The sequence below is a fragment of the Alcaligenes sp. EGD-AK7 genome, from assembly GCF_000465875.3.
Lineage (GTDB): Bacteria > Pseudomonadota > Gammaproteobacteria > Burkholderiales > Burkholderiaceae_B > Alcaligenes > Alcaligenes phenolicus.
The window spans coordinates 1-57671 of sequence record NZ_AVOG02000070.1; the positions used below are offsets into that span (position 1 = coordinate 1).

The window sequence follows — 57671 nt, forward strand, 5'->3', positions numbered from 1 at the left end:
CCCCAGGCACCCGCCTGTGCGTGAGCCACAGCGTCTTCCAGCACACGTTGGGCAGCGGCATCTGTCATGCCTTGAGCCTTGTAACCGCCCATGGTGTTGACGTACTGGGGCATCAAACCCACGTGTGCCAGCACGGGCACGCCGCGCTCGACCAGGAAGCGCGTGGTTTCAGCCATGGCCTGACCGCCTTCCAGCTTCACCGATTGGGCACCGCTGATGGCGAGCATACGCGATGCATTGGCAAATGCCTGCTGGGGTGATTCCTGATAGCTGCCAAACGGCATATCCACGACAATACAAGCATGTTGAGTCGCACGCACCACGGCAGCAGCATGGGCCGCCATCATATCGACCGTAATGCTTAAGGTATCGGGCATGGCATAGCCCACCATAGCGGTCGAATCGCCCACCAGAATCATATCCAGGTGCTCGTCCAGCATACGTGCGATAGGCGCGATGTAGGCTGTTAATGAAGCAATTTTTTGTTTGCCCTTGCAGGCGATCAAGGCGGGTACGCTAACGCGGACCTGCGTGGTATGTACGCTCATACTTACTCCAGCTGGAATCCCATAGAGCTAAAGCTTATATGGGATCATGAATGATGCAGATTGCAACATCTTAAGAAAAAATCCAGTCGACGCCTCTATAATCGCCGCAGGACAAAAAACAATAAGCTAATTTCCTGCCTACGTACAAGCTTCGCGTGTCCATCCCATGCGGATTCATGTCCTTTTAAGGACTTTTGCTTTGACACCGCCTGTACTCTAGAGCCCGATCGTTCCCAATGCGCGGTGGTTTCATCAGCCATGTCCTGGCTGTTTTGCCGTGCACTCAACCGAGGAGAGACCTATGTCGACTACCCCCCCAACAATCACCTTCCACGACGATAACCGTGCGCCACAACTGGGCATGGGCGTGTGGCAGGTACCTGCCGAGCAAACGGCCGATGTGGTGTGCAGTGGCATCGAAGCAGGCTACCGCCTGATCGATACCGCCGCCATCTACGGTAACGAGGCCGAGGTGGGCCAAGGGATTCGTCAGTCCAAGGTGCCACGCGAAGAGCTGTTTGTGACCACCAAGCTGTGGAATGACATGCATGGCCACGACAATACCCGTGCAGGCTTTGAAGAAAGCATGGACAAGCTGCAGCTGGACTATGTGGATCTGTACCTGATTCACTGGCCCGTGCCCAAGAACCGCCAGTACATCCAGACTTGGGAGACGCTGATCAATCTGCGCAATGAAGGTCGTGTGAAGTCGATTGGGGTGTGCAACTTCCTGCCCCAGCACCTGCAAACCTTGCTGGACAAGACAGGTGTGTTGCCTGTACTGAACCAGATCGAGCTGCACCCCGGCTTTCAGCAGGCTGAATCGCGCCATTACCACGAAGACCACGCCATCCAGACGCAAGCCTGGAGCCCGCTGGGATTGGGCACGCTGTGGGACAACCCGGTGTTGAACAAGATTGCCAAGGAACATGGCCGTTCCGTGGCGCAAATCATGCTGCGCTGGCAGATTCAGCTGGGCAATATGGTGATTACCAAGTCCAACTCCCCCGAACGCCAGCGCGACAATATGGACATTTTCAGCTTTGAGCTAAGCGAAGCCGATATGGCCGCCATTGCCAGCCTGGATCAGGCCGACGGCCGTCTTGGCCCGGATCCAGAACTGTTCCGCCTGCCCAAAAGCACCGTCCAGGACTAAGCCCTGGGGCGCACCCGACGCGCAGGCCCGGACAAGAAGGCTGCAAGAAGGGGCGCCAGGGCAAACAACCACAGCAGAGCCTGCGCCGACTGGCGTGCGCCCTGCACCCCACCGGGGTCCACAAAGCCCGAGGCTGTCGTAATGATTCCTGCCAAGGCCGCACCCAATGCCATCGTGAACAACTGCAAGGTGGTAATGGCGGCCGAGGCAATATTCTCCTGCCCCTTGGGCGCGGAATGAAATACCCGCGTCAGCAAATGCGGCCAGGCCAGACCAATCCCCACTCCGACTCCCAATAAAGACAGGTACAAGGCCCAGGAATAGTCCGTGCCTTCACTCAAGCCTACCCACGGGATAAAGACACCCAGCGCTACCAGAGACAGGCCCGACAATACAGGCCCGGCAATAATCATGCGATCCCCGGTTTTCAGCCCCCGACTGGAGCTGGCAATAGAACCCAGGGTCCAGCCGCCTGACATCAAGGCCGTCAGGTAGCCTGCTTTCAGCGGGCTCATGTGGTGGATGATCTGCAGGAAATACGGAATGAAAATTTCCGTTGCCACGGCCACGCTGACCAGACCAATACCGGCATACAGACTGCCCAAGGCCGTGCTGATGGAGTAAGTACCCTGCGGAAACAGGCGACTGGCCGACTTGCTGTCGGCACGCGCCATCAAATAAACCAGAATCGCCCCGCCCAGCACACCGCCCAGATTGATCATCCAGGAAGTAGACAGGCTACCTGCGGACATGACCAGCACAGAAGCGGTCAGCAGCAATACCTTGCCCAAAGTGGAACCGGATTTACGAGTTTCAGGCGCACGCGCATCGCGCAATTGCGTCCAGACCAGAATAGCCAGCAAAGCAGCACAAGGAAGGACACTCCAGAAAGCCAGACGCCACTGCCCCATCTGGGCAAATATCCCACCAATCGCCGGGCCCGACAAGGTTGCCACGCCCCACATACTGGACACCAAGGCCATGACGCGCGGCCAAAGTCGCTCTTCAAATACCAGCCGGATAGAAGAATAGCTCAGGCCCAGCAGCAAGCCGCCGCCCAAACCTTGAATCGTGCGGGCAAAGAGCAGGAAAGGCATGGAAGGCGCTGCCGCGCACAGGGTCGTGCCAATGGCAAAGAACAGCAAGGACATCAAGAAGCTGTGACGCAGACCCAGTTTTTCCAGAACTTGTGGCGACAGGGCCGAGCCCAGAATCGAGGCCACCACAAATAGCGTGGTATTCCAGGCGTAGTACTCCAGCCCGCCGATATCCTCCACCACCGAGGGCAGAATCGTGGTCGCCACGTACACGTTGATCGCATGAACGGCCACGCCCCCGGCCAAGGCCAGTGAGCGCAAGCCATTACGGCCAGACAGGAGTTCAGACCAAGACGCTTCTTGGGTATTTGCCATTTTTCTTTATCCAAACAAAGAGCCGGCAACAGTGCCGGCCCTTCAAACACACCAGTGCGCCAGTTGCACAGGGCACAACTGACGCACTGTTGGGCGTGCATGCACACGCCTTGACCTGCTGCCAGGCTTACGCTTTCAACAAGCCCCGCAAAACGTACTGCATGATACCGCCGTGACGGTAGTAATGCGCTTCGCTAGGCGTATCAATTCGGACCAGAGCCTCGAACTCGATATCGCCCGCACGCACTTTGACCTTCTCGGGAATCTTGTCCTGATTCAGGGCGGTAATGCCTTCAATATCAAAGATTTCATCCCCCGCCAGGCCCAAGGTTTCGGCGTTCTGACCAGCCGGGAACTGCAAAGGCATCACGCCCATGCCCAGCAGGTTGCTGCGGTGAATACGTTCGTAGGACTCGGCAATAACTGCACGGACGCCCAAGAGCACCGTACCTTTGGCCGCCCAGTCACGCGAAGAACCCGAGCCGTATTCCTTGCCGGCCAGAATCACCAGCGGGACAGCGGCATTCAAGTAATTGCGCGAGGCATCGTAAATCGTGGCCACTGGTGCGCCATCTTGCGTGAAGTCGCGTGTATAGCCGCCTTCTGTACCCGGAGCCAATTGGTTGCGCAGACGCACGTTGGCGAAAGTGCCGCGAATCATGACTTCATGGTTACCGCGACGCGAACCGTAGGAGTTGAAATCCTGCGGTTTGACATCGTGATCCATCAAGTACGTTGCCGCAGGCGAGGTACGCGCAATCGAACCGGCGGGACTGATGTGATCGGTTGTCACTGAATCGCCCAGCTTGGCCAGCACGCGCGCACCTCGAATGTCCGAGACGGGGCTTGGATCGCGCTTCAGATCAATGAAGTAAGGCGGTTTGCGCACGTAGGTGGAATCATCCTGCCACTCGAAACGATCCCCTTTGGGGGTAGGCAGAGAGCGCCAGCGCTCGTCACCGGCGAACACATCGGCATAACCATCACGATACATATCCGAGGCAATCGCCTTGCTGATCACGTCCTGCACTTCAGCGGCAGACGGCCAGATGTCTTTCAGGAATACATCCTTGCCATCGCTGCCCTGCCCCAAAGGCTCGTGGTACAGGTCAATATCCATGGTGCCCGCCAAGGCGTAGGCGACCACCAGCGGTGGCGACATCAGGTAGTTCATCTTCACTTCGGGGTGAATACGGCCCTCGAAGTTGCGGTTACCGGACAGCGTGGACACCACGGCCAGATCGTTCTGGTTAATGGCCTGGCTGACCTCTGGAATCAAGGGGCCAGAGTTACCAATACATGTAGTGCACCCATAGCCAACCAGATCAAAACCCAGCTTGTCCAGATAGGAAGTCAGGCCTGCACGCTGGTAATAGTCCGTGACCACGCGCGATCCGGGGGCCAGACTGGTTTTCACCCAAGGCTTGCGGCTCAAGCCCTTTTCCACGGCTTTCTTGGCCAACAGACCGGCGGCCATCATGACGCTGGGGTTGGAGGTATTGGTACACGAGGTAATGGCGGCAATCACCACTGAACCGTGGTCCAGCTCACACTGGCTACCGTCGGCCAAGGTGAATTTCACAGCAGCTTTACGGGGTGCTGGCGGCTTGTGCGAAGGCACGTCCGACGCGGGGAAACTTTCTTCCACGGCCTCATCGTAGGTCGCTACATCGTCGCCCAGCAAGTCGCGCACAGCGGTACGGAATGCCGGTTTGGAGGAAGACAAGGCAATACGGTCCTGAGGACGCTTGGGACCAGCAATCGAAGGCACGACGGTGGACAGATCCAGCTCCAGGCGCTCGGAGTAGCGAGGCTCGTGCTGCGGATCGTGCCACAGGCCCTGAGCCTTGGCGTAGGCGCGTACCAGTTCGATCTGCTCTTTGCTGCGGCCCGTCAGCTCCATATAACGCAGGGTTTCCTCGTCGATGGGGAACATGGAGATGGTGGAGCCGTATTCAGGGCTCATATTGCCGATAGTGGCACGGTTGGCCAAAGGCACAGCGCTGACGCCGGGACCGTAGAACTCCACAAACTTGCCGACCACCCCATGCTGACGCAGCATATCGGTAATCGTCAGCACCAGGTCGGTAGCCGTGGTGCCTTCAGGCATTTGACCCGTCAGCTTGAAACCCACAACGCGAGGGATCAGCATGGAAATGGGCTGGCCCAGCATGGCAGCTTCGGCCTCGATACCGCCTACGCCCCAGGCCACCACGCCCAGACCGTTCACCATAGGCGTGTGCGAGTCCGTACCCACACAGGTATCGGGATACGCCAGCTGACGGCCTTGTTCATCGCGCGTAAAGACCACGCGGGCCAAATGTTCCAGGTTCACCTGGTGAACAATACCGGTGCCCGGTGGCACGACCTTGAAGTTATCAAAAGCACTTTGGCCCCAGCGCAGGAACTGGTAGCGCTCCATATTGCGCTCGTATTCGATTTCCACGTTGCGTTCAAACGAGCTGGGCTTGCCAAAGTCGTCCACGATCACCGAGTGGTCAATAACCAGCTCTACCGGTGCCAGGGGGTTGATTTTTTGCGGGTCACCGCCCAAGGCCTGCATGGCTTCACGCATGGCGGCCAGGTCCACAACGGCTGGCACACCGGTAAAGTCCTGCAGCACAACGCGTGCGGGGGTAAAGGCGATTTCACGATCGGGCTCGGCAGCAGGGTCCCAGGCGGCCAGGGCGCGAATATCATCGGCCGTGACATCGCCACCGTCTTCGGTGCGCAGCAAGTTTTCCAGCAGGATCTTCAAGCCATAAGGCAGGCTGGCAACATCCAGGCCATCTCCACGAACCGCATCTAACCGATAGTAGTCGTAGGACTGCCCGCCGACATCCAACTGGTGCAAAGCCTTAAAACTATCTACGCTTTTCATATCGGGATCTCCATGGAAAAGTGCCGGCCGATACCATCCAATCTACCCAGCCAGCGATACACATGTGGTAACTGTCTATTGGTCTAGACCATTTCACATCTTACACTCTGGCGTAATCCCCTGCCCTGCGCGACGTCCTTCCTGTGGCCTTGGGTCACACCTCCTCAAACTCGGAAACATTCTTTACGTATAATGCTTTAGGCGTCTTACGACCGTCTGTTCGGCCTCCCCAGCCCCTCCCTTTACTTCGAGCGTTCGCCCATCCTCATGTTTTTTGTTGATCTGCGCCGGCTGATTCTCTTGCTGGCTACTGCCAGCAGTCTGCTGACCATGGGCTACACCTTGTATGGAGCCTATTCAGCGGAGCGTTCCTTGCTGATCGAGCAAGCGCTGGAAAAGAACCGCGCCTACGCGCTGAAACTGGCCAGCAGCACCGATGCCTTCATCGCCAATTTGCAACAGCAACTTCGTTATAGCGCCAATGAACTCTCCCGCTCCCTGAATCAGGGCAACGAGCCCATGCTACGTGACGAGGTAAGGCGCCTGAAAGAACAAAACAATAGCTTTAACTCGGTTTTGATTCTGAATACCGAGGGCCGGGTTCTGGCCAATGCTCCTCAACAGCTCAACCTGCTTGGCACGACACTACGAGGGGAGGGCACAAAACTGGCACTGAAAACCAGGAAGCCCGTGGTCAGTCAGCCCTATCTGTCCGCAACCGGGCGCTTGCTGATCTTCCTGTCCCACCCGATTTTTAATGCGGAAGGCAATTACAAGGGCCTGGTAGGCGGTTCCATCTACCTGCACGAGCCCAATAGCCTGAACGCCTTACTAGGCGAGCACTTTTATCGTGATGGATCTTACATTTATGTGGTCGACCAGCACAAACGGCTGATTTTCCACCGTGACGTCGCCCGGATTGGCGAAGTCATACACGGCAACCCGGCCATTGACGCTGTCAGCCAGGGCGAGAGTAGCGCTCTATCCCTGCGCAACGTGAAAGGTGTAGACATGCTGGCCGGTTTTGCGCCCAGCAACGATGTGAAATGGGGCGTTGTGGTGCAAAGTCCCACCAAAGTGGTGCTGGATGAATTAACGGTCCTGCTGGGCAAGGTGCTGCGCAATTCCATCCCCTTTTTCCTGGCGGTGCAGATCCTGATCTGGATGTTGGCCATGCTGATCGCCAAACCCTTGCGACAACTGGCTCGCCAGGCTCCGCATCTGGACTCAGCCAAGGCCAGCTCGCGCATCGAACAAGTTCATGCCTGGTATTTCGAGTCCCGCCAGATCAAGCTGGCCATGTTGCTGGGCTTGCAGCGTGTGAATCGCAAAATGGGCGTCATGGATGTGGAGCGCAATACCGACCCGCTGACCGGGCTGAACAACCGCCGAGGCATGGCTGTTGTGCTGCAACAATGGAAAGAAACGGACACCCCCTTTTCCGTGCTGACAGTGGATATTGACCACTTCAAACGCGTGAACGACACCTACGGGCACGATGTGGGCGATCTGGTGCTGAGCTTTCTGGCCGACACCATGCGGGCCTGCACCCGCGATACGGACCTGATCTGTCGGGTCGGGGGTGAAGAGTTCTGTATTTTCCTGCCCGATCAGGATGTAGACCAGGCCGTGCAACTGGCCGAGCGCCTGCGCATTTTGATCAGCGAAACCAATAGCCCAACTGGCTCACCCATTACGATTTCCATCGGGCTGGCACACTGGCCCTTGCATGCCCGAGAACACAGCACGGTGTTGAAACTGGCGGACGAAGCGCTTTACAAGGCCAAGCGCAATGGACGCAACCGCGTAGAAATTTGCGATCCTGCCGCCAGCGACGCTCAGAGCAGATCAGCTTAAAGACGACGCAAGACCTTGATATGCACATCCACCTGAAGATCCAGGTTCGTCAATTGACGAGCCTGTTCCAACCCTTGCGCGCTGGCCCGGAACAAATGCGGCGTCATCAAGAGCAGATCGGCAATTTTCTCTTGTGAATCAAGGCTGATCTGACAACGGACACGTTCAACAGCTTCCAGACTGAAACCGACCGGGGACTGCAAAGTCTCGTCCTTATCGGCTTTCAAGGTCGGATAAATAATGCGGCGCAGTTCCAGCAAATGGTCTGGCCCCGCTTCCACCTGCACCCAGATACCGCCCGGCTTCAACGCGCGCAAGAACTCCTCGGGCACGGCAAAGCCAAACATGCACAGCAAGGCATCCAAAGCACCATCCGGCACGGGCAATTGAGCATTGCTACCCACCAGCCAACGTATGTCCGAGGAACTGCGCGCCGCTGCCATGACGGCCCACTTGGAAATATCCAGACCAATCAGGGCCAACTGCCCATCCTGATCCTGCTGACGCAAATAACGCGGGTAATAGCCTTCGCCACAGCCCGCATCCAGACAGGCATAAGGCGCCTCCCCTTCCAGGCCATCCATCAAGGCACGCCACACACCAGCGGCGATAGGCTCGTACACCCCGGACCCCAGATAACGACGCCGCGCCGCCACCATGTCCTTGCTGTCGCCCGGATCACGTGAACGCTTGTTTTGTACAGGAAGCAGATTGATATAGCCCTGGCTGGCCGTATCGAAACAATGGCCCGAGGGGCAGCGCCAGCTGGGAGCCTCAAACGAGAGCGGCAAGCCGTCCAAAGGACAGCACAGTTTCTCGAACAGGGGCGGGGAAAGGTCAGACATGGATGAATCGCTCTACGGCCACCGTGGCCAAGGCGATAGTGTAGCGCCCCGGCCTGTCTGTGCCGGGGCTCAGGATGAATTTACGACTCGGTCGCAAAGGCCAGCGCGTCGCGCAGCAAGGCCTCAATCAGGGGTTGAATGTTGCGGGCAGCCTCTTCCTTGTACTCAAAGGGCCACTGCTCTTCCATATAGCAGCACTGCGCCATTTCCAGCTGCACAGCATGGATGTTCTGCTCGGGACGTCCGTAGTGGCGGGTGATGTAACCACCTTTGAAACGGCCATTCAACACGCTGCTGTAGTCTTTGTTGGCCGAGGCCGTTTTCATCAGACGCTCGCTCAAGGCAGGATCACAACTCTGGCCATTGGCAGTCCCGAAATTCAGATCCGGCAGGCGGCCTTCAAAAAAACGCGGCACGACCGAACGAATCGAATGCGCATCCCACAGGACCACACGGCCATGCAGGGCCAGCAAACGCGTCAGCTCTTCTTCCAGCTTCTGGTGATACGGCAACCAGATGGTCTCGCGACGCTGGGCAACCTCACGCTCGTCCGGTTCCTGGCCAGGCTGGTAGATGGGTTCATCGCCAAACGTGTCCACGGGACACAGGCTGGTGACGCTTTGACCGGGATACAGGCTGGCATTGTCAGGCGGGCGGTTCTGATCCACCACAAACCGCGAATACGTCGCCACCAGCACGGACGCACCTAATTTTTGGGCGCACTCATACAAGCGTGGAATATGCCAATCCGTATCCGGCACCTGACGCGCTGACTCCGTAAAACGCGCCAGCAAGTCCGAAGGCACGTAGGTGCCCGAGTGGGGCATGGAAATCAACAAGGGGGCAGTGCCCGGATAAAACTCAAAGGCAGCAGGTACAGTCATGGCAGACTCCAGTCTGTTTCAGCACACAATCAAGAAGGAATAGGATACAGATCACCCCGGCGGTGCTGCCAGGCCGGAAGTGATTCACGCATGCGCTGCACGCGAGCGGGGTCCAGATCGGCGCAAATATAGCCTGGATGATCAGGCATACAGGCCAATACGGTGCCCCAAGGGTCAATAATCATGCTGCGACCCAAGCACGGCATGGCAGGACCGGGACCGCCGATCTGCGCGGCGGCCAGCACGTAACACTGATTTTCAATGGCTCGGGCGCGCAACAGCACTTCCCAATGGTCACGGCCGGTATGCACATTAAAGGCGGCAGGCACTACCAGCACATTCGCGCCACGGGCACGCAAGGTACGGAACAGCTCGGCAAAGCGCATGTCATAGCAAATGCTCAGACCCAGATTCAGATCCCCGACCTGCACATTTTGCAGACGCTGGCCGTGGCAGAAATCGTCGGACTCGCGGTATTCCAGACCGTTCACCACCGCATCGTACAAATGCACTTTGCGGTATTGCGCCACGATTTCACCCTCTGGTGAAAACGTCACGCTCGTGTTGCCCAGGCGATGATCATCAGGACGGCGCTCGTGCATGGAACCCAGATGAATCCAGGCTCCGGTGCGGCGCGCCAGGCTGGCCATGTGATCGGTCACCAGACCCGGAATGGGCGTGGCATTTTGCTGCAACCATTCCGTATCACCACGTACATCGCTGTACTCGGGAGTCACAATCAGTTGTGCGCCGTCTTTGGCAGCGGCCAGCACCCAATGTTCCAGCTGGTCCAGATTGGTTTGGCGGTCGCGGCCGCTATCCAATTGAACCAGGGCAACACGTGTCGTAGACATACTTTTATCCTTTCGGACCGGCTCAATACTGCAAGGCGCGGGCCGTTTCCAAGGCCAGACGGGACAAGACACCCGCTCCCTGGCCACCGTATAAAGAGGTGCTGGTGCGGCCATCGGTAAAGCCATCGGCCATCACGGCCAGCACCACACTGCGTTCGCCCATCGTCAAGATACCGGCATCGTGACGCAGGCCGGGCAAGGAGCCGGTCTTGTGAGCCAGTTGGGCGATAGAAGGCAAAATTGCCGCAAAGTGACCTCGTTCACGCTGATCCGCCAGCATGTCCAGCCCCTGCTGACGCAGGCTTTCCGGCAGGGCAGGCGAATGCAATAGATACAGCAAGGTCGAGCAGGCATCCTGAACGGTCGTCCAGTTGTCTTTACCGGCCTCGCGCGCCTTCATGTCCATCATGTGGCGCTGCAAATCCGTATGCTGCAAACCGGCCTGGGCGCTCCAGGCGTTGATGTTATCCATGCCCAGCAAGTCGATCAGGGCATTGGTGGCGACGTTATCGCTCAGGATAATCATCAGCAGGGCCAGCTCGCGCAGGCTCAGGCTGGGCACGCCGGGCAGCTGGCTCAAGATGCCAGTGCCAGGGGTACGGTCGCCCTCGGGCAGAGGGTAAACCGTATCCAGCGACAGCTTGCCCTGAGCAACTTGCTCGAGCAGGCACAGGAGCATGGGCGTTTTGATCAGGCTGGCCGAGGGCATGACGCGCTGCGCATGCCACTCGAACAAGGAGGTACCGTCGGTAGCGTAGACCGCCATCGAAATACGGGCGGACTCCTGGGTCAGCAAAGGCTCCAGTCGTTCCTGCAGGCGCTCACGAACCAGTGGCGCATCCAGCAACTCGCTTCCTAAGGTAAACATACACACTCTCCTTCAGTACTCAGACCAGAATCATGAACAGACCGGCGAACATCAACAAGTTGATGATCATGACCGCCCAGCCGTTATACAACATGTATTTGAGCTGAGTGGATCGCGCCAGGCCCATCTGGCCGAACATGTCCGAAGAGGGGAAAGGACCAAACCAGTCAATCTGCGAGCTGCCCAGAATAACGGCAGCGGTAGCTGCAGGGCCCACACCAGCCGCAGCCAGAACGGGGCCAAAAATCTTGGCAGTAAAGGTCATCTGCGCGACGGCCGCACCCGGTATGTGACCGACCACGTTAAAGGCCACAATCAACATGCACAGCACAGCGCCACTAATACCCACCAGATACGGTTGTACCGAGTCCAGCAAGGCGTGGTAGGCGTTCAACTGATCCACCAGCACCAGCACCGGGTTGAACAGCCAGAACAGGAAGAAAATCCAGATCAGCTTGCCCGCACCGGCATACATGGCCTGCAAAATTTCACGTGGGTTCATACCACCGGCCAGACCGGTTGCCGCACCCAGAGACACCATCACGATAATGGCGTAAGCAAAACCGGCCTTGGAGGCGATACCCACCGCAGCCAGACCCACAATGGTGATGCAGAAAGCCCAGGCAGCGCGCACAGCCTTGGGGGAAGCCTTGGCATTCACGTCAAAAGCAGCCTGACCTTGCGAGGCTTCTTCGTACTGGAAATAGTCCTTGGTCATCTTCTGAATGCGACCGGACATGAACCAGCCGGTCAGCAAGGTCGCCGCTGCCATGGGCAAGCCAGCAACCAGCAGGTAATCGGTGTAGCTCAGACCGGTCAGACCCGTGACCGTAACCACGTTAGGGGTGAATGGGCCCAGCACCAGACCGGCGGAACCGGCACTTTGGAACAAGGCAGCCACAGCGGGAGGGGACAGACGCACGGCCGCGGCAATTGGAATCACCACCGCAGCAATAATGGCGTTACCGCCAGCCAGCGTACCCAGAGCGCCACAGATCAAGGTGGAGGCCACCATGATGCCCAGACGCACACGCACCGGATTGGACAAGCCAATACGCTTCACAATAGCTCGCACCAATTGCTCGGCGGCACCCGTACGGGCAGCCACTTCACCCACCCCGGCGCCCAGTACAATAATCAAACCCACCACGGCGATGAACGAGCCCAGGGACTCGGCCAGCAGTTTGCCCATGGCAATGGGCGTCGTACTGGTCATGATGGCGCCCAATACAATCGCACCAATCGTGGCCAGAACAATATCCACACCCAACAAGGCGATAAGCGCAAACACCACTACCGGCGTCAAGCCCCACAGGGAGCTTTCACCCGGCATGTAAAAGTGGGTGTACAAGGCAATCGCCATGCCAATTAAAAACACCACCATGGCAGCATTGCGCTTGCCCGTTGGCATTTGTTGCTGAATGACACTCATGTCGTCTCCTTAACGATCCTTCCTGGCCAGTTTTCAAAAACCGGCCTGCATGTGATGCAATCGCCCTGCCCTGGTTGACCGCCCCAGGTCACAGCGACTGTTTTCTTGTCCGACGCGCCGCTTATAGCGGGATAATCGGCGCATCCAGGCTTTGTGCCTGAGCGGCAAAGGCGCGATCAAGCACCTGGCCGGGCCGCTGCTCCGGGGCAACAGGATGAACCTGTACGCCATTCACAAACACGGTCTGCACACCTTGAGACGGTAAGGTGGGCTCTTCCCAAGTGGCGCAATCTTGCACCGTTTCGGGATTAAACACCACCAGATCCGCCCAGGCGCCGACTTGCAACACGCCGCGGTTTTCCAGCCCGAAGACCGAGGCAGGCATGGCGGTCATTTTGGCAACCGCCTGCTCCAGGGACATCAGGCCATCTTCGCGTACGTACCGCCCTAAAATGCGCGTGAAACTCCCCCACAAACGAGGGTGGGGATGCGCATCCGCAGGCAATCCGTCCGAGCCCACCATGCAACATGGGTGGCTGAAAATGCGCTGGACTTCTTTCTCGTCCATCGCAAAATAAATCGCGCCAGCAGGCAGCAAACGCCGTGCGGCAGTTTCCCGGTCGCAGCCCCACTGCTCGGCAATCTCGGCCAGATACAGGCCATTGCACTCGGGGTGAGGCTCGGACCAGGTAATACGAATCTGGTCTATGGTGTGGGCGCGCGCGGGGATCAGGATCGTGGAGCTGCCCGAATAGGGATAAATATCCAGGGTGGCCTGCACGCCATCAGCGCGGGCCCGATCAATATTGGCCAAGGTATGGCTGCTGCGGCCCCAGTTGGCCGGCATCATGCACTTGTGGTGCGACACCAGGGTGGCGCACTGCGTCTGGCGGCCTACCGCCAGCACTTCTTCTACCGACTCCTGCACCGTGTCGCCTTCATTGCGAATATGGCTGGTGTGCAAGGAGCCCTTGGAAGCGGCAACACGGGCCAGACCTTCCAGTTCGGCCGGCTCGGCCATGCAGCCGGGCTCGTAAGCCAGGCCGGTACTAAAGCCCACGGCGCCTTCTTCCAAGGCCTTGGCCAGCAAGGCTTCCATGGCCTTTTGTTCATCGGCATTCGGCTGGGACAAGGGGTCCTGCATCACGGCCATGCGCAGATTCGCGTGACCGACCAGAGCCGCCACGTTGATCATGGGCTTGAGCTTGCGCACGGCTTGCACGTACTGCGCCATGTCTGCAAACAAGGGAGAATCGCCCAGCAAGGCCAAAGCCGCTGCCGAGTTGCCAGGCAAAGGAGCCGGGAAAGCGCTGACGCCACAATTGCCGACCACAACCGTCGTAATGCCCTGGCTGGTTTTCCAGTCCAGAACAGGCCGCTCGATGAACATCAAATCATCATGGCCGTGAGTATCAATAAATCCAGGAGCCACCACATGGCCGCTGGCGTCCACCGATTGATCGGCGTGCCAGGCGCTCAAGTCGCCCACGGCGACAATCCGTCCTTCTCGAATACCCACATCACCACGCCAACGCGGGGTGGCCAAGCCATCAATAATCCAGCCATTGCTGATCTTGACGTCCAGCCTGCGGTCGTCTGTCTGCATCTACGTCTCCACTAACCCTCCCACAAAAAGGGGAGTTGACCGCATTATCCAAAGGTATTATTAATATGAAAAATTGTTTAAGTTAATTGATTAATCAGAAAATGATATGGACAGACTTCCCAAGCACATCACGCTCAAGCACTTGAACGCGTTTGTCGCCGTGGCCCAGGAGGCCAGTTTCACCCATGCCGCGCGTCGTCTTTTTCAAACACAATCCTCGGTCACGGGCCTGATCCAGCAGTTGGAAGTTGCCCTGAATACCACCTTGTTCAACCGCACCAGTCGGCGTGTATCCCTGACGCCTATTGGTCAGGAGTTCCTGCCGCGCATCACCCGCCTGCTGGCAGATTTTGATGGCGCCATCAGCGATGTCATGCGTTATGGGGAATTGAAAAGCGGACGGGTCAGTGTGGCCGCAGCGCCGTCGGCCATTACGGATTTGATAGCACCGGCAGCCGCCAATTTCTCCCAGCAGCATCCGGCGGTCCGTCTGTATTTACGGGATGACAACTCGGGACGCATTCAACGCCAGATCGTGGCTGGGGAGATCGACTTTGGTCTGACCAGCCCCTGGGCGGATGTCCAAGGGCTGGACAGTCAACCCTTGCTGGAAGACCAGTTTGGCGTGCTCTATCGCAGCGACGACAAGCTGATCAAACCGGATACCAACAACACGGTCAGTTGGTCTGCTCTGAATGAGCGCAAGCTGGTGGGCGTCGTAGACGAAACCGGCATCATGGCGGTGCTGCAGTCCCGCCCGGACCTGCCCATCGAAACCTCGGCCCCGTTTTATGAAGCGTCCAGCACCACCTCGCAAGCAGCGCTGGTGCAAAGTGGTCTGGCCATTGCCCTGCTGCCCGCCTTGGCGGCACAACGGGTGTTGATGCCCGGTCTGAGCTTCTCCTTGCTGCAGGCCCCCACGCTGGTCCGTACCTTGTGTCTGATGTTTCACCAAGAACATGACTTGACGCCCGCGGCGGCGGCATTGGTCGATGAGGTGCGAGCCTACGTGAAAAAAGCTCCTTTACCGCCTGGATGCCGCGCCCTGTAAGTATGTGCAAATGTGGTGGGAGACAGGCTTGGGCTCAGTAACAATAAGGACGGCAAGTCGCGTCCCGTTTTTCTCGCGACTTGGCCCTGACTGCTCGACCCTTTCCCTTCGATAGACGAACAGCAAAGCTGGACGTAGAATCGCCTCCAAGCCTCGCCTGATCACAATGCCGTCATGCCAGTGCTCCTTCTCTGGGATCGACAGCACAAGGGCGAACCTGCAGGTCATTGTCCTGCTCTCCAGGAGAAGCCATATGACGCAGTCCTCCGCGGCATCCAGCAACGCCAAGCCGCTTCACATTGACGACATTACCGTCGTAGACAACAGCAAACTTAAAAAAGCCGTAACCGCCGCTGCCTTGGGCAACGCCATGGAATGGTTTGACTTTGGCGTTTACGGCTTTGTGGCCGCCACCTTGGGTAAAGTCTTTTTCCCCGATGCCTCTCCCGCAGTACAAACCATTGCAGCCCTGGGTACCTTCTCGGTGCCCTTTTTGGTGCGGCCTCTGGGAGGTGTGTTCTTTGGACTGATGGGGGACAAGTTCGGTCGTCAGAAAGTGCTGTCCCTGACCATTATCATCATGGCCATCAGCACCTTCCTGATCGGCCTGATTCCCTCTTATCTATCCATCGGCATCTGGGCACCCATTTTGCTGCTGCTGTGCAAGCTGGCCCAAGGCTTTTCCGTAGGCGGTGAATACACTGGCGCGGCAGTTTTTGTGGCCGAATACGCGCCCGACCGGCAGCGCGGGTTCCTGGGTAGCTGGCTGGACTTTGGCTCCATCGCGGGCTTTGTTCTGGGCGCCGGTTTGGTCGTGCTGCTACAAACGTCCCTGACCGAAGAGACCTTCCAGGATTGGGGCTGGCGCATTCCTTTCCTGATTGCCGGTCCACTGGGTATTTTGGGCTTGTACCTGCGCCATGCCGCTGAAGAGACTCCCGCCTTTACCGAGCAACTGGAAAAGATGGAGAAAGAAGACCGTGCCGCCCTGACAGAGCGCCCCACGGTTTCCTTTGGCGAGATATTCTCCAAGTACCGCAAAGCCCTGCTAATTTGTATTGGCATGGTGCTGGTCACCAACATCACCTATTACATGTTGCTGACCTATATGCCTACCTATCTGTCCAGCAGCCTGGGCTACGCCGAAGAACATGGTGTCTTCATTATTGTGGTGGTGATGATAGGGATGCTGTTCGTGCAACCGGTGGTGGGTTTTGTCAGCGACAAGATAGGTCGCAAACCCTTTCTGATGGCCGGTAGTCTGGGCCTGCTGATCTTTGCGATTCCCGCCTTTCACTTTATTGGTAGCGACAGCAATGTGCAGATCTTCCTGGGGCTGCTGATTCTGGCCGTTTTACTGAACTGCCTGACCGGGGTCATGGCCTCTACCCTGCCCGCCCTGTTCCCGACCCGGCTACGTTACAGCGCCTTGGCCGCCTCCTTTAACATCGCCATCATTGTGGCGGGCCTGACGCCTACAGTTGCGGCCTGGCTGGTGGAGCAGACCAACAACTTGCTGGTGCCTGCCTACTATTTGATGTTTGCCAGCGTCATCGGCTTGATTACCGCCCTGTTCCTGCCCGAAACGGCGAACCGCCCCTTGCGCGGCGATACACCTACCGCCTCCAACCGCAAGGAAGCCAAGGAACTGCTGCAAGAAGCGTATGACCACATCGAACAAAGCGTGCAAGATGTGGAAGAAGCCATTGCCAAGGCCGAGGAAGAACTGGAAGCCTTGAAGCAAAAACGCCAGCGTCTGGTGGACCGCCACCCCGAGCTGGATTAATGAAACAGTCCTCTCTATATAGAGGGTAGGTGCTGTCGGATGGGGGGCCTGAACCGCCCCCTGCAACTTTCACAGCGACAACGCCAAACCGCTTGTTCCCGTAGAAAAAGCCTGAATCTGCTTCAAGTCAGATTCAGGCCTTTTTGTGGCGGCTCAGGATTCAAGCAGGAGTCCTCCAAGCCATCGTTCAGAACACGGTATTAAACCGTCAAACCGCCCGACACTTCCAGCGTCGTGCCATTGATGAAGCTGGCTTCATCCGAGGCCAAAAACGCATACACATTGGCGATCTCTTCAGGCTTGCCCATGCGACGCAGCCAGCAATGATCACGAAAGCCTTGCAGCACTTTTTCGGGGATGGTTTTCAGAATGTCTGTCTCGATAAAACCGGGACAGACGGCATTGACGCGTATCCCCTTGGGGCCCAACTCCCTGGCCCAGGTTTTGGTAAAGCCTATCACCCCGAACTTGCTGGCCGCGTAATTGGTTTGACCATAATTACCGTACAAACCCACCACGCTGGAAGCGTTCAGAATGGAACCGCTTTCCTGCTCCAGCATCACCGCGGCCACGGCCTGAGTGAAGTTGAAAACCGCTTTCAGGTTCACATCAATCACATCATCAAATTGCTGCTCGGTCATGCGTACCAGCTTGGCGTCCTTGGTGATCCCGGCATTGTTCACCAGCACATCAATGCGGCCAAACTTTTGCTTCACATCCGCCACCATGGCGTCAATCTGTGCACGGTCCGTCACATCCACGGTGTAGCCTACGGCGGTAACGCCATTACCACTTAAAGACTGCGCTGCTTGATTGACGGCATCCGCATTACGATCGCACAACACCACAATCGCCCCTTCCTGGGCAAACTTCCTGGCCGTTGCCAAACCAATTCCAGCTGCCGAACCGGTGACTATGGCCACTTTATCTTTCAATCGCATTCCAGCTACCTTTTAGAAATTGTTCAACGCTGTTGTGCAAACAAAAGGGCTTGACCGCAGCCGTACAGACCTTTTCCTGTGGACCTGCTTGCACCAGCACACTGTTTTGTACTCCGATCACAAGCAGACCGCCAGTCACGGTGGGCAAACTGTACACAGACACAATGGCCCCGAAAGGGGCCACTTGAACAGCGGGATAAGGGCGAAATACACATGCGCCATAGCCCTGCTCGGAAACCAGGACAGGCAGCCAGCAAACCACGGCCAGCGTCATCGCAATAGACGATCAGAACCAGCAGCCGTCAATGAAAATCAGTTGCTTGCCCATGGCAGATCCGGCGCAATCAAGGGCTCACCGTCATAGCCATGCACCACACCAAAGCGCTCATGGGCCGCACGCCAATCGCGTTGTGCCTGGCCGATCACGTCCTTGTTTTTACCAACAAAATTCCACCACAACACCAGTTCCTCGGTATACGGCTCGCCACCCAGCACAATGACTCGGCTACCGGCACTCAGACTCAAGCTCAACTGCGTCAGGCCACGGCCCACGTAGGCCAGTTCATTGGCCTCGAACTGCTCGGACTGAATACCCAAGGTACCTTGCACGACTAAAAAGCCATACTCAAACTCGGGGTTCAAATTCAGTCTCACTTCCCCAGCCTTGGAGCTGCTCAAATCCATCCCCACCATAGGCGAATACATTTTGCTGGGTGCCTGATGCTGTGCATAGGTACCGGCCAGCAGGGTAAAGTCGCACTCGTCCTCACGCCAATGAGGCAAGTCAGGATGGTGGTCAAAAGCGGGTTCACAGGTGGCGTCCTTGGACGGCAAGGCAATCCAGAGCTGAACCGCATGCAGCTTGTCCTCGCCGGGCAAGGACTCCTCGGTATGGCTGATACCGCGTCCCGCTGTCATCAAGTTCACCTGACCAGGCTTGACCACTTGCACATGGCCCAAGCTGTCACGGTGCAGAACCTCGCCCTGAATCATCCAGGTAAAGGTTTGCAGGCCAATATGTGGATGAGGGCCCACACGCAGGCCGGATCCCGACGTGAACACGGCGGGCCCTGCATGATCCAGGAAGCACCAGGCCCCCACCATACGCCGTTGCGAGGAAGGCAGAATCCGGCTGACGGTAATGCCCCCACCCACTTGTGCGCCGCGCCCGGCAACACGTTGAACATGTTTTTCGCCGTTGATGTCTTCGGGACAATCAAAGGATGAAGAGACTTCGGAACTGTGTGTACTCATGGGTCGAACTCCTGAAAACAGATCTGGGGGCTGGGTTTCAAACAGCCAAAAGCGCTGGCCACTCAAGTGACCAGCGCAGCGCCGAAGCGATTTACTTACCGGATGTGAACTTGGTGTGGCTATTGATCAAGTTGCGGTAGTCGGGGATATGGTTGGAGAACAAGGCACCCAGACCTTCCACGTCGTTACGCCAGTCGCGGTGCAGTTCGCAAGCCACGCCAAACCAGGTCATCAGTTGAGCACCGGCCGAAGACATGCGATCCCAGGCCGAGTGACGTGTCAGTTCGTTGAATGTGCCCGAGGCATCGGTGACCACGAACACATCAAAGCCTTCTTCCAAAGCCGACAGGGCCGGGAAAGCCACGCACACTTCAGTCACCACACCGGCAATGATCAGCTGCTTCTTGCCCGTTGCCTTGATGGCTTTGACGAATTCTTCGTTATCCCAGGCATTGATCTGACCAGGGCGAGCGATATAAGGCGCATCCGGGAAGGTTTCTTTCAGCTCCGGGACCAAAGGACCATTAGGGCCTTCTTCAAAACTGGTGGTCAGAATGGTGGGCAAGTTGAAGTACTTGGCCAGATCGGCCAGAGCCAGCACATTGTTCTTGAACTTGTCTGGATCAATGTCACGAACCAGGGACAGCAATCCGGTTTGGTGGTCAACCAGCAAAACAGCGGCTTGGTCTTTATCAAGACGTTTGTAGGGCGTAGTCATCTCAGTTTTCCTCAAAGGGGATTGAAAAGATCGGGTACCACAGGGTAGTACCCGGTACTGCCACAGCGCTGGTGGTATCGCGCTGCAAATTACGTATCAGGGCAGCCATCGGCCCTCTGTTCAAACTGCGAGGGCGGCTCACGCAGCCCCCGCAGCCTTGCACTACTACGATGCCGATCCCGATGCCATGGCACCAAAGCGGCCATTATTGAAGTCATCCATAGCCTGCAAGATCTCTTGCTTGCTATTCATGACGAAGGGACCGTGTCCCACAATGGGCTCATCAATGGGTTCACCACTGATCAGCAGGACGACAGCATCGTTATTGGCCTCGACACTGAACTGACTGCCGCTACGATCCAGAACGACAAACTGCCCTTCACGAGCCACGCTTTGACCATTGACCAGTACGGTGCCTTGCAGCACCACCAAGGCGGCTGTCCAGCCTTCAGGGCTTTCCAGCTCGGCAATACCACCCTGATTCAGACGCATATCCCATACATTCATGGGGGTAAAGGTCTTGGCAGGGCCAGCAGCACCATCCTTTTCACCGGCAATGACGCGCACCATGCCAGCAGCATCAGGCAGTGCGACCACAGGAATTTGCTGATCGGTAATGGCCTGATAGCCAGCGGGAGCACGCTTGTCTTTGGCAGGCAGGTTGACCCACAGCTGTACCATTTCCAAAGTGCCGCCAGAACGAGCAAAAGCGTCGGAGTGATACTCCTCGTGCAAGATGCCCGAGCCGGCCGTCATCCACTGCACATCACCGGGGCCGATCGTGCCGCCCTGACCCGTGGAGTCGTGGTGTGAAACCTCGCCCTTGTAGACGATGGTGACGGTTTCAAAACCCCGATGTGGGTGCTGGCCAACACCGCGCTTGTGGTTGCTGGGAGCAAACTCGGCAGGGCCGGCATAGTCCAGCAGCAGGAAGGGGCTCAACTGTTTTGCGTGTGTGTGGTACGAAAACAGGGAGCGAACGGGGAAGCCGTCGCCCACCCAGTGAGGACGGGGAGCGCTATAGATACCAAGAATTTTCTTCATGTCCATCTCCTTGTTTCAACATAAGAGACAGAATAAACTCGGGACAACGAAGCCAGTAGCCCCCTAAATCGGCCATCTATGTTCCATTTATGGAACGATAAAACTGCCATGCAAGATTTAAACGACTTGTACTTCTACGTTCAGATTGTGGATCACGGCGGCTTTGCCCCGGCCGGTCGCGCACTGGGTTTACCCAAATCCACGCTTAGCCGCAGGCTGGCTGCACTGGAAGAGCGCCTGGGAGTACGGCTGATCCAGCGCTCCACCCGCCGCTTTACCGTGACCGAGATTGGCCAGACCTATTACGAGCACTGCAAGGCCATGCTGGTAGAGGCCGAAGCGGCACAGGCAGCCATCGAACTGACACGTGCCGAGCCGCGCGGTGTGGTGCGCCTCAGTTGCCCCATCACCTTACTGAACGCCCATGTCAGTGATATGTTGGCCGACTTCATGGTCAGCTACCCGCATGTCACGGTGCAATTGGATGCCACCAACCGGCGCGTGGACCTGATCGGGGAAGCGCTGGATATGGCGATCCGCGTGCGCCCGCCACCATTGCAAGACAGCGATCTGGTGATGCGTGTTCTGTCCGACCGTAGCCAATGTTTGATAGCCAGCCCGGAGCTGATTGCCCGCCACGGGATGCCCGGCTCACCCGCTGATCTGGCGGACTATCCCAGCCTGGCATTGGGTCTGCCACAACAAAGCCATACCTGGACCTTGTATGGTCCCGATGGCGCACAAGCCGTGCTGCATCACACGCCCCGCCTGATTACCACCGATATGACGGCCTTGCGCTGCGCTGCACTAAAAGGCGTTGGTGTGGTGCAGTTGCCTACCCTGGTAGTCTGCGATCAATTGGCCGACGGCTCTTTGGTGAAACTGATTCCGGACTGGGCTCCACGTCGCGAAATCATTCATGCCGTGTTTTCCTCCCGCCGGGGGCAGATGCCAGCTGTGCGAGCATTGCTGGATTACCTCGTCGAACGCTACCAGCAGATGGATGAGGACTGACAGCAACCTTGCCAAGGCACAAAGAAAAACGCCCTGCATATGCAGGGCGTTTTATAGTCCTGGGCAATCAAGCCAGGGGATCAGGCGCCGCCATTAAAGTCGCGAACTTGCTTTTCAGCTTCCTCACGCGCAATGCCGTAGCGCTCCTGAATTTTACCGACCAGATATTCGGTATTGCCTTCGGCAACATCAATATCGTCATTGGTCAGTTTTCCCCATTTGGCCTGAATCTTGCCAGACAACTGTTTCCATTTACCTTTGATCGTATCTTCATTCATAGTCGCTCTCCTGTTTCAACGGGAATTCACAATTAGGATTGATGACGGAACTTTTATTCCGGTTTTACTTTCAATCCCGACGAATCGACTTTCACAACGCCTTTCACACTTTCCGTTGCAGCAACGGCTTTCTTGTGCTCAATTTCACTGGGCACGGTACCGGTCAATGTTGCGACGCCATTATTGGTTTCAACAGAGATATCCGTGCTCTTCAAATCCTTGGTGCTGGCCAGATCAGCCTTGATCTTGGTGGTGATCCAGGTATCGCTGACGGCTTCGCCTGCGCTTGCCGAGTGATCCTGATTAACGGCTGGTTCATTAGCCATTGCACCGCTTTGCAGACCAAAACTCAAAGCAGTAGTCATCAACACACTGGATAGGATGGCGGATTTTTTCATATAAGTTCTCCAATATCAGAAAGGGAATTTTTAATTTAAAAACCCTTTATCCCTGCTATTAAAAGGAGTCCAAATCAATCAACAAAAATTTCGTTGTTTGCGATGGATGGTTCCACCGTAACATTCCCGACCAGGCTGAAAACTACAAAATGCTACAAGCGTTTTCTTTATAAGTATTTTCTTCAAACTTCATACATCCCTATTCACCTCACTTATGGAAAGCGGCTTGTTTCAGGCCAATCCTGGCCATCATGCAGGCCAGACAAAATCCGCCCTGACACGCAGCACGGCTGGTTTCCATACGTTCCTGACGAAGAAACGGAGGCCCCTTTGAGGCGAAAAATTCTGGGCACGAACAGAGCAGTCAAGCAGAGCCTCGCTCACTGGATAGGAGCCGCTCAGGGCAGATACATAAAGTAAAAAATTTAGCAGGGCTGCTAACAAAACCACCGCCTTAGCCGCGATGCTTGTCGCGCAAACACGCCCTCCGCAGCCGACAAGCGAAAAAAAAGCCAGATCATCGAATTGATAATCTGGCCAAAATCAGAACAAGGTGCAGACTGCGCACTCTTACCCAAGCAACAAAGTCACTATCGATCAACGCAGATGATGCACCTCCTGCATCCCGTAAACCTGCACCGGCAAGCCAGCCTGACGCGCTTTAAGCTGCAAGGCCAGGTATTGGGAATAATGACGCGACTGATGCAAATTGCCGCCGTGGAACCACAAGTTCGGCTGTTGCGTTGGCTTCCACATATTGCGCTGCTCGCCCTCCCAGGGCCCTGGATCTTTGGTGGTTTCCGAACCCAGACCCCAGCACTTGCCTACCCTATCCGCCATTTCCTGGCCTGCCAGATCGGCCACCCAGCCATTCATGGAACCGTAGCCCGTGGCATACACCACCAGGTCCGCAGGCAGTTCCGTGCCGTCTGTCAGTACCACAGCGTTCTCTGTCAGATGGCTGATGTCGGTCCGGGACTTCAGCTTGATGCTGCCATCAATAATCAGTTCGCAAGCGCCCACATCGATGTAATAACCCGAAGCACGACGCAGATACTTCATGAACAAACCGGAGCCATCGTCACCCCAATCCAGCATGAAGCCTGCCTCCTCCAGCTTCTGATAGAACTGTGCATCGCGCTCGCGGATCTTGTCGTACACAGGGATCTGGAAGTCCGCCATGATGCGGTACGGCAGAGAGGCAAAGAGCAAATCTGCCTTGCGCGTGGTGACTCCCGATGCCAGTGCCCGTTCAGAATACAGATCTCCCAAGCCGATCTCCATCAAGGAGTCGGATCGCACAATATGCGTGGACGAACGCTGCACCATGGTGACATCCGCCCCCGCCTCCCACAGCGCCGCGCAAATATCGTGCGCCGAGTTATTGGCCCCGATCACCACTACTTTCTTGCCCGCATATGCTTCCGGTCCGGGATGCTGCGAGGAGTGCTGCTGTTCACCCTTGAACACATCCTGCCCCTTTATGCTGGGCACATTCGCCTTGCCGGACATGCCCGTAGCAAAGACCAATTGCTGTGGCCGTAACGTCATGGGCTTGCCATCACGTTCGATCTCCACCTCCCAGGTCTGGCTGGACTCGTCGTAGCGCACCTTCTTGCATACGGTGCTGCTCCAGTAATTCAGCTCCATCACCTTGACGTACATTTCCAGCCAGTCGCCAATCTTGTCCTTGGGTGCAAAGACAGGCCAGTTATCGGGGAAAGGCATGTAAGGCAGGTGGTCGTACCAGACGGGGTCGTGCAGGCACAGCGACTTGTAGCGTTTGCGCCAGCTATCGCCAGGGCGGGCATGTTGATCAATGATGAGCGCGGGTACGTTCAACTGCCGCAGGCGCGCGCCCAGCGCAATACCACCCTGCCCGCCGCCGATCACCAGCACATAGGGCTGCTCGGTCGTGCCCAACTCAGCCTGCTCCTGTTGACGACGTTCCTGCCAGGTCTGACGCCCACGGCGAATGCCATGCTCGGCCCCCATGGGGCGGCGCACACCCAAAGGCTCCTCGTGCCCTTTCAATTCCGACATGGTGGTCAGGAAGGTCCAGATCTTCCCGTCCTTGACCCGAATATGGCCGTAGCCACGCGCCAGGTCAGTTTCCACACGAAACCAGCCCTCCACCAGACCTTGGTCGTCGTCACTGACCGGCTCGGCACTGTCGCGCTCGAACCTGGCTGACACGGCGCCTTGTTGCTGCTGCGTCAGCATGTCGCGGATCTGGTCGCGCCCTTCCATGGTTCGGATATTCCAGGTGAACATGACCAGATCACGCCAAAAACATTCTTCGGCAAACAGGGCTGCCGCATCGTCCGGTGCATTGCTGGCAAGCGCATGGGTCAGCTGTTCAAGAACCGTGTCCAACTGTCGCGCAGACGGCTGCAGTTGCTGCTGTGTTTGCATGATTTGTCTCCATATCGTTTTAATGTTGCGCCGGGCTTTTGTTGCCCAGCTATGGAGTACATAGCAAACACCGTGCCAAACCGGGAGTGGCTTGTTTTAAAGGGGCGCTGCCTGTTTTAAGGCGGTGAAACTGTGCCAGCGGTGACACAGGTGGTGCATCAGGTGTCGCAACCTGTGTCAGAGGGCGACTCTTGGCGAGCTACGCCTGCCCGTTTGATATAACGATGCAAGGTGGACCGGCTGATACCCAACTGCCGGGCCGCTGCACTCACGTTATCGCCACAGGCCTGCAAAACCTGCTGCCAGGACGACTCTCCGGCAGAGACGGCTGCGGCCGTTGGGCTGCCTGTAGATGTGGCCAGACGCCGCTCTCGCAAGGCCTCCGGCAAATCCTGCACCTCAATGCAGGAACCTTCCGCCAAGGCCAATGCCAGCACCAGCGCATTGTCCAGCTCGCGTAAATTACCCGGCCACTCGTAGGCTTGCAGCGCTTGCCAGGCCTCGGGAGACAAACCGGGCACATCGCCTTTATTACGCCGATGCAATATCTGCTGCACCAACCATTCCAGATCACTACGCTGACGCAAAGCGGGCAAGGCCAGCACTGCCGCATTCAAGCGATACAGCAAATCCGCACGGAAGCGGCCTTGCTCTACCAAGGCACTTAAATCATGGTGGCTGGCTGAAATCACACGCAGATCTACCCGCTTGCCAGTGCGTGCGCCCAAAGGCATCACCTCGGATTCGGCCAACACCCGCAGTAAACGGCTTTGCAGGGCCAGCGGCATATCGCCGATCTCGTCCAGGAACAGGGTGCCTCCATCAGCCGCCTCGATCAAACCCGTGCGACCACGTGCAGCACCGCCGGTGTACGTACCAGCCAGATAGCCAAACAATTCGCTTTCAATCAGGCTCTCGGGCAAGGCCGCACAATTGACGGCCACAAAATTCCCGCCACGACCGCTGGCCGTGTGAATCGCACGTGCCAAATACTCTTTGCCCGAACCTGTTTCGCCCTGCAACAACACCGGCATTTCCCGCGTTGCCAAACGCGCGGCTTTCAATAGCATGGACTGCATGGCCGCATCTGTGCCTGCCAAACCTCGCAAGGCTTGTGGCAAGGCGGCATCCACGGCTGCCCCATCCATCCCCACAGACCGGTTGCTCAACACACGTCGGGGTTCAATGGCATGGGCAAACAGCACACTGCCATCACGTGCCATAACGACACGCTCCTGCGTGGGGCGGTAACGCATCAAGGTAGGCAACTGGTCCACTTCCAGATGCAGAAAGCGCATCAAGCTCTGCCCCAACAAGCCCGCAGGATTACGCCAATCCACCCCCGCCGCCCGCGCCAGAATGCGAGCACCCGTATGCGTCATGCCCTTGATACGGCCGGAGCCATCAATCGCAATAGCCGCTTCCGGATCAATATCCAGAAACTCCGGCGACTGCGACAAGCATAAAATCCATTCCTGACGGTGACAGGCCATCAAATTGGCCAGCTCAATACGGCGGGTAGCCGCATTGGCAAGGTGCAGGGCCAAACCTTGGCTAGCCTTGGCCTGCGGCGACTGCAGCAAGGATAAATCCAGCACCGCAGCCAGCTCGCCGTCGTAATGATAGATAGGCGCCGCCGTGCAGGACAGGGGCGCATGCATATGATCGAAATGATCGTTTTGATGAATGGTCAGGGCCTCGCCCGTGTGCAAGCAAGTACCCACCGCGCAGGTTCCTGCACGCTCTTCAGACCATTCCGAACCCATATACAGACCGGCCTGCCGCAAGGCATCACGCTGTCCATCCGAGCCCAGGAAATCAACCGTGACGCCCTTGTTATCAGATAGCAGCAGCACGTAATTCAGCCCGGAGACCTGCTGATAAAGACGCTCCAGCCCGGAGCGCGCAATATTGATCAGGGCTTCGGACTGCTGACGATGCTCGCGCAATTGGGAGTCCGGCACGATATAGGCCTCGCAAGCCTGCGCCGGGTCCAGTCTGTGATGCTCAATGCATCGTCTCCAGCTGTGGACCACAGCCTGATCGCGCCGGGACAGGCTGCCCTGCCAAACAGCCGTGATCTCTTGGACGTGTGCCACATGTGAAGACTGCATCAGACCTCATCCCGAAAATAGGCCAAGCCCCGGGCGGGCGTGGCCTATCTTTCAGTGTGCCGCCATGCTTAGCCGCCGTACATGGAGGTTTTCCTTGAGATGCGGCGCAGCAAAGCAGTGGTTTTGTGGCATCTTCCTATGACTAGCCCATAACCATGAAAAGTGTATTCACGACTACTATGGTTTTTATCATCAGGAATCTTATGCATCGATGAGCCATGGTCACTGCTAAATCAAACACAATTCAAACCAAGCCATGAACAGCCAAAAAGACTGGACGAAAATTTCCCAGACAAGCTCAAAGATAGAAAGAATGGAGGCGTTCTTTTCTGGCTATGGATTTTCGCCCCATCGACATGACACCTACGCTTTAGGCATCACCCTCAATGGTGTCCATCACTTCAATTACCAGAAATCAATGCGGCGCAGCCTGCCAGGCAATGCAGTGATCATCCACCCGGATGAACTTCACGATGGTGAGGCCGGAACCGAGGCGGGCTTTCACTACAAAATTCTTTATCTTCAGCCTGAAACGATTCAGCAGATACTGGGCGGCAAACCCTTACCGTTTATCCCCGGGGGGATTTCCTCAGACCAAAGACTGGTGTCTGCAATTGCCAATCTGCTCTCCAACCTTGATCTCCAGCTGGATAGTCTTGAGGAGGACGATGGTATTTATGACATTGCCCAAGCACTTCATGGCGCATCCCAGCCCCATAAGCGGCGGAAAAAATTGAATTATCAAGCTGCTGAGCTGGCTCGACAATTCATGCTGGATACCTCCGGCCAAGTCGTGACAATGGAGCACTTGGAGCAAGTCTCGGGTACAGACCGATGGAGTCTATCAAGGGATTTTCGTGCTTTATTTGGCACGAGCCCGTATCGCTACCTGAGTCTGCGGCGCCTTGAAAAAGCCAAAAAGATGATCATCACTGGCAACGCATTAGCCGATGTTGCCGCTGCCTGTGGCTTCACTGACCAAAGTCATATGACGCACCACTTCTCCAAAGTGTATGGGCTACCCCCCGGCCGCTGGTCCAAACTGATGCTGCGCGCCTAGCAGCCAACTTGCACGATCGTACAAGACCCTTTTCCGCCTCAGTAACTAGCATCTCGCTGGACTACTCAAGAATGTTTAGAACAAGGCAAGATCATGGCGAGCCGCAACACCACTAACGATGGCCTCCAAACACACAGCATCAGGCAAGCTTTTATCAGAGTGCTTCCATCCGCTCTGGCTATTGTTCCTGTGAGCATGTTGTTCGGCGTTTTAGCGTATCGAGCCGACTGGAGCACTCTTGAAATTCTGGCTGCTGGTCTGCTGGGTTTTACGGGTAGCGGGCAGTTTGCTGTACTGCCGCTGGCTGAGTCCAACGCCAGTTTTCTGACAATACTGATTATTTGCGCATCTATTAACTGCCGCTACTTTCCTATTGCCCTCACAACTGGCAAGCGGCTGCCCAAGCCCTTTGTCTCTCGGGTTCTGGTGTCGCACATGCTGGGGGACGAGGCGTATGCCACGGAAAGAAATAACGACACTGTGGCAGAGACTATCTGCATACGACTCACCATATTCACATTCTGGGTAGTTTCAGGGGTGTTGGGAGCAGTCATTGCCAAGTCCATTCCACCTGCCTGGCTGAGCACCAATATTCATCTTGGTTTTCCCGCCAGTGTGGTGCTTGTCTATCTGTCTGCCCTGCAACTGAAGACAAGAATCATCGGCATTTACCGCAAGCAGATTGTGTTGATTGCCCTATGCATGGCCTTGGCGATCGCTTTCTATTCCTTGCTTGGAGCAACATATTTTTGGCTCCCTAGCGTAATGATCAGCGCCCTACTTTTAGATAAATGGAAAGCCCGTGAATGAAGGAATCAGTAGTTCAATCGCCGCACTCTTTTTAACCAGCCTGCTAGTTCGAGTCTTACCCGTGGCTTTTAATTTTCAGTTTCCTGATAGGCTTGCCAAATGGATGGAGACGATCTTACCGTCAGCTGTTTTTCTAAATTTCCTTGTTTATATTTTCATGCAGGAAATACAAATTGCAGCCATACCTGCTCTACTTGCTCTCAGCATCACCGCCCTTCTGGCTTACTGGAATCGCGGCGGCCTGTTCTTAGGCGTGCTAGGCGGCTGCAGCTCGTACTATTTGTTGAGTACTGTGTTTGTTTGAGATAGAAAACCCAGGTCCAGCATGATGCCAAACCTGGATTTCGCAAATACCTCAAATCAGTTGCTTTGAGGCATTTCCCCATTGGCCAAGCGGCGGTTGATGTCTGCCAGCACCTCGGGCAGATCAACAATGGTATCGATCAGATAATGCGGGCGCGAATCGCTGAACATGGCCCCAATACGCTCGCGTTCGCTTTGCAGCTTGTCGGCAGGCAGCTTCTTGAACTCATCGTAGGTCAGACCCAGAGCATTGCCCGAGCAGGTTAGTGCCACGGTCCACATTCCCGCACTGCGCCCCTCCACAATGCCGGGCCAGGTGTCGTCCACTTTGACGCAGGCGGCCACGTCCGACACACCCAAGGCAATCACGTTGGCCAGCGACTGAGCCGGGTACGGGCGGCCATTGGGCACCTCATCCGTTGCGACCACGCATTCTGCCATGTAGCCATTTTTCGCTGCCAGTTCGACCACTTTATCCATGACCACTTTGGGGTAGCCAGAACAGGATCCTACTTTGACACCGGTACTTTTCAGGTTGGAGATCACTTCCAGGGCCCCCGGAATCAGGGCCGAGTGCTCGGCAATTTTTTCGATCTGCAAAGGCATGAAGCGCTCGTAAATCGCCGTGACATCGTCGTCGCTGGGGACACGGCCAAACTTGGCTTTATAGCGCTCGGCAATCTCGGGCACATTGCACAAAGTGCGGATGTGATCCCACTTGCCCATCCCCATGGGGCCACGAGCTTCTTCCAGGGACACTTGCACACCAAACTCGGCAAAAGCCTCGACAAAAATCTGCGTGGGTGCAAAAGAGCCAAAATCAACGACAGTGCCTGCCCAGTCAAAAATAACGGCCTGTACTTGTTGAGGTTGCTGATACGTCATCATCGTTCTCCAAACGCGAAATGCGGTGTAAACAAGCTAATGGGTGGATTCCAGATCCATGAACAAATCATTAATAAGTGGTCGATCTTTTCGTAGTTCCAGGCAGCACAGGTAGTAGTCGATATAAAAAGGATGCTGGTCGAACGTGATCAGGCGGGTACCGGGAATATCCACATACTCCGGCGCTGAGACAAAACCAATTCCCAGCCCTTTACGTATGGCATGCACAATGGCCTCGCGGCTGTTCAGTTCCATCACGCAATTGATCCTGATCTGATGCTGCCTGCAACCCTCCTCAATAATCTGGCGGGTGCGTGACCCTTGCTCCCTCAGCACGACAGGCTCATCCTGAAGCTGCTGAACCGATACCCGACCCTGCGAGCCCCAGGGATGCTCTTCGGGCACCACAGCCACCACCGGATAGCGCTGGTAAAGCCGGGTGTACAAGCTTGGATCTGATTTGGGATGCGCCAGCAAGGCCACATCCACATCAAAGTCGTACAGCTTTTCCAGCACCTCGCTGGCCGAGGCAAAGTAGGTTTTCAATTCAATATCCGGCTTGTTCTGCCCTAGCTTGAAAATCAGATCCATCGCGATAGGTGGCGAGACCGCCCCCACTCGCAACAGGCCGGATTTACGCTGCTTGAAACTCTCCAGCAATTGCACCGCTTCCTCTTCAAGATCAAACAAGGGCTTGGTAATCTCGTAGAGCTGCTGTCCGGCCGAGCTCAGTTCCAGCTGATTGCCGGAGCGATAAAACAACTCGACATCAAAACGCTTTTCCAAAGCCCGGACTTGTTCGCTGACGGTAGGCTGCCCAATGCTGAGATAACGTGCGGCCGAGGTGAAACCGCCGGTATGGGCGACGGCGTAAAACGATCTCAACCATTTGTGGTACTGGTGCATGGACAAGCCTCAGGAGTGATGATTAACGACGTATGAATAGTGCCACCAGCGCACTGCAGGCACACGCAATCAACACAATCACAAAGATCAGCGAGGTATCCCCCGTCGAGTCCAGGACGCTCCCGATCATGGGCTCGGCCAGACCGGCGAACAGATAGGAAGAAAAGTTCATGACACCGGTTGCCGTGCCCGAACGTTTGGCTCCCACCAGATCGGGACACAAGGCCCAGAAGCTGGAGGCGGGTCCATACACAAAGAAACCGCACAAAAACAGCGCCACCAGGCCCAAAGTGCTATGAACCGGCAAGGTCCACATCCACAGACTGGTCAAGGCACCCAGGCTCGTATAGAGCATGATGGCCAGGTAACGCTTGGAGCCAAACAGACGGTCTGAAATCCAGCCATTGCTCAGCGCTCCAACGGCCATGCCCACTGGCAGAGCGATCGTGATCCACTTGGGATCAATAAGGCTATCGCCCGTCTTCCAGTCCGCGCCCAGAAAATGGACCGGCACCCAGACAATCAAGCCGTATCGGGCCGCATTCTGAAAGCCCAGGGACAAGGCAGCGATCAGAAGGCGCTTGTTTTTCAGAACAGCCTTGTAACGCTCCCAGGAGGACTCCTTCTCCCCTTCCAGAGCCTTGGCCTGATCGTTGGCATTGGCCACTCCCGTATCGGCCAAAGGCTTAAAACCCATATCCTCTGGCCGCTCGCGAGCAACCAGATAAAACACGATTCCGCCCAGCAGCATCAGCAATACGGGCAGCCGGAAAATCCAGCGCCAGTCCAGATGCATGACATCGATCACCACGATCGAGGTGACATACGACAGAATCGACGCACAGCCTGCGGCGAACACGTATAAGCCATAGGCCTTGCCGCGCTCGGACACACCCCACCAGTTGGAGATCAGGCGACTACCCGGTGCCCAGCCCAGCGCCTGAAAGTAGCCATTGGCGCCCCAGGGAATGATCAGGCTGAAAAAACCGGTGGCAAAGCTGGCTACCCAGTTCGCGCCACACGACAGAATCGCGCCAGCAGACATGATGCGACGACCGCCATACTTGTCCGCCAGATTGCCATTGATGGCTTGTCCAATGGCGTAAGCCCATAACAAGGCGGCCGATACCCAGCCCAGGGCAGCACTGCTAAAGCCAAACTCCTCTTTCAAGCCCGGAATCGCAAACCCGAAAGTCTGCCGCCCGGTATAGAAAAACAGATAGCAGAACATCGCGGCCAGCAGCATGCGCCATTGGGCCCGACGAAACGAAGACCCGGATGCCGCCGTGGCCCCCGACAGACTTGTTGCGTGATTCATAACCAGCTCCTTTCACTCCCCCGCTGCTGGCAAGCCAGGCCAGAGGAATGCTCTATTCATGCGGTATGAGAAGGGGGGGAATCTTTCCTCTCTCCCTTCATTCGTTTGTCTCTCGTTTTTTTATGACTCAGGCGGCGATAAAATTCTTGCCGCGTGCACCCTGCATGGCATAAGTGATCATGGCAGCCTGCTCGTCCGGCCCTACGCCATAGTCCTCAAACTCGGTCTTGACGCCCACACTGAGCAAGAAGTCCCGCAAGTGAGCTTGAGCCTGCTTGCGATCAGGGCCAAACAGGCTTTCAAACACCAGATCCCGGGATGGATCACAGCCCCAGGCCAGGCCCAGTACAAAGGGCAAGGTAAAGGAGCAGGCGATGCCATGCGGCAAGCCGTGACGCAAGGTCATTTCGTAAGAGATGGAGTGCGCCAGGGCGGTCTTGGTATTGGAAAACGCCATGCCCGCTTTCAAGGCCGCCAGCGCCATTTTGGAGCGCAGCTGGATATTGCCCAGATCCTTCTGCAGCAATGGCAAATAAGTGAGGATGTCCTGAATGGCAGAGACCGCAAAGGTGTCAGAAATGGGGTTGGCATTCACATTCCAGATCGACTCCAGGGCGTGCGACAAGGCATCCAAACCCGTTGAGACCGTCACTTTTTCCGGCACTGTCAGCATCAACTCCGGATCAATAATGGCAACGGCAGGCCAGGTTTGTTCCAGATGCAAAGAGTATTTTTTCTGTGCTTGCTGATCCCAGATCGTGGCCCACGGAGTGACCTCGCTGCCGGTCCCTGCGGTTGTAGGCACCGCAATCAAGGACTTGGCCTGAACAGGAGTAAAAGCCTTGCCGGTGGACAAGAGATCCAGCAGTTCCTGGAAGGTGCCCGTCTGAGTCCCCACAATCAGCGCCTTGGCCGTATCAATGGCACTGCCCCCGCCCACGGTCAGCACAATGTCCGTTTGCCCGGCTTGCTGCCAGAAGGACTCGTAAACATCCTTCAAGTAACTGACATCGGGATTTGGCTGCACATCTTCGACAACATGAATCAGCCTGTCGCCCAGCAAGTTCCGAATACGCTCAACCAAACCCAGCCCGCGAGCCTCCGGGAAGGTCACCAAGGTGACTGTCTTGTTGGCCGCCAAGGTAGAAATTTCATTCAAACTTCCCGGGCCGAAGCAGGTCCGAACCGGGTTGGAAAAATACGCCGTCATGGTTTGCCTCCTTATTGTTGCTAGTCATCGTAGAGAGGCATACCAAGGGCGACAAATCGATTAATTCGCACTGGCTATCGATGCAACCAATAAGGTGCCAGCGGTAAAACACCTTTTCATGAACACGTATGGATGAGTCACCCGGAGCTCAGCAGCCAGGAAAAGCAGGAATCAGGACTGCTATGATGTATCCCGATAAAACAGCGTATTAATAGATAACAAGGGCCATACCAATCGAGTCTTAGAAAATGCAAAGCAAGAAAGACTGGACGAAAATCTCCCAACCAACGTCAAAAATAGAAAGAATGGAGGCTTTCTTTTCCGGTTACGGCTTCTCTCCCCATAGACATGACACATATGCCCTGGGCATTACGCTCAACGGTGTGCATAACTTCAACTACCAGAAGTCAATGCGGCATAGCCTGCCCGGTAATGCAATCGTGATACATCCAGATGAGCTGCACGACGGCGAGGCAGGAACCGAAGCTGGATTTCACTACAAGATCCTTTACATCCAGCCAGAAACCATTCAGCAAGTATTAGGAGGCCGCCCTCTACCATTTATTCCGGGAGGGACCTCTTCTGATCAAAGGATTGTGTCTGCCATTTCCAATATGCTCAGCAGCATGGAATTCCAATTGGATAGTCTGGAAGAAGACGATGGAATCTATGACATAGCCCAGGCACTTAGTAACGCATCACAAAAAAGCAGACAGCGAAAAAAACTCAATTACAGAGCCGCTGAACTGGCCAGGCAGTTCATCCTCGATACGCCCAGTTCAGCTCTTACCCTGGATCAGCTAGAGCACGTTTCCGGTACGGATAGATGGAGCCTATCGAGAGACTTCCGTACCTTGTTCGGGACAAGCCCTTATCGTTACGTAAGCCTGCGACGCCTTGATAAGGCAAAGAAAATGATCCTCACTGGAGCCGCCCTGGCTGATGTCGCTGCCGCCTGCGGGTTCAGCGATCAAAGTCATATGACACACCAATTCTCCAAGGTGTACGGCTTGCCTCCTGGTCGGTGGGCCCAGCTAATGCACCGCTCCTAGAGAAAACTTGCACGATCGTACAAGACCCGTTTGCACCTGGATCGCTAGCATGTCTTTGGACTCTACAGACAGACGACATGGCTCATCTCATGCAATGACTAGTTCCTTAAGGTCAGCCGAGCTTCAGCCTTAATCACGAACACACGTCTATGACCTGAGCGTATGCAAGACTATTCAAAAACAAAGACTGCCCCAGACACAGATCAAAAAGCGAATGCGCTCATCCCGCAGGCTCTTATCAGAGTGCTCCCATCCGCTCTGGCGATTGTTCCGGTCAGTATGCTGTTCGGTGTGCTGGCGTATCGAGCCGACTGGAGCGTTCTTGAAATCCTGGCCGCTGGCTTGCTGGGATTTACGGGTAGCGGGCAGTTTGCTGTACTGCCGCTGGCTGAGTCCAACACCAGTTTTCTGACAATACTGATTATTTGCGCATCCATTAACTGCCGCTACTTTCCTATTGCCCTCACAACTGGCAAGCGGCTGCCCAAGCCCTTTTTCTCTCGGATTCTGATATCTCACATGCTGGGTGACGAGGCGTATGGCACGGAACGAAATAGCGACACGGTGGCAGAAGCCCTCTGCATACGACTCACCATCTTCATATTCTGGGTAGTTTCCGGGGTGTTGGGAGCCGTCATTGCCAAGTCCATACCACCTACCTGGCTCAATACCCATATTCATCTCGGTGTCCCAGCCAGTGTGGTGCTCGTCTATCTGTCTGTCCTGCAACTGAAGGCAAGGATCATCGGCATGTACCGCAAGCAGATTGTGTTGATTGCCCTGTGCATGGCCTTGGCTATCGCCTTCTACTCCTTGCTTGGCGCGACTTATTTTTGGCCCCCGAGCGTAATGATCAACGCCCTACTTTTAGATAAATGGAAAGCCCGTGAATGAAGGTATCAGTAGTTCCATCGCCGCACTCTTTTTGACCAGCCTGCTCGTGCGAGTCTTACCCGTAGCTTTCAATTTCCAGTTCCCAGATAGGTTCGCCAACTGGATGGAAACAATCTTACCTTCAGCGGTTTTTCTAAATTTCCTTGCTTATATTTTCATGCAGGAAATACAGATTGCAGCCATACCTGCTCTGTTTGCTCTCAGCGTCACCGCCCTTCTGGCTTACTGGGGTCGCGGCGGGCTGCTCCTTGGCGTGTTAGGCGGCTGCACCTCATACTATGTGTTGAGCACGGTGTTTGTTTAATAGAAAACCCTGGCTCAGCATGACGCCGAACCAGGGCTACGCAAGTACCTCAAACCCAAGCTTTGGGGCACGTCCGAGTCACTACATAATGCGCATGCGCTGCAACCCTTCAGACAGCCGCTCCTGCATGAGCGACTCCAGGCGAGGCCCAAGCAGGAGGCGCACCTGATCAAACCGCCCTTCTATCCTGTCCAGCAGCCCGTCAAGCAGCTCTACCGCCTCTTCATCACCTGACAAGCCAAAGGCTTTGGCATCATGTAAGGCATTGGCTCGGCTGATCTGGTGGCTTCCATGACTCAACTCCATCGCCAGATACTGAGGGGTGAAATCTGGATTGGGAACGACATCAAAAGCGGGCGTCAAACGCCACCGGCCCTGATCATGAAGATAATGAATGGCATGGTTGCGGGGATGATCATCGTCATTGCCAATGACCGCGTTGAAAATCATGCGACAGAACAATTCAATGGCATCCTCCTGAGGCGCACCTATCATCGTCAACGTTCGAGCCAAGTTGGGATAACTCCAGGCCGATGAGCCTGAATGACCGGGGTACTCCGTCTGCAACAAGGATGCCGCACTCAATGTCATGACCCGAAGGCCATGTTGGCGGTCAAACCTCAATGAGCGCATTACACTCAGTGCGGAATCTTCCCCAAAGCCCGTGTATGCGGTTTGGGCAAAGTTCAAGCCCACTGCCCGGCCCCACTCTTGAGTTGCATGCTCAAGACGCGGAATATCCTCGGTATCAGATGGCAGGATCGGCTTCACAAGCCAGAACTGATCTCCATCACGAACGGTTGCTTTGGGTCTTGCCCCTCCCATGCTGGGCGTGGCCATCAGTCGTCGACGCAAATGCGGGTCCACCGGAGGGCGGCGCAACTGCATGGCTTGCAGCTCTGCGCTCAGCTTTTCAATTTCTGTGATGGGCGGTGCGGACAATTCTGCGATCGAGGGTTTAGGCGAAGAGCCGACCGCCAATGCTCCCCAACGCTCCGCATTACCAGCCTTCAGAAGATAAGCATGGTTTGGAGAGCTATCGCTTAATCCGTGTTGCCTTTGAATGAGTAACCGGCCCCAGGCGTCGGGACAAGTATCACGTAGCGCATCATGCAGGCCACCGTAGCGACTCGCCTGAATTGGGACGGAGCCACTCAGCGGTAAGTTAACCGGATCAATTGACCATGGCAGACCTGCATCCCGATAGCTGGGCGCATACATGAACTGGCCAAGCTGGACTGACGAGTCGTGGATATACCGGCCAACGGTCACCCATTGCCCCGTATCAGGCCGCTGCAAATAGACGTATAGAGGCTTAGAAATACTCATCGTCATCTCTGTCCAGTCTTGCGCGCCCCTTCATATCCCCACTGCTCCAATGAGCATCAGGCATAGGCACGATGGATTCGAGCAGACCGAGTGCTGCCAGGGCAGTCAAATAGCTCCCCATCGCCACAGCCGGATCGCCTCGCTCCATTCGGCGTAATGTACTTTCCGAGACCTCGACTCTTGAGCTGAAGACTTGAGCTGTAATTTTCTGAGCGACACGTTGAGTACGAATGCAGCGCCCCCACACCAGAGCCCGTGACTCGACGGCTGGCAGGTAAAACGGGGCAGGAGCGAGTTTCCTGGGCATGGTGCAGACAACCATAATCGTTCATAGATAACCGTTTATATCACATAAACTCTGATCTATGAACGTTTTTTAACCGCCCCGCCTGACTGCCTGCCCCTCAAACAGGCTGAGAATCCTTAGCCAGCTCCGCCAGGTGTTGAGCAAAACCCCCTTCTGCTCCCGCCGCATTCACATGATCGAAGTACTCGTACCAGCCACTGGCTTTAATGCCGGCCAGCAAGGCCCGGCAAGCTTGTTGATCAGGGAAGCGCCAAACACCCATGAAACGGTGCGCACTGGAGCAATCAATATCGCGCTCGGTAGCAGTCAGGGCCAGCACTTCAATACCAAGGGTTGAGAGGCCGCCCATCGCCTCCTGAAGACCTGCCAGGAAGGTCTGGCGCTGCTCGACGGGCAAGGCATTCCACTTGGCATTAGGCGTATAAAGCTCGATCAAATAATGAGACATGAGCTGTTTTCCTTTCACTGAGGATACGTAATAGGGGCTGAAGAATTGGATATGTAGCGTTTACAGGTGGAGCAACAAAGAAATGGCGTGCAGCGCAAGACTGCAGCACTGTTTGCCCCATTTCCACATAGAACATATCATTTGATTAGATATCTAATCTTATAGATTAATAATAAATTTCGCAAGCAATCCATACGCGTAAAAAAGCCCGAGTTCGGCATCACGCCAAACCCGGGCTTTGGGTCCCACCTTGTCAATCAATCAGGCTGCTTTGGCCTTTTAGAACTGGATACGCACCATACGCTCTTTAGTCCCTTTTTCCTTGCTGTTGCCGTCGTTCTTCACCGACACGTACAAGGCTTTTTCAGCGGGGATGTATTCCAAGCTGTTGGGGTGTGGAGCCAGCTCAATGGTTTGCAGCGGCTTGTAGTTCACCGTATCGAAAATACTGACCGAACCCTTGCCCTCTTTCTCGCGCACACCACCTCGGTTAGCGACAAACAGACGCTGGGACTCGGCGTCAAAACGCACACCAATAGGCACTTCGCCGGTAGGCATGGTTGCCAGGGGTTTACCGTTGGATGCATCCAGCACAAACACTTGATGACCAGCGCTGCGGCGCTTGTATTCACGCTCCAGATGCAGGTTACGCGCGTCATCACGGTCAATCCCCTGGTCCACACCGAACAATCGGTTCTGCGCCGGGTCATACGCCAGGTTCAGCAACTGGTCGGCTTCAATTTCCCAGACCTGATCGATGTTCAAGGTCTGGGTGTTCACGACCATGATCTGGCGCTGCATATTGGAGACAAACAATCGGTTATTGGCCTCGTCCAGGGTAATGCCCACGACGTTATAGCCAAAGCCAGGCAGAACTTTTTCCAGCTCCAGGGTCTGGGTGTTTATAACGAACAGCACACTGTCAAAACCCAGGCCCAAGCCAGGCGCGAACACACGGTGGTTTTTCTTGTCCACGACCAGTTCACGCGTCTTGTACTGGAAGTCCTCGGTAATCTTGAAACGCTCCATCATCTTCAACAAGCCATCTTTACGTGCCTGACCGAAGTCAGCAGCATTGATGGCGTCCTGGAAATTGATTTTTTCCTGCACAGGAATGCGCTTCATTACCTCGTTCTTGGCAGTATCGACCACGGCGATCGTGCCGTTGAAGCCTTGAGTCAGATACAGGCGGTTGGCGGCATCATCCAGAGCAACCCCAAAGCTCTTGGCTTCCATGGGAATCTCTTGCTTGATTTCCAGGGTCTTGGGGTCCAGCACCAGCGTGCGCGACAAGGTCTCGTCCTTCCAGTTGGGCGAGGACACGTACAAGCTGGATTGAGCGGGGCTGAAGACAATTTCCAGAACTTCGGCGGCAGTCGGTTTTTGCATGATCTGTGCTTGGGTAACGGCTTGGTAGCCCACAGGGGCAGGAGTCTTGGCGTGTACGTAGCCCGTGGACAAGGCCATTGCAACAGCAAGGTACAGACCACGAACAAGATGGCGAGTCGTAATTGGCGTCATAAGGGTAGGCTCGAGATAAAGGAAAAAGGAATTACCACTGGTAGTCGATCGACAAGTGCACGTTGCGCGGCGCACCATAGCGGGCACGGAAAATTACGAAGTTGTCGTAGTAACGCTTGTCGAACAAATTGTTCACCGTGAGCTTGGCATTCCAGTGCGAATTGACGCGATAGTCCGCATGCAGACCCACCAGGGCATAGCTGCTGTGTGTGTCTTTCAGAGCCTTGCCGTTGCTGGCGGTGTAAGGACGGCCCGCCGTCCACAGATCCCGCTTGCCAAACCAGTTCACGGTGGCGCCAACACTCAATCCTTGCAATGCGCCGGAGAATTGGTACATGGTGCCCAGGCGGAAGGTTTGGCTCGGAATGTAGGTGTTGATACGCTCACCTTCCGCGTTTTTAGTGCTGGCGTAGCTGTAGGAGGCAAACACGTTCCAGCTGTTGGTCAGCGCGCCGTTCAGCTCCACTTCAAAACCCTTGGTCCTGTTGCCGGCACCGGAGGACACATAGGGGCGGCTGCCATCGGGCAGCAGGAAGTCATCCGGCACCGACGTATCCAGCACGGCCAGATTGTTCTGACGGGTCTCGAACGCGGCCAGGGAGAACTGCAAGGCCTCCTCCATCAAGCTGCCTTTCAGACCAATTTCACGGTTAACCCCGGTAATGGGATCCAGGAAGTTCTCGTTGATGTCCTTATAGCTTTGCGGCTGGAACAAACGGGTGTAGCTGGCGTAGGCCGTCAGATTTGGGTTGAGGTCGTAGGTCACGCCAAAGTAAGGCGTAATTTCATTGCGATTGCGCAGCTCGTTGGACACGCCGGTGAGCTGACCATTCTTGCCGTAGTTGTCACGGTAGGTTTTGTAGTCCGACAAGCGCATGCCCATGATCACATTCAAGGGATCAATAATGTTCAAGCGCGTGCCGGCAAAGAAACCGTATTCGCGTGTGTGGACCCGGTTCCATTCACCTGTGCGGCTGACGCTGGGCTCGGGCATATAGCCGTCCCAGTCGTAAATATTGGGGATGAACCAGTTGCGGGTATCGCTGACCTGCATGGTGTACGTGGTGTCACGCTTGCGAGTGCCGTTAAAACCGAACATCAGCTGGTGCTCGCGGCCAAACAGCTCGAAAGGACCATTGGCCGACAACTCCAGGTTGTCCTGATGGCGATAGCCATTGGCGGCCAGGTTGGCGCGGATGCCAATGCCGGATCCGTCCGGGCGAACCACCGGATTCACGCCCTGCCCCAGGCCAGTAATCAGGGCATCGCCATCGTCACGTTGATGGCTGTAGCTGAGCTTGGCATTCCACTTGTTTTCAAACTCATGCTCGACCGAGAAGAAAGCGTTTTGATGCTTCTTGTCCCAGTAGGTCCAATCCGGCACCAGCGACATGGAGCGCGAAACGTCAATACGGTCGCCCTCGCTGGTAAACAAGGGCACACCCATATTGCCTTCGCCTCGCAGCTTGGCGGTCTGGTAGTCGTAGCCAGCGGTCAGCAAGGTTCTGTCTGTCAGGTCAAATTCCAGCATGCCGGACAGCAAATCGTTCTTGTGGTCCTGACGATCCATGAAGGAATCCGCCTGCTTGCGCGAACCAATAACACGCATACGCAAACGGCCGTCTTCAGTCAGCGGGCCGGTCACGTCCGCCGTCACGCGTTTGTCGTTCCAGGAGCCGTAGTGGGCGCTTAACTTGCCGCCAAATTCTGCTTGCGGACGTTTGCGAATCAAGTTGATCAAGGCGGAGGGCTCGCCGGTAGGCGACAACAAACCTGTCGCTCCGCGCACGACTTCCACACGGTCGTATAAATCCATATCCAGAGAAATAGGATTGAATGCTCCACGTCCGGCAGCACGGTAGCTGCTTTGCACGCCATCCACTTGCACATTGCTGATGTCAAAGCCACGGGCCTGAAACTGAAACCCGCCTCCCACCGCGGCCGTATTGGCCGTCACGCCGGTGGTAAAGTTCATCACATCATCGAAGCTGGTCAGGCCGAAATCGTCCATTTGCTGGCGCGTCATTACACTGACCGATTGCGGCGTGTGCTGGGTGTCCATGTTCAAGCGCGTCGCGGTGCTGCTGGTACCGTTCAGCGTGTACAAGCCTGTGTCTTCAGTCGCCCGATTCAAGGTGCCCTGCACACGCACGGGGGCCAATTGAGTGGTTTCCGTGACGGGCCACAAATTGACGGTATTGGCATCACGCGAATACTTGATGCCCGTGCCTGCCAGCAAAGTATCCAAAGCCTGCACCACGCTGTAATTCCCCTTCAGGCCCGCGCTTTGCTTGCCTTCGGCCACGCTACCTGCGCCGACCAGATAGACCCCGCTTTCTTGCGAGAAACGCATCAGCACGCGGCTCAGGGGGCCGGCTGGTATGTCATAACGCTGGGTCTTGTCTGCCGTCGGGCTGTTTTGCGTGGCCGCCTGGGCAGGCTGGGTACTCACGACAAAGGCGCTGCCGGCCATCAACACATACAGGGCCAAGGCCAGTGGACGCAAAGGGGCGCAATGCGATCCTGCATCCTTGGACAGGGAAAGGGGATCGGGGCGACGATGCATAAGGAGACATCCTTCAAAAACACGGGTCAGTCACAATAAAAACGATGAACCTGAACGATGTTCTTGCGTTGATGTTCAGTACTGAGCAGCCACGGCGGGCTGCCTCCTGCTTCATTGGCCTCACGCCAATCAGGTCCTCTTACTGTCTAAAACCACCAAGTCTCCAAAACCCGGAACCTGCTTTTGCATCTTTTTTGAGGTTTTTTGGCCAAAATCCGGCAAGCCTTTGAATCTGATAGGTTTTTATTTTTATTATTTATGACCATCGTTGGTGAAATGCCCTGCTCAATCAATCCAGAGCTTGCACACTGGTCCACCAGGGCATGGGCTGATCGATGCGAATCGGCAATGCTGAAGCCAGCATTTTCAGCACGCGGTCCGTGTCATGAATGGGGAAGCTGCCATAGACCTTCAGATCGGCCACTGCCTCATCTACACCTAGATAGCCTTTGCGGTAACGGCTCAATTCCTTGATCACGCTACGCAAGGCAATGTTGTCAGCCACCAGCACGCCTTGGGTCCAGGCTTCGCGCGCCTGATCGGCGTCCATGCTTTGCCGGATACGCTGCGCACTAAAGTGCACCTGCTTGCCCGCCTGTACCGTGGCGGTGTTTTGACCTTTTGCCGTAGACACCTGCACAGCCCCTTCGTAGACCGCCAGCTGCGTACAGTCCTTGTCCATACGCACATTGAATTGCGTGCCCAAGGCCCGCATATTGCCCTGCGGGGTTTGAACGGTAAAAGGTCTTTCCGTATCGTCCTTGGCCGTCTGAATGAAGATCTCGCCGGAGATCAAAACAATATGGCGAGCCTGCGCGGTGAACTGCACATCAATCGCAGAGGCTGTGTTCAGCCACAGCCGGGAGCCATCTGCCAGCACAATCTGGCTCTGCTCGCCGGTTTGTGTGGAATGGTCGGCGGCCAGGGCCAGAACACTGGATGGCAGCCAGGACTGACGCCAGCCCAGCCAACTTAGAACCCCCGTTCCTGCCAGCGCAGCCACGCTGGCCAGAACGCGACGGCGCTGATGCAAACGCTCGTTGGCCGTGTGCAATTTCTCCACCACACGACGTGAGTCCGGCGCGGTACGCACTGGCTCAAAACTGCGGCTGACTTCCTCCACATAACGCCAAGCGGTGCTGTGCATCTCGTCCTGTTTGAGCCAGTTCTGCCAGGCAGAGCGCTGCGCCGCACTGGCTTTGCCATCGCGCAGGCAGGCATACCATTCAGCGGCTTGCATCAAAACGGCGTGGGGAGGTGTAGCGGGAGAAGAAAAACTGGAGCCGTGCTTCATGAGGCTTAGTATTGAGGTTCCTGACGCAATTCGGCGACGGTCTGGCAAGCATGCAGGCTGATGCAGCCCAACATGGCTTGTGCCACGTACTTGCGCACCATGCGGCCGGAAATGCCCATTTCTGCGCCGACCTCATCGTCAGTCATCTCGCAAATAACGGCCAGGGTAAAAGCCTTGGCCGCTTTGGGAGACAAGCTGCTAAGCATGGCACTGATCTCTTCCAGCGCCTGCAAAATCATGGCCTGGCGTTCTGCCGAAGGGTAAAAGTTCTCGGGTGTAGCAGCCAGAATATCCAGCCAGGCCTGTTCAATTTCCTGACGTCGCCACAGATTGATGCACAGGTTTTGTGCCGTCTTGCGCAAGTAAGCGCGGGCCTCACCAGGACTGGCAAATTGCCAGCGGGAACGGCTGCTTAACAAACGTACAAAGGTGTCCTGCGCCAAGTCAGCCGCCTGGTCCGCGCCACCCAAACGGTGATGCAGCCAGCGCTGCAACCAACTATGGTGGTCGCAGTACAGTGACTCGACCGACTCGGCCGAATACACGCCTGACAAAGGAAGAACTGAAGATGACACGAGGGTACTCCGCACCGCTAGATAATGAGAATCGTTATCAATTATAGAGTGTGAGCTGCAAAATCCGCTAGCGGTGTGTGTTTGCAGCGACACATAAACTGGCTTTCAGGCAAGGCTCACCCTCTTTCGCAGGATTTATTTCCCTATAAAAACCACTCGAAAATTGCCAAACGGCGAAGAATGCAAAAAGAGCCGCATAAGCGGCTCTTTACGGTCGATGTAATCTGAAAAACTTATTCGACAGTCACACTCTTGGCCAGATTCCGTGGCTTATCCACGTCCGTGCCACGCGAGCAAGCGGTGTGATAGGCCAGCAATTGCAAGGTCACGGTGTGCAAGATGGGAGACAACTTGCCGTAGTGCTCCGGCATACGGATCACATGCACACGCTCGCTGCTGCCGATGCGGGTATCGGCGTCAGCAAACACGTACAGCTCACCACCGCGTGCATGGACTTCTTCGATATTGGATTTCAGCTTTTCCAGCAGTTCATCGCGTGGGGCGATAGTGACCACAGGCATGGCTTCGGTAACCAGGGCCAGAGGGCCGTGTTTCAGTTCACCAGCAGGGTAGCCTTCGGCGTGGATATAGCTGATTTCTTTCAGTTTCAGCGCGCCTTCCATGGCGATGGGGTAATGCATGCCACGGCCCAGGAACAAGGCGTTTTCCTTGCTGGCAAAACGGTCGGCCCATGCCATGATCTGTGGCTCCAGAGCCAGCACGGCAGCGATAGCGGTAGGCAGATGGCGCAGGGCTTTCAGGTAGTCGCCTTCCTGCTCCTGATTCAGGTGACCTTTGACTTGAGCCAGTGCGATAGTCAGCAAGAACAAGGCGGTCAGTTGAGTGGTGAAGGCTTTGGTGGAAGCCACACCAATTTCCACGCCAGCACGGGTGATGTAGGACAGTTTGCATTCGCGCACCATGGCGCTGGTGGCCACGTTGCAGATGGTCAGGGTCTGTTCCATGCCCAGGCTGCGGGCATGTTTCAAGGCGGCCAGCGTGTCAGCCGTTTCGCCGGACTGGGAAATCGTCACCACCAAAGTGCGCGGGTTGGGCACGCTGTCGCGGTAGCGGTACTCGCTGGCAATTTCCACATTGACGGGGATTTTGGCCAGAGACTCAATCCAGTAGCGAGCGGTCAGACCGGCGTAGTAGCTGGTGCCGCAAGCCAGAATCAGCACATTGTCGATGTCCTGGAAAACCTTGTAGGCCTGGTCACCAAACAACTCGGGTGTGACGCTTTCAATGTCTTGCAAGGTATCGCCTACAGCGCGGGGCTGCTCGAAGATTTCCTTTTGCATGAAGTGGCGGTATGGGCCCAATTCAGCGGCTGCGGTGTGCAGATGTACGGTATGTACAGGGCGATCGACGGCGCGGCCGTCCTTGTCCATGATCCACACTTTATTGATCTGCAGATCAATCACATCACCGTCTTCCAGGTAGATGATTTGATCGGTGGTGCCGGCCAATGCCAAGGCATCCGAAGCCAGGAAGTTTTCATTCTGGCCCACACCTACAACCAGCGGCGAACCATGGCGCGCACCCACCACGCGATGTGGCTCGTCCTGACAGAACACAGCGATGGCGTAAGCCCCCGTCAAGCGACGGATGACCTGCTGCACGGCCTCGAACAGATCCCCGTTGTACAGGTGGTCGATCAGGTGAGCGATAACCTCGGTGTCGGTTTGGCTCTCGAACACGTAGCCAATGCTTTGCAGCTCGGCGCGCAGTTCGTCGTGGTTTTCGATGATGCCGTTATGCACCAGCGCAATACGTGCTTTGCCCTTGCCGGAGAAGTGCGGGTGAGCATTATGAGTAGCAGGCGCGCCATGGGTTGCCCAGCGAGTGTGAGCAATGCCGGTAAAGCCTTGCAGATGATCTGCCTTGACCTGCTCTTGCAGTTCGGCCACGCGTTGAGTACTGCGTGCCCGCAACAACTGGCCCTGCGCATGAACAGCAACGCCGCAAGAATCGTAGCCCCGGTATTCCAGACGCTTCAAACCTTCCAGCAGCACGGGGACAATATCGCGTTGCGCTACCGCGCCAACAATTCCACACATAGCCAACTCCTGTTCATGGCCCCTTTCGGTGGGCCAACTAATCAATTCAATCCGCTTATTCTGATCTGAATCATGAAAAATTTTATGTCTATTTTTTCTTCGAAATGAATTAAAATTTCATTTAATAATCAATATGAAAGAAAAGATAAATTCATTTTATTTAACGGAATTTTATTTCATCATAGATAGATAAACATTGTCATGATTGAACTGGACGAGCTGGATTTACGCATTCTGGAGCAACTGCAAAATGATGCTTCCATCAGCAATCAAGCGCTGGCTTTGCGCGTGCATGCCTCTCCCCCGACCTGCCTGCGGCGAGTACGTCGTTTAAGCGAACAAGGGGTAATTCGCAGGCAGGTTGCCTTGCTGGACCCGGAGCAACTGGGCCCCAGCTTGACGGCCATTGTGGAGATTACGCTGGACCGTCAGGGTGAAGAATACCTGCAGCAATTCGAGCGCCTGATGGCCCCCGAAGCAGCGGTGACGCAATGCTATCGCGTTTCGACCGGGGTGGATTTCATTGTGATCTTGCAGGTCAGCGACATGACGGCGTATCACAAGCTGGCTCACGCTTTATTCACCAGTCAGGCGAATATCCGCAATATACGAAGCTTCTTTTCGATTCATCAGGCCAAGTTCGAGACGCGGGTGCCTTTACCTGCACCAAAGATGTAAGCCGGGCTCAGTTCCGTACACGTTGCTGTACCAGTTGCTGATACAGACGCAAGTAACGCTGCGCCATGACAGCGGGGTCATGCTCCTGCTGCACCCAGCGATGCGCCAGCGCTGCCTGTTGCCGCGCTGCTGTCGGATTGCTCAAAGTGTCATCCAGAGCCTGTGCAATGGCTTGTGCATCCCCTACCGCGCATAACTTGCCACGGCCATTATCCAGCAGCTCACTCAAACCGCCCGCCATCGTGGCCGTAACGGGCACGCCGTACACGAACGCATCAAGAACGCTGGAGCCCAGGGCTTCATGACGGGAGCTCAGGACAAAGCCGTCCATCAAGCGATAAGCCTGTTCGGGGCGGGCTTCAAAACCAGCCAGCTTGTAGCAGTCTTCCAGCCCCAACTGCGCAATCAGTTCCTCTGCCGCCGAGGTCTCGGAGCCAGGCGCACCGAAATGCAGAAACACAAAGTCCTGACGACGCTGATACAAGGCATGAATCGCGCGTATCAAAGTCTGGGGGTCTTTCTCGGACGTCAGTGCCGCCATCGTCCCCAGAACGTGCAAGCCCTGCGGATTCCACCGCAGCCGCAAGTGGTTCACATAGGCTTCATCCTGCTCGACGTACTCAATGGCACTAGGAATCACATCTACGGAAAAACCCAGGCGACGCGGCTCTGCCGCTGCTGCCTGGCTGATCGCTACCAAACGATCCGCCTTGCGCCACTTCCAACGCGTGCGTCGTTCCTTGGAAGTCAAAGCACTGTCTGGCTGCTGTCCGCTACGTTGCTCGACGCGTTTGCGGTCAATCGGAAAAGCCGTTCGGCGCGTAAAGACCACCCGTTTGGGCAACCAGAAATGCAGCAAGGCCAGCCAGCTCATGCTGGACGCGGTTTGGGAATGGACGATATCAAAACCCCGGCCATGCACCAGTAAATAGCGCAGCGCGGCACCCACGGAGGCGCATTCCACCACACTCACGCCCTGCTCTTTAGCACGCCTGGCCAACGCTTCATCACGTCGGGCCAATAGACTGACCTGATGACCAGCCTGTTGCATCTGCTGGATGCTCAGCAGGGTTTGCCGCTCGCCACCGCGCCAGCCGCGCTCGAAGTTAAGCTGCAGAATGCGCATGACGACGATCCAGAATCAGCCCATCCGGGCACTGTGTGCCACAAGAGCAAGCAGCAATGCTCCCCTTGCGATGCAAAGGGAGGGATACCGAAGATGGGCTAACACACATCAAGATTTGCGAACCGGGCGCTTCCAGCCGGACACGCTGCGCTGTTCCGAACGCGACAAGGTCAGCTGATCATCCGGTGCATTGCGCACCAGGGTCGTACCCGCGCCAATCGTTGCGCCACGGCCTACCGTCACCGGAGCCACCAGCTGCGTATCCGAGCCGATGAAGGCATCGTCACCAATCACGGTGCGGAACTTGTTCACGCCATCGTAATTGCAGGTGATGGTGCCTGCGCCAATGTTCACACGCAGCCCCACATCGGCATCACCGATATAGGCCAGGTGATTGGCTTTGGAACCTTCACCCAGCTGGGTGTTCTTGATTTCCACGAAGTTGCCCACGTGGGTGTGATTGGCCAGAACAGCACCAGGGCGCAGACGGGCGTAAGGGCCGATACGGGCTTCTTCGCCAACCTGGGCTTGTTGCAGATGGCTGAAAGCTTCGATTTGCGTACCGGCACCAATCGTCACGTCACGCAGCACGCTATGCGGGCCGACACGCACGCCGTCTTGCAACACAACCTTGCCTTCAAACACGCAACCCACATCAATGAACACATCACGGCCACACTCCAGTGTGCCGCGCAGATCAAAGCGGGCCGGGTCGGCCAAGGTCACGCCTTTTTCCAACAGACGGCGAGCCTGTTCTGCTTGCCACAGACGCTCCAGCTCGGCCTGTTGAATGCGGCTGTTCACACCCAGGGTTTCCCAACCAGCAGCTGGCTGAGCAGCTTGCACGGGCACGCCATCGGCAACCGCCAAGGCAATGATGTCGGTCAGGTAGTACTCGCCCTGAGCGTTGTCGTTGGTGATGCGGGTCAGCCAATCTTTCAGGCGCGCCGTCGGGGCTACCAGAATGCCGGTGTTCACTTCCTTCACGGCACGCTCGGCTTCGCTGGCATCCTTGTGCTCGACAATGCGCTGTACGGTGCCATCTGCACCGCGAATGATACGGCCGTAGCCGGTAGAGTCTGCCAGTGTTTCGGTCAGCACGGCCACGCCTTGGCCACGCGCTTGCAGCAAGCGGCGCAAGGTGTCAGCCTGGACCAGAGGAACGTCGCCATACAGAACCAGCGTGGCGTCATCTTCCTGATCGCCACCGACCAGTTCAGGCACGGCCTGTTGCACTGCATGGCCCGTACCATGCTGAGGTTGTTGCAAGGCAAAGGCCAGCTCGGCCTGTGCGAAGGTTTGCTGAACGCGCTCGGCGCCATGACCCACCACGACCACAACTTTTTCCGGCTCCAGTTCACGTGCGCTGTCGAGCACGTGGGCCAGCATGGATTTGCCGGCGATAGGATGCAGTACTTTGGGCAGGTCAGACTGCATACGCTTGCCCATGCCTGCTGCCAGAATCACGATATTAAGCATAAAAATTTACCTACAAGGTTGGTCGATCAGTTCTTTTTGGTACTGCTTTTGGTGCTGCGCGTGGCGGTTTTTTTAGCCGCCGTTTTGGTGGCCGCCTTGGCCGCAGTTTTAGTGGCGGCTTTCGCTGCCGTTTTTACCGGCTTGGCTGCTGCCGGAGCACTGGTCTTGGCCGACGTCTGGGCATGGGCAGCTGCTGGTTTAGGGGGTTTGGCCGAGCCAGCCGCTTTGGCCTTGGTCGCCTGCTGGCGATAGTTTTCTACCTGCTGCATTGATGCGGCTGTGGCGGTCGCCATGGCATCAAACTGCTGTTGCAGCATGTTCCACCACGCTTGCGCAGCGGGATTGCCTGCACCGGCTTCCTGCTGAGCACCGGGCTGTTTATCTTTGGGGCTGTCCTGCTTGGCAGCCGCTTCAGGCTGTGGCGCAGCCTGTTGAGACTGTGGCGAGGGCTGAGCCGCTGCTGACTGGGATGCCGTATGCGCGGCCGCCTCCGGCTTGCTGGCCTGCGCCTTGGCACCGGCTGCATTATCTGCACCCGCAGCACCCGCTGCCATGGGATTGAAGGCCATAAAGGCTTCAAAGGGATTTTTCCCGCCCGCAGCCTGCGTACCTTGCTGTGCCATGGTTTTGATTGCCGCCAAGGTGGAGCGCTGAATCTCCAGACCCTGGATAGTCGTGCTCAGCATGGACAGGTTCAGCTGCAACCAGCTTTCCACGGCACGCAAGTCACGAATACGACGATCCAGATCATCGGGGGACAAGCTGGGCATCATGCCCGAACTCAAATCGCCCGCACCACCGCTGGCCATGTTTTTCCAGGCCTGCGCCATCATGTCCATGCTGCGCAGCAAGGGATTGTTGCCGCCGCCCAGGGCATTGAAATCAGGTATACCAAAAGGATTCGGGTTCATGCGTAGCTCCCATCGGGTTGGTGCCTGCCCGGTGATTCCCAGGTTCAGGCCAGCTGTTCCAGATGCTGCTTGATGCTGTCGATCAGCACCACTTGCGCTTCCAGGGTGAACAAATCTGCTTCTATCATTTGCCAGGCTTCATCCAGCGTCAATAAGCGAAACTCACTAACCTCGCCGTCCATATTGCAGGGCCGTACATCGTCGGCCAGCACGCAATCGCTAACCAGAGCATTTTCCACTTGGTAGCCTTCCGGCAGGCGACGGTGCATGCGCAAGGACACACGCAAGGGGGTGCAATTGTCCAGCACGGACTCGGCCAACCCCGCTTCTTCATAACTTTCGCGTATGAGAGAGGTATGCAGCGATTCACCACTGACCGCCAATCCACCGACCAGCGTGTCCCACATATTCGGGTCTGTTGACTTGGTGGGTGAACGACGTGCGGCCCAGATACGGCCGTCTGTGGACCAGCCATTCAAATGCACGGCTTGCGTCAAAAAGCCCAAGGGCCGTACCGCACCGCGTTCAATGCGCGACAGGCACTGCCCTTCTCCGACCACGTCCAGCAACTCGTCACGCCAGGCCCGAATGCAACCGCCTTCCTGCAAACGCAAGGCGACCTGATCCAGGACCTGAGCCAAGCTCAATTCCTGGCTGGGGCAATCGCTCAGACGCAAGACATCTTCTTCAATCGAGACCCCTGGCAAAGGCTCGATACAACGAGCGGCCTTGGGGGTGATCCATCCGGCAACGCGCCCATCAACAGTGACAGGACGGCTGCCCGGTGGAGGCAATTGTTGCAGCTGACTGGTCAAGCTGGCCATGCGCTGACGCAGGGCCTGAGTAAGTGATCGGTTCTGGAACAAAGTCATAGTCCGCGATTGTAATTCAAGCCTTGCCCCATTACGGCTTTTGTAGCGTTTAGTCCAACCTTGTCTTCTAGGGACATACCCTGCCCTTGAAGGCTAAAGCAAGTTCTATATAATTTCCGTGAACAGATAAGCTACTAAAAACTTCGAGCGGACCAGCACTTAGCTGCGACAAGCCCGCCACTGCAACACAGCAGTTTCTTCCAGCGTTGGATTTTTCGGAGCGTTGACGCAGCCGAACCCCGGTTTGGCATGGCAACACCAAAAGAGGGACAACAATGAAGATGTGGAGAAGTTTATTTGCTCTGACCGCCTGTTCGACGGCAGGGCCAAGCCTGGCTCAGATCACCCACATGGAGGGTGGTCCCCGTGTCAATCAGCTCAATTTGCATAACGGGGTTACCCCCATCGCCCAGGACATTGCCTGGCTGCATTGGATGATGCTGATCATCTGTACCATCATCTTTATTGGCGTGTTCGGCGTGATGTTCTATTCCATCATCCGGCACCGCAAGTCCAAGGGCGCGATTGCCGCCCGCTTTCACGAACACCTGGGTGTGGAAGTGGCCTGGACCATCATCCCTTTCCTGATCGTGATCGGCATGGCACTGCCTGCCACCAAAACCGTGGTGGCCATGAAGGACACCAGCAGCGCCGACCTGACCGTCAAGGTCACTGGCTATCAGTGGAAATGGGGCTACGAGTATCTGGACGGTCCGGCCACGGGTGTGAAATACCTGTCCAACCTGTCCACCCCGCGCGCCCAGATTGAAGGCCGCGAACCCATTGGCCCGAACTATCTGATGGAAGTGGACAAGCCACTGGTGGTGCCGGTTAACAAGAAAGTGCGCGTCATGCTGACGGCCGAGGACGTCATCCACTCCTGGATGGTGCCCGAGTTTGGCGTCAAGCAAGATGCCATCCCTGGCTTTTTGCGCGATACCTGGTTCCGTGCGGACAAGGTCGGCACCTACCGCGGTCAATGCGCCGAGCTGTGTGGCAAGGACCACGCCTATATGCCCATCGTGGTGCAAGTGATGGCGCAAGAAGACTACGACAAGTGGGCCCAGGAGCAGAACGACTTGATGACGGCTCAGGCCGACGATCCCAATAAAGAGTGGACCAAGGACGAATTGACCGAGCGCGGCAAACAGATCTTTGCGCAGAACTGCGTGGCTTGCCACCAGGCCAACGGCAAGGGCGTGCCCGGCACCTTCCCCGCTCTGGATGGCGATACGAAATTTGTGCTCGCCCCCAAGAAAGGCCAGATCGACACGGTGTTGAATGGTCACCCTGGCACCGCGATGGCCGCCTTCCGCAATCAACTGACCGATGTACAGATTGCTGCGGTCATTACCTACACACGCAATGCCTGGGGCAACGCTGGCAAAGGGCCTGACCCTGTCGTGATGCCCGCCGACGTCAAGGAACAGCGCTAATTTTGCGCGCGCCGCCTATCACACTATCAATCTATCCCTGACTACGGCCAGGGGGAGTGCAGCAAGGAGTCAAGCATGAGTAGCGTCACCGTCGACCATGTAGCGAACCCGAGCGGACATGATGATCACCATCATGCCCATGCCACCCCTAGCGGCTGGCGTCGCTGGCTGTTCGCCACCAATCACAAGGACATCGGGACCATGTACCTGATCTTCTCCTTTGTGATGTTGCTGGAGGGCGGCGTGCTGGCCTTGCTGCTGCGTACCGAACTGTTCCAGCCGGGCCTGCAGTTTTTCCGGCCAGAGCTGTTCAACCAGTTCACCACCATGCACGGCCTGATCATGATTTTCGGCGCGATCATGCCGGCTTTTGTGGGCTTTGCCAACTGGATGATTCCGCTGCAAATTGGCGCATCGGACATGGCTTTTGCCCGCATGAACAACTTCAGCTTCTGGCTGCTGCCCGTAGGCGCGATTCTGTTTACCGCGTCCTTCTTTGTACCGGGCGGCGCGCCTGCCGGTGGCTGGACCATGTACGCCCCGCTGTCCTTGCAAATGGGACCAGGCATGGACTTCACGATTTTCGCGGTCCACATTCTGGGCGCGTCCTCCATCATGGGGGCCATCAATATTGTGGTGACGGTATTGAACATGCGCGCGCCTGGCATGACGCTGATGAAAATGCCGCTGTTTTGCTGGACCTGGCTGATTACCGCTTATCTGCTGATTGCCGTGATGCCCGTGCTGGCCGCTGCCGTGACCATGCTGCTGACGGACCGTCACTTCGGTACACACTTCTTTAACGCCGCCGGTGGTGGTGACCCGGTTCTGTACCAGCACATCTTCTGGTTCTTCGGTCACCCCGAGGTCTACATCATGATCTTGCCAGCCTTTGGCATTGTCTCTGCCATCGTACCTGCCTTCTCGCGCAAAGCCCTGTTTGGCTATGCCTCCATGGTGTACGCCACCGCCGCCATCGCGATTCTGTCCTTCCTGGTGTGGGCCCACCACATGTTCTCCACGGGGATGCCGGTAACCGGGCAGCTGTATTTCATGTATGCCACCATGCTGATCTCCATTCCGACCGGGGTGAAGATCTTCAACTGGGTAGCCACCATGTGGCGCGGCTCGCTGTCCTTTGAAACGCCCATGCTGTTTTCCATCGGCTTTATCTTCGTGTTCACGATTGGCGGCTTTACCGGCCTGATCCTGGCCGTGGCCCCGATTGATATTGCGGTACACGACACCTATTACGTGGTGGCCCACTTCCACTATGTGCTGGTGGCCGGATCGCTCTTTGCCCTGTTTGGCGGTGCCTACTACTGGCTGCCCAAATGGACCGGCCGCATGTACAACGAGCGTCTGGGCAAGATCCACTTCTGGTCCACCATGATCTCGTTCAACGTGACCTTCTTCCCCATGCACTTTCTGGGTCTGGCGGGCATGCCACGTCGTTATGTGGACTACGCTGGCCAGTTCACGGACTTCCACCAGATTGCCACCATCGGCGCCTTCTGGTTCGGCCTGTCGCAACTGCTGCTGATCTACATCGTGATCCAGGCAGCGCGTGGCAAGGGCGAAGTGGCCAGCGCCAAACCCTGGGAAGGTGCCGAAGGTCTGGAGTGGACTGTTCCATCGCCCGCTCCGCACCACACCTTTGAAGTACCCCCTGTCGTCAAGTAACACTGGAGGAACGCCGTATGACCCCCGAACAACGCCGTCGCAACCGCCGTCTGGGATTGCTCCTGGCCGTGTTCGTCATTGCCGTCATGGCCTGGACCTTTCTAAAAGGCAGTCAATTTTTAGGACAGTGATATGAATGACGATTTTCGGGACCTCACACGGCGCAAGCTCAGTTTTTTCCAGACATTGAAAGCCATTGCCTGGGGATTTTTTGGAGTCCGTCGTGGCCGCGACCATGAGCAGGACATTGCCAAGATCAATCCGGTCTATCTGATTATTGCCGCCTTGATCGCCACGGTTGTTTTCGTTGTGGGCCTGATTATGGTGGCCCGCTGGTTCATTGGTCAGGCCAGCTGAACCCTGGCCGGATACTGCGCCCAAGGGCACATGACCCGAAGGAGAACACTATGCATGTCGAGACTACGGCTCACCCGTCCAAGGCGCCGTATTACTACGTCCCCGGCTTGTCGGGGCATCCGGTACGCGCCAGCCTTTCCCTGTGCCTGACGCTGTTGGGTGCGGCGACCTGGATCAATAACTGGCCGGGCGGCTTCTGGGTGTTTCTGGTCGGGATTCTCAGCTTCTTGCTGGTGCTGTTCTTCTGGTTCAGCGACGCCGTGCGCGAGTCTGAAACGGGTCTGAACAGCACCCGTGTCGATATCTCCTATCGCTGGAGCATGTCCTGGTTCATCTTTTCCGAAGTGATGTTTTTTGCGGCCTTTTTCGGGGCACTTTGGTATACCCGCGAAATTGCCACGCCGCTGCTCAGCGACCTGGATCACCGCGCCCTGCTCTGGCCTGACTTCACCGGCACCTGGCCGAATCAAGGCCCGGCGGGCACTGTTGCTCCTTTCCAGACCGTAGGCCCGCTGTGGCTGCCTACGATCAACACGGCCTTGCTGCTGACCTCGGGCGTCACCCTGACCATTGCTCACCACGCGCTGCGAGCCAGCAAGCGTAGTAGCGCTATTTTCTGGCTGTTCATGACGGTTGCGCTGGGCTTTGCCTTCGTGGCCTGCCAGGCTTACGAATACATGCACGCCTATGCCGAACTGAACCTGAAGTTCACTTCCGGCGCATACGGAGCCTTGTTCTACATGTTGACGGGCTTTCACGGTTTTCACGTGATTATCGGTGCCACCATGCTGACGGTGATGCTGATACGGCTGATGCGCGGGCACTTTACCGCCGAGCACCACTTTGGTTTTGAAGGGGCCGCCTGGTACTGGCACTTTGTGGACGTGGTGTGGCTGGGCTTGTATCTGTACGTGTACTGGTTCTAGCCATTCATGCTCCAGGCCCGTGTCTTCGGGCCTGGATTTTTACTTCAAACCAAAGGCACGCCAGTGCTTTCAATCCAACCCAGATGATGGGCCAGCAACACAAACAGAAACAGGGCCACGGACAAGCCCACTCGCCAGGTCAGGGCATAGGCCATGCGATTGGAATTACCCCGGTCCCGCATCAAATACACCAGGGCCGAACCCAGCGAAACAATAATCCCCAGAAACACGATCAGGACTAGCACACGCATTACGTCTCCCCCGCTTCAGGTTGAATGGATGTCCAGCAACAATTCTCGTTCTTCTTCGACTCGATCCCTGCTTGCCCTGGTTTGTCTGGGTTTGCTGATGCTGCTGTTCATTAGCCTGGGGCGCTGGCAACTGAGCCGCGCGCAGGAACGTCAAAGCCTGGCGCAACAAATAGAACAAGGCCGCCAGCAAGCTCCCCTTCATATTGATTCCCAGGCCAGCCTGGATAAAGGTGCCTTGTGGCAGTCTGTCGCGGTGCACGGCTCCTGGCGCAGTGAGTTAACTGTACTCCTGGATAATCGCAATTTCAAAGGTAAGCCGGGCTACTGGATTGCCACCCCTTTTGTGCTGGATGAGGGCGATTTGGCGGGCTCCAGCCTGCTCGTGCTACGTGGTTGGCTGGCTCGCGTACCGGGGCAAACCCCTAGCGTTCCGGCTGCTCCTTCCGGCTCCGAAACCATTTCCGGCGAGTTGATGGAGCGCGTACCGCGTCTGTTTGAGCTGGGTAGCAGCCCCTTGCCTGCACACTTGCCCGACCCGTCTGGCACGCCCCCCGTCGTGCAGAACCTGGCCCTGGAAGATCTGCGCAGCCGCATTGATCTGCCTGTGCTGCCGCGCGTGCTGGCCCAGACGGCCCCCGCTTCGGAGCTGCAAACCAATTGGCCCGACCCGAATATCGACTTTGAAAAGAACCGTGGCTACGCACTGCAATGGTTCGGTTTTGCCCTGATTGCCCTGTGTGCCTGGATCGGTGTAGCGTGGAAATGGCTGCGACGCTCCAGACTCAACTCTGCCCCTACAAGGAAAACCTGACGTGGACACGACTCAACCCCCTACCCGCCCGCGTTCCATGACTCCGCTGTATCTGCTGCTGGCGATCAGTCTGGCGCCGGTACTGTTTGCACTGGCTGCCTACTACATGCCATCACTGGGACTGCGGCCAGACGAGAGCAATGCCTACGGCCAGTTGATTCAGCCTCAACGCAGCGTGCCTGAACCTGCCGCACTGCCCCTGCGCAATCTGCAAGGCGAGGCCTTTGATCTGCAATCGCTGCGAGGCCGCTGGGTGCTGGTCAGTGCCGATGAAAGCGCCTGCCCCGAAAGCTGCGTGCGCAAGCTGTTCATTCTGCGCAACTCCCACGCCAGCCAAGGCAAGAACGTGGAACGCCTGGCACGCGTCTGGTTTGTGACTGACCAGGGCCAGCCAACCGAGCAAATTCTGGAGGCCTATCAAGGTACGCATATGCTGCGCGCCGATCCGCGCCAGCTGGCCGAATTTCTGACTCCTGACGCTGCTGGCAAGGCCCCCGAACAAGCCGTCAAGAATGGCATGTGGATCATCGACCCCAATGGCAACTTGATGATGCTGTTCCCCGGCGATGCCGACCCGCTCAAGGTTCGCACCGATATACGCAAACTGCTGAACAATTCACGCATCGGATAAGTTTATGGCCGATATCCGCCAACGCTACCGCAAGCTGGTTTACCTGACTTGGTTCCTGACCCTGGACCTGATCATGTTCGGCGCGTTTGTGCGTCTGACAGATTCGGGCCTGGGTTGCCCGGACTGGCCCGGTTGCTATGGCAAGCTCACGCCGCTGGGCGCGGGCGCACATATCGAACAAGCCTATCAAGCCATGCCCTATGGCCCGGTCAGTTGGGGCAAGGCCTGGATTGAAATGATCCACCGCTACGTGGGCGCGGCTTTGGGCATGCTGATCATTGCCATTGTCTGGATGGCATGGCGGCATCGCCA

53 protein-coding genes (1 of these 53 running past the window's edge) are annotated in these 57671 nt (G+C 56.4%); 20 read left to right on the forward strand and 33 right to left on the reverse strand.

Annotated elements, in window-relative coordinates:
• Positions 1-548, reverse strand: a 548-nt coding sequence (locus tag N879_RS19255) for a 3-methyl-2-oxobutanoate hydroxymethyltransferase (RefSeq protein WP_022983644.1), incomplete at its 3' end; no start/stop codon positions are given.
• 301 nt (positions 549-849) lie between these two features.
• Between N879_RS19255 and N879_RS19260 the strand changes: the two genes are divergently transcribed.
• Positions 850-1704: an aldo/keto reductase gene (locus N879_RS19260; protein ID WP_022983645.1), complete on the forward strand. Its 855-nt coding sequence runs from the start codon at positions 850-852 to the stop codon at positions 1702-1704.
• Here the strand turns inward: N879_RS19260 and N879_RS19265 are convergent.
• Together N879_RS19265 and acnA are read right to left on the reverse strand one after the other, a co-directional pair.
• Positions 1701-3116: an MFS transporter gene (locus tag N879_RS19265; RefSeq protein WP_022983646.1), complete on the reverse strand. Its 1416-nt coding sequence runs from the start codon at positions 3114-3116 to the stop codon at positions 1701-1703. The genes N879_RS19260 and N879_RS19265 overlap by 4 nt on opposite strands.
• A 127-nt stretch (positions 3117-3243) precedes the next feature.
• Positions 3244-5997 carry an aconitate hydratase AcnA gene (gene acnA, locus N879_RS19270; protein ID WP_009456832.1) on the reverse strand — a complete coding sequence of 918 codons (2754 nt, stop codon included), beginning with the start codon at positions 5995-5997 and terminating at the stop codon, positions 3244-3246.
• A 267-nt stretch (positions 5998-6264) separates the two neighbouring features.
• Here acnA and N879_RS19275 point away from each other — a divergent pair, with 267 nt between their 5' ends.
• Complete coding sequence (locus N879_RS19275) at positions 6265-7854, forward strand: sensor domain-containing diguanylate cyclase (RefSeq protein ID WP_022983647.1); 1590 nt, start codon at positions 6265-6267, stop codon at positions 7852-7854.
• On the opposite strand, the gene N879_RS19280 is transcribed toward N879_RS19275, so the two are convergent.
• The 6 genes from N879_RS19280 to N879_RS19305 all read right to left on the reverse strand — a co-directional run bounded on the left by N879_RS19280 (position 7851) and on the right by N879_RS19305 (position 14343).
• A complete protein-coding gene (locus N879_RS19280) occupies positions 7851-8699 on the reverse strand; it encodes a putative RNA methyltransferase (RefSeq protein ID WP_022983648.1) in 849 nt (282 codons plus the stop codon). The two genes, N879_RS19275 and N879_RS19280, sit on opposite strands and share 4 nt — an antisense overlap.
• An 80-nt stretch (positions 8700-8779) precedes the next feature.
• The gene (gene hutG / locus N879_RS19285; protein WP_009456846.1) at positions 8780-9583 is read right to left on the reverse strand and encodes an N-formylglutamate deformylase; all 804 of its coding nucleotides are present in this window, start codon (positions 9581-9583) and stop codon (positions 8780-8782) included.
• A gap of 29 nt (positions 9584-9612) precedes the next feature.
• Complete coding sequence (locus tag N879_RS19290; protein WP_009456848.1) at positions 9613-10437, reverse strand: carbon-nitrogen hydrolase family protein; 825 nt, start codon at positions 10435-10437, stop codon at positions 9613-9615.
• Between the two features lie 22 nt (positions 10438-10459).
• Positions 10460-11305 carry a serine hydrolase gene (locus tag N879_RS19295; protein ID WP_009456850.1) on the reverse strand — a complete coding sequence of 282 codons (846 nt, stop codon included), beginning with the start codon at positions 11303-11305 and terminating at the stop codon, positions 10460-10462.
• Positions 11306-11324: 19 nt separating this feature from the next.
• Positions 11325-12737 (reverse strand): gluconate:proton symporter, encoded by a 1413-nt coding sequence (locus N879_RS19300; protein WP_022983649.1) that lies wholly within the window; start codon positions 12735-12737, stop codon positions 11325-11327.
• Positions 12738-12858: 121 nt separating this feature from the next.
• Positions 12859-14343, reverse strand: a complete 1485-nt coding sequence (locus N879_RS19305) for an N-acyl-D-amino-acid deacylase family protein (RefSeq protein ID WP_009456854.1) — start codon at positions 14341-14343, stop codon at positions 12859-12861.
• A gap of 106 nt (positions 14344-14449) precedes the next feature.
• Here N879_RS19305 and N879_RS19310 point away from each other — a divergent pair, with 106 nt between their 5' ends.
• Entirely contained in the window at positions 14450-15394 is a 945-nt protein-coding gene (locus tag N879_RS19310) for a LysR family transcriptional regulator (RefSeq protein ID WP_022983650.1), read from the forward strand.
• A gap of 253 nt (positions 15395-15647) precedes the next feature.
• Positions 15648-17180, forward strand: coding sequence for a glycine betaine/L-proline transporter ProP (proP, locus tag N879_RS19320; RefSeq protein ID WP_022983652.1), 1533 nt, complete (start codon positions 15648-15650; stop codon positions 17178-17180).
• A gap of 200 nt (positions 17181-17380) precedes the next feature.
• Here proP and fabG read toward each other — a convergent pair whose 3' ends face one another.
• The 4 genes from fabG to N879_RS19345 all read right to left on the reverse strand — a co-directional run bounded on the left by fabG (position 17381) and on the right by N879_RS19345 (position 21137).
• Positions 17381-18121, reverse strand: coding sequence for a 3-oxoacyl-ACP reductase FabG (gene fabG, locus N879_RS19325; protein WP_009456856.1), 741 nt, complete (start codon positions 18119-18121; stop codon positions 17381-17383).
• A 312-nt stretch (positions 18122-18433) separates the two neighbouring features.
• A complete protein-coding gene (locus tag N879_RS19335; RefSeq protein ID WP_009456860.1) occupies positions 18434-19375 on the reverse strand; it encodes a pirin family protein in 942 nt (313 codons plus the stop codon).
• Between the two features lie 91 nt (positions 19376-19466).
• Complete coding sequence (gene ycaC, locus N879_RS19340) at positions 19467-20093, reverse strand: isochorismate family cysteine hydrolase YcaC (protein WP_009456862.1); 627 nt, start codon at positions 20091-20093, stop codon at positions 19467-19469.
• 165 nt (positions 20094-20258) lie between these two features.
• The gene (locus N879_RS19345) at positions 20259-21137 is read right to left on the reverse strand and encodes a pirin family protein (protein WP_009456864.1); all 879 of its coding nucleotides are present in this window, start codon (positions 21135-21137) and stop codon (positions 20259-20261) included.
• A gap of 108 nt (positions 21138-21245) precedes the next feature.
• Here N879_RS19345 and N879_RS19350 point away from each other — a divergent pair, with 108 nt between their 5' ends.
• Positions 21246-22151 (forward strand): LysR family transcriptional regulator, encoded by a 906-nt coding sequence (locus N879_RS19350; protein ID WP_009456866.1) that lies wholly within the window; start codon positions 21246-21248, stop codon positions 22149-22151.
• Between the two features lie 80 nt (positions 22152-22231).
• Here the strand turns inward: N879_RS19350 and N879_RS19355 are convergent, their stop codons facing one another.
• The 4 genes from N879_RS19355 to N879_RS19370 form a co-directional block, all read right to left on the reverse strand.
• Positions 22232-22429, reverse strand: coding sequence for a CsbD family protein (locus tag N879_RS19355; RefSeq protein ID WP_009456875.1), 198 nt, complete (start codon positions 22427-22429; stop codon positions 22232-22234).
• A gap of 53 nt (positions 22430-22482) precedes the next feature.
• Positions 22483-22827 (reverse strand): BON domain-containing protein, encoded by a 345-nt coding sequence (locus tag N879_RS19360; protein ID WP_009456877.1) that lies wholly within the window; start codon positions 22825-22827, stop codon positions 22483-22485.
• 597 nt (positions 22828-23424) lie between these two features.
• Positions 23425-25242, reverse strand: a complete 1818-nt coding sequence (locus N879_RS19365) for an NAD(P)/FAD-dependent oxidoreductase (RefSeq protein ID WP_009456879.1) — start codon at positions 25240-25242, stop codon at positions 23425-23427.
• Between the two features lie 158 nt (positions 25243-25400).
• The gene (locus tag N879_RS19370) at positions 25401-27356 is read right to left on the reverse strand and encodes a sigma-54-dependent Fis family transcriptional regulator (RefSeq protein WP_009456881.1); all 1956 of its coding nucleotides are present in this window, start codon (positions 27354-27356) and stop codon (positions 25401-25403) included.
• Between the two features lie 256 nt (positions 27357-27612).
• Here N879_RS19370 and N879_RS19375 point away from each other — a divergent pair, with 256 nt between their 5' ends.
• From N879_RS19375 to N879_RS19385, 3 genes are all read left to right on the forward strand, one after another.
• Positions 27613-28416, forward strand: a complete 804-nt coding sequence (locus N879_RS19375; RefSeq protein WP_009456883.1) for a helix-turn-helix domain-containing protein — start codon at positions 27613-27615, stop codon at positions 28414-28416.
• A gap of 93 nt (positions 28417-28509) precedes the next feature.
• The gene (locus N879_RS19380) at positions 28510-29226 is read left to right on the forward strand and encodes an AzlC family ABC transporter permease (RefSeq protein WP_009456885.1); all 717 of its coding nucleotides are present in this window, start codon (positions 28510-28512) and stop codon (positions 29224-29226) included.
• On the forward strand, positions 29219-29530 hold the full coding sequence (locus N879_RS19385; RefSeq protein WP_009456887.1) for an AzlD domain-containing protein: 312 nt from the start codon (positions 29219-29221) through the stop codon (positions 29528-29530). The genes N879_RS19380 and N879_RS19385 overlap by 8 nt, the downstream gene beginning before the upstream one ends.
• A 56-nt stretch (positions 29531-29586) precedes the next feature.
• Here N879_RS19385 and phnX read toward each other — a convergent pair whose 3' ends face one another.
• From phnX to psrA, 4 genes are all read right to left on the reverse strand, one after another.
• A complete protein-coding gene (phnX, locus tag N879_RS19390; RefSeq protein ID WP_009456889.1) occupies positions 29587-30414 on the reverse strand; it encodes a phosphonoacetaldehyde hydrolase in 828 nt (275 codons plus the stop codon).
• Positions 30415-30450: 36 nt separating this feature from the next.
• Positions 30451-31320: a LysR substrate-binding domain-containing protein gene (locus tag N879_RS19395; RefSeq protein WP_009456891.1), complete on the reverse strand. Its 870-nt coding sequence runs from the start codon at positions 31318-31320 to the stop codon at positions 30451-30453.
• Between the two features lie 22 nt (positions 31321-31342).
• Positions 31343-32638 carry an MFS transporter gene (locus tag N879_RS19400; RefSeq protein WP_009456894.1) on the reverse strand — a complete coding sequence of 432 codons (1296 nt, stop codon included), beginning with the start codon at positions 32636-32638 and terminating at the stop codon, positions 31343-31345.
• Between the two features lie 127 nt (positions 32639-32765).
• Positions 32766-33848, reverse strand: coding sequence for an iron-containing alcohol dehydrogenase PsrA (gene psrA / locus N879_RS19405; RefSeq protein ID WP_009456897.1), 1083 nt, complete (start codon positions 33846-33848; stop codon positions 32766-32768).
• 248 nt (positions 33849-34096) lie between these two features.
• Here psrA and N879_RS19410 point away from each other — a divergent pair, with 248 nt between their 5' ends.
• From N879_RS19410 to N879_RS19420, 3 genes are all read left to right on the forward strand, one after another.
• Positions 34097-34900, forward strand: a complete 804-nt coding sequence (locus N879_RS19410) for an AraC family transcriptional regulator (RefSeq protein WP_009456898.1) — start codon at positions 34097-34099, stop codon at positions 34898-34900.
• 162 nt (positions 34901-35062) lie between these two features.
• Entirely contained in the window at positions 35063-35794 is a 732-nt protein-coding gene (locus N879_RS19415) for an AzlC family ABC transporter permease (protein WP_009456899.1), read from the forward strand.
• Positions 35787-36098, forward strand: coding sequence for an AzlD domain-containing protein (locus N879_RS19420; protein WP_009456900.1), 312 nt, complete (start codon positions 35787-35789; stop codon positions 36096-36098). Before N879_RS19415 ends, N879_RS19420 begins: the two co-directional genes overlap by 8 nt.
• 81 nt (positions 36099-36179) lie before the next feature.
• Here N879_RS19420 and N879_RS19425 read toward each other — a convergent pair whose 3' ends face one another.
• From N879_RS19425 to glmS, 7 genes are all read right to left on the reverse strand, one after another.
• On the reverse strand, positions 36180-37427 hold the full coding sequence (locus tag N879_RS19425; RefSeq protein ID WP_031233067.1) for a type II toxin-antitoxin system HipA family toxin: 1248 nt from the start codon (positions 37425-37427) through the stop codon (positions 36180-36182).
• 404 nt (positions 37428-37831) lie between these two features.
• Positions 37832-38182 (reverse strand): DUF6616 family protein, encoded by a 351-nt coding sequence (locus N879_RS19435; RefSeq protein WP_009456904.1) that lies wholly within the window; start codon positions 38180-38182, stop codon positions 37832-37834.
• A gap of 279 nt (positions 38183-38461) precedes the next feature.
• Entirely contained in the window at positions 38462-39703 is a 1242-nt protein-coding gene (locus N879_RS19440) for a YncE family protein (RefSeq protein WP_041203013.1), read from the reverse strand.
• A gap of 31 nt (positions 39704-39734) precedes the next feature.
• Complete coding sequence (locus N879_RS19445) at positions 39735-42269, reverse strand: TonB-dependent siderophore receptor (RefSeq protein WP_009456914.1); 2535 nt, start codon at positions 42267-42269, stop codon at positions 39735-39737.
• 289 nt (positions 42270-42558) lie between these two features.
• On the reverse strand, positions 42559-43509 hold the full coding sequence (locus N879_RS19450; protein WP_200914617.1) for a FecR domain-containing protein: 951 nt from the start codon (positions 43507-43509) through the stop codon (positions 42559-42561).
• A gap of 59 nt (positions 43510-43568) precedes the next feature.
• Positions 43569-44138 carry a sigma-70 family RNA polymerase sigma factor gene (locus tag N879_RS19455; protein ID WP_223253978.1) on the reverse strand — a complete coding sequence of 190 codons (570 nt, stop codon included), beginning with the start codon at positions 44136-44138 and terminating at the stop codon, positions 43569-43571.
• Positions 44139-44371: 233 nt separating this feature from the next.
• Positions 44372-46198, reverse strand: a complete 1827-nt coding sequence (glmS, locus tag N879_RS19460; protein WP_022983659.1) for a glutamine--fructose-6-phosphate transaminase (isomerizing) — start codon at positions 46196-46198, stop codon at positions 44372-44374.
• Between the two features lie 201 nt (positions 46199-46399).
• Here glmS and N879_RS19465 point away from each other — a divergent pair, with 201 nt between their 5' ends.
• Positions 46400-46876 carry an Lrp/AsnC family transcriptional regulator gene (locus N879_RS19465; protein WP_009457505.1) on the forward strand — a complete coding sequence of 159 codons (477 nt, stop codon included), beginning with the start codon at positions 46400-46402 and terminating at the stop codon, positions 46874-46876.
• A gap of 7 nt (positions 46877-46883) precedes the next feature.
• Here N879_RS19465 and N879_RS19470 read toward each other — a convergent pair whose 3' ends face one another.
• From N879_RS19470 to N879_RS19485, 4 genes are all read right to left on the reverse strand, one after another.
• Positions 46884-48002 (reverse strand): glycosyltransferase family 4 protein, encoded by a 1119-nt coding sequence (locus N879_RS19470; protein WP_009457504.1) that lies wholly within the window; start codon positions 48000-48002, stop codon positions 46884-46886.
• A 108-nt stretch (positions 48003-48110) separates the two neighbouring features.
• On the reverse strand, positions 48111-49481 hold the full coding sequence (gene glmU / locus N879_RS19475; protein WP_022983660.1) for a bifunctional UDP-N-acetylglucosamine diphosphorylase/glucosamine-1-phosphate N-acetyltransferase GlmU: 1371 nt from the start codon (positions 49479-49481) through the stop codon (positions 48111-48113).
• 26 nt (positions 49482-49507) lie between these two features.
• On the reverse strand, positions 49508-50392 hold the full coding sequence (locus tag N879_RS19480) for a PhaM family polyhydroxyalkanoate granule multifunctional regulatory protein (protein WP_009457503.1): 885 nt from the start codon (positions 50390-50392) through the stop codon (positions 49508-49510).
• A 44-nt stretch (positions 50393-50436) separates the two neighbouring features.
• Positions 50437-51264, reverse strand: a complete 828-nt coding sequence (locus N879_RS19485) for an NUDIX hydrolase (protein ID WP_009457498.1) — start codon at positions 51262-51264, stop codon at positions 50437-50439.
• 275 nt (positions 51265-51539) lie between these two features.
• Between N879_RS19485 and coxB the strand changes: the two genes are divergently transcribed.
• The 5 genes from coxB to N879_RS19505 all read left to right on the forward strand — a co-directional run bounded on the left by coxB (position 51540) and on the right by N879_RS19505 (position 55666).
• Positions 51540-52700, forward strand: a complete 1161-nt coding sequence (gene coxB / locus N879_RS19490; RefSeq protein WP_009457497.1) for a cytochrome c oxidase subunit II — start codon at positions 51540-51542, stop codon at positions 52698-52700.
• 75 nt (positions 52701-52775) lie between these two features.
• A complete protein-coding gene (ctaD, locus tag N879_RS19495) occupies positions 52776-54383 on the forward strand; it encodes a cytochrome c oxidase subunit I (protein WP_009457496.1) in 1608 nt (535 codons plus the stop codon).
• Between the two features lie 17 nt (positions 54384-54400).
• The gene (locus tag N879_RS20840; RefSeq protein WP_009457495.1) at positions 54401-54514 is read left to right on the forward strand and encodes a cytochrome oxidase small assembly protein; all 114 of its coding nucleotides are present in this window, start codon (positions 54401-54403) and stop codon (positions 54512-54514) included.
• Position 54515: 1 nt separating this feature from the next.
• Positions 54516-54740 carry a DUF2970 domain-containing protein gene (locus N879_RS19500; RefSeq protein ID WP_009457494.1) on the forward strand — a complete coding sequence of 75 codons (225 nt, stop codon included), beginning with the start codon at positions 54516-54518 and terminating at the stop codon, positions 54738-54740.
• 50 nt (positions 54741-54790) lie between these two features.
• Complete coding sequence (locus N879_RS19505; protein ID WP_009457487.1) at positions 54791-55666, forward strand: cytochrome c oxidase subunit 3; 876 nt, start codon at positions 54791-54793, stop codon at positions 55664-55666.
• A gap of 44 nt (positions 55667-55710) precedes the next feature.
• Here the strand turns inward: N879_RS19505 and N879_RS19510 are convergent, their stop codons facing one another.
• A complete protein-coding gene (locus N879_RS19510; RefSeq protein ID WP_009457485.1) occupies positions 55711-55917 on the reverse strand; it encodes a twin transmembrane helix small protein in 207 nt (68 codons plus the stop codon).
• A 28-nt stretch (positions 55918-55945) separates the two neighbouring features.
• Between N879_RS19510 and N879_RS19515 the strand changes: the two genes are divergently transcribed.
• The 3 genes in view from N879_RS19515 to N879_RS19525 are tightly spaced (at most 4 nt apart) and all read left to right on the forward strand, a layout consistent with a single transcriptional unit that may run on beyond the window.
• A complete protein-coding gene (locus N879_RS19515) occupies positions 55946-56728 on the forward strand; it encodes an SURF1 family protein (RefSeq protein ID WP_009457483.1) in 783 nt (260 codons plus the stop codon).
• A gap of 1 nt (position 56729) precedes the next feature.
• Entirely contained in the window at positions 56730-57359 is a 630-nt protein-coding gene (locus N879_RS19520; RefSeq protein WP_009457482.1) for an SCO family protein, read from the forward strand.
• Between the two features lie 4 nt (positions 57360-57363).
• Positions 57364-57671 carry the start of a COX15/CtaA family protein gene (locus N879_RS19525; RefSeq protein WP_022983661.1) on the forward strand. The gene runs 766 nt beyond the window's last position, so the window shows 308 of its 1074 coding nt (coding positions 1-308); its start codon is at positions 57364-57366; the stop codon falls past the right edge of the window.

Excerpts from the sequence above, each read along its gene's own strand:
- N879_RS19260 (WP_022983645.1), top strand. The coding sequence starts at position 850 with ATGTCGACTACCCCCCCAACAATCACCTTCCACGACGATAACCGTGCG.
- N879_RS19265 (WP_022983646.1), bottom strand. The coding sequence starts at position 3,116 with ATGGCAAATACCCAAGAAGCGTCTTGGTCTGAACTCCTGTCTGGCCGT.
- acnA (WP_009456832.1), bottom strand. The coding sequence starts at position 5,997 with ATGAAAAGCGTAGATAGTTTTAAGGCTTTGCACCAGTTGGATGTCGGC.
- N879_RS19275 (WP_022983647.1), top strand. The coding sequence starts at position 6,265 with ATGTTTTTTGTTGATCTGCGCCGGCTGATTCTCTTGCTGGCTACTGCC.
- N879_RS19280 (WP_022983648.1), bottom strand. The coding sequence starts at position 8,699 with ATGTCTGACCTTTCCCCGCCCCTGTTCGAGAAACTGTGCTGTCCTTTG.
- hutG (WP_009456846.1), bottom strand. The coding sequence starts at position 9,583 with ATGACTGTACCTGCTGCCTTTGAGTTTTATCCGGGCACTGCCCCCTTG.
- N879_RS19290 (WP_009456848.1), bottom strand. The coding sequence starts at position 10,437 with ATGTCTACGACACGTGTTGCCCTGGTTCAATTGGATAGCGGCCGCGAC.
- N879_RS19295 (WP_009456850.1), bottom strand. The coding sequence starts at position 11,305 with ATGTTTACCTTAGGAAGCGAGTTGCTGGATGCGCCACTGGTTCGTGAG.
- N879_RS19300 (WP_022983649.1), bottom strand. The coding sequence starts at position 12,737 with ATGAGTGTCATTCAGCAACAAATGCCAACGGGCAAGCGCAATGCTGCC.
- N879_RS19305 (WP_009456854.1), bottom strand. The coding sequence starts at position 14,343 with ATGCAGACAGACGACCGCAGGCTGGACGTCAAGATCAGCAATGGCTGG.
- N879_RS19310 (WP_022983650.1), top strand. The coding sequence starts at position 14,450 with ATGGACAGACTTCCCAAGCACATCACGCTCAAGCACTTGAACGCGTTT.
- proP (WP_022983652.1), top strand. The coding sequence starts at position 15,648 with ATGACGCAGTCCTCCGCGGCATCCAGCAACGCCAAGCCGCTTCACATT.
- fabG (WP_009456856.1), bottom strand. The coding sequence starts at position 18,121 with ATGCGATTGAAAGATAAAGTGGCCATAGTCACCGGTTCGGCAGCTGGA.
- N879_RS19335 (WP_009456860.1), bottom strand. The coding sequence starts at position 19,375 with ATGAGTACACACAGTTCCGAAGTCTCTTCATCCTTTGATTGTCCCGAA.
- ycaC (WP_009456862.1), bottom strand. The coding sequence starts at position 20,093 with ATGACTACGCCCTACAAACGTCTTGATAAAGACCAAGCCGCTGTTTTG.
- N879_RS19345 (WP_009456864.1), bottom strand. The coding sequence starts at position 21,137 with ATGAAGAAAATTCTTGGTATCTATAGCGCTCCCCGTCCTCACTGGGTG.
- N879_RS19350 (WP_009456866.1), top strand. The coding sequence starts at position 21,246 with ATGCAAGATTTAAACGACTTGTACTTCTACGTTCAGATTGTGGATCAC.
- N879_RS19355 (WP_009456875.1), bottom strand. The coding sequence starts at position 22,429 with ATGAATGAAGATACGATCAAAGGTAAATGGAAACAGTTGTCTGGCAAG.
- N879_RS19360 (WP_009456877.1), bottom strand. The coding sequence starts at position 22,827 with ATGAAAAAATCCGCCATCCTATCCAGTGTGTTGATGACTACTGCTTTG.
- N879_RS19365 (WP_009456879.1), bottom strand. The coding sequence starts at position 25,242 with ATGCAAACACAGCAGCAACTGCAGCCGTCTGCGCGACAGTTGGACACG.
- N879_RS19370 (WP_009456881.1), bottom strand. The coding sequence starts at position 27,356 with ATGCAGTCTTCACATGTGGCACACGTCCAAGAGATCACGGCTGTTTGG.
- N879_RS19375 (WP_009456883.1), top strand. The coding sequence starts at position 27,613 with ATGAACAGCCAAAAAGACTGGACGAAAATTTCCCAGACAAGCTCAAAG.
- N879_RS19380 (WP_009456885.1), top strand. The coding sequence starts at position 28,510 with ATGGCGAGCCGCAACACCACTAACGATGGCCTCCAAACACACAGCATC.
- phnX (WP_009456889.1), bottom strand. The coding sequence starts at position 30,414 with ATGACGTATCAGCAACCTCAACAAGTACAGGCCGTTATTTTTGACTGG.
- N879_RS19395 (WP_009456891.1), bottom strand. The coding sequence starts at position 31,320 with ATGCACCAGTACCACAAATGGTTGAGATCGTTTTACGCCGTCGCCCAT.
- N879_RS19400 (WP_009456894.1), bottom strand. The coding sequence starts at position 32,638 with ATGAATCACGCAACAAGTCTGTCGGGGGCCACGGCGGCATCCGGGTCT.
- psrA (WP_009456897.1), bottom strand. The coding sequence starts at position 33,848 with ATGACGGCGTATTTTTCCAACCCGGTTCGGACCTGCTTCGGCCCGGGA.
- N879_RS19410 (WP_009456898.1), top strand. The coding sequence starts at position 34,097 with ATGCAAAGCAAGAAAGACTGGACGAAAATCTCCCAACCAACGTCAAAA.
- N879_RS19415 (WP_009456899.1), top strand. The coding sequence starts at position 35,063 with ATGCAAGACTATTCAAAAACAAAGACTGCCCCAGACACAGATCAAAAA.
- N879_RS19425 (WP_031233067.1), bottom strand. The coding sequence starts at position 37,427 with ATGAGTATTTCTAAGCCTCTATACGTCTATTTGCAGCGGCCTGATACG.
- N879_RS19435 (WP_009456904.1), bottom strand. The coding sequence starts at position 38,182 with ATGTCTCATTATTTGATCGAGCTTTATACGCCTAATGCCAAGTGGAAT.
- N879_RS19440 (WP_041203013.1), bottom strand. The coding sequence starts at position 39,703 with ATGACGCCAATTACGACTCGCCATCTTGTTCGTGGTCTGTACCTTGCT.
- N879_RS19445 (WP_009456914.1), bottom strand. The coding sequence starts at position 42,269 with ATGCATCGTCGCCCCGATCCCCTTTCCCTGTCCAAGGATGCAGGATCG.
- N879_RS19450 (WP_200914617.1), bottom strand. The coding sequence starts at position 43,509 with ATGCAAGCCGCTGAATGGTATGCCTGCCTGCGCGATGGCAAAGCCAGT.
- glmS (WP_022983659.1), bottom strand. The coding sequence starts at position 46,198 with ATGTGTGGAATTGTTGGCGCGGTAGCGCAACGCGATATTGTCCCCGTG.
- N879_RS19465 (WP_009457505.1), top strand. The coding sequence starts at position 46,400 with ATGATTGAACTGGACGAGCTGGATTTACGCATTCTGGAGCAACTGCAA.
- N879_RS19470 (WP_009457504.1), bottom strand. The coding sequence starts at position 48,002 with ATGCGCATTCTGCAGCTTAACTTCGAGCGCGGCTGGCGCGGTGGCGAG.
- glmU (WP_022983660.1), bottom strand. The coding sequence starts at position 49,481 with ATGCTTAATATCGTGATTCTGGCAGCAGGCATGGGCAAGCGTATGCAG.
- N879_RS19480 (WP_009457503.1), bottom strand. The coding sequence starts at position 50,392 with ATGAACCCGAATCCTTTTGGTATACCTGATTTCAATGCCCTGGGCGGC.
- N879_RS19485 (WP_009457498.1), bottom strand. The coding sequence starts at position 51,264 with ATGACTTTGTTCCAGAACCGATCACTTACTCAGGCCCTGCGTCAGCGC.
- coxB (WP_009457497.1), top strand. The coding sequence starts at position 51,540 with ATGAAGATGTGGAGAAGTTTATTTGCTCTGACCGCCTGTTCGACGGCA.
- ctaD (WP_009457496.1), top strand. The coding sequence starts at position 52,776 with ATGAGTAGCGTCACCGTCGACCATGTAGCGAACCCGAGCGGACATGAT.
- N879_RS20840 (WP_009457495.1), top strand. The coding sequence starts at position 54,401 with ATGACCCCCGAACAACGCCGTCGCAACCGCCGTCTGGGATTGCTCCTG.
- N879_RS19500 (WP_009457494.1), top strand. The coding sequence starts at position 54,516 with ATGAATGACGATTTTCGGGACCTCACACGGCGCAAGCTCAGTTTTTTC.
- N879_RS19505 (WP_009457487.1), top strand. The coding sequence starts at position 54,791 with ATGCATGTCGAGACTACGGCTCACCCGTCCAAGGCGCCGTATTACTAC.
- N879_RS19510 (WP_009457485.1), bottom strand. The coding sequence starts at position 55,917 with ATGCGTGTGCTAGTCCTGATCGTGTTTCTGGGGATTATTGTTTCGCTG.
- N879_RS19515 (WP_009457483.1), top strand. The coding sequence starts at position 55,946 with ATGTCCAGCAACAATTCTCGTTCTTCTTCGACTCGATCCCTGCTTGCC.